The organism is Streptomyces sp. NPDC002577 (assembly GCF_053594815.1).
In genome coordinates this window covers 114646-170387 of record NZ_JBSFWK010000012.1, presented here as the reverse complement: position 1 = coordinate 170387, position 55742 = coordinate 114646, and the positions used below count along the sequence as shown (strand labels likewise).

The following is a 55742-nucleotide window of genomic DNA, read 5'->3' as shown; positions in this document are numbered from 1 at the left end:
GGGCAGACCGGCTCCGCGAGCTCGACTGGAACGAGTCCACCGAGGTGTCCGGCCTCTCCCTGACCGCCACCCCCGCGCGCCACTTCTGCGGCCGCGGCCTGCGCAACCAGCAGCACACGCTCTGGGCGTCATGGGCCGTGGCAGGCGACGAACACCGCATCTACCACAGCGGCGACACCGGGTACTTCCCCGGCTTCCAGGACATCGGTGCTGAGCACGGTCCCTTCGACGCAACGATGATCCAGATCGGGGCTTACAGCGAGTTCTGGCCGGACATTCACATGACCCCGCCGCAGGGGGTTCAAGCGCACCTTGACCTGCAAGGAAGTAAGCCACACGGTGTGCTGCTGCCGATCCACTGGGGCACCTTCAATCTGGCCTTCCACCCCTGGGCGGAGCCGGGGGAGTGGACGAAGGACGCTGCTGAGGAGGTCGGGCAGGCGGTTGCGCTCCCCCGTCCCGGCGAGCCCTTCGAGCCCGGGGGAACCCTCCCTGCCGATCCGTGGTGGCGAGCTGTGTCCGTACCCATCGCACATCCCTGGCGCCGTCCTGACGGGCCGCAGATCACCCCGGAGGCCACTCGGGCTGATGTCGACTTCGCCGGCGAGCGGTGACGCCGGCGATGGACGATCTCACTGAGTTTGTGCGGATGCTGGGCGACAGGTCGCGGCAGGAGCGGGAGCGCATGTTGAGGGCTGTCGACGGGCCGCCTCGCACAGGGGCCAGGCGATGCCGCAGCAATTCAGGCTCTTATCTGTTTCGTAGCAACTCCTAGTTGTTTGCACACCGGTCACACCAGTCGCCGGGCGGTGGACATGGTCAACGTGGACCAGCCCGGTGGCCAGCCGCTTGCCGCTGCGACGACGGTGCGGGCGGGCGCGTCAGGAGCGATGCCGCCACGGCGAGGGCGGCGGCTGCGAGGGTGGCCTAGGCGAGAACGGAGCCGCCCGGGACGTACCTGGCCAGCAGGTAGCCGGGAAGGGGGGCTGGCCGCGGGCGAGCGGACGCAGCCCTCGCCGAGCGGGAAGAGCACCACGTGCAGCGAAGCTCACCTCGCCTGGGCCCTCATTACCCTCGTGACCAGGCGCCTGAGCAAGCAGGCTCGCCCGGGCCGGTCTTGATCGGCCCGGGCGACCTGGCTAGTCGACTTCTCGAGCTCGAAGCGCCATGTTGCCAGGGGCTTCGCGGGGTCCGGGACCGGGTCACCGTACCGGCCGTCCGGGTCCACGACCGCCCAGCCGAACGGCTGAAGATGACGGTGCGACTGCCCCGCGCGACGGCGGGGTTATCGTGATCGACAACTCCGGGGACCGCAAGGACGGCCACGCGACCGAGGCCGTGTGCCGCCAATGGCAGTGTGGACCGACGGGCGGGTGTACTACCGCTGCTGCACGCCCCTACACCCTGAAGTGCCTTGGCGGCGTCGCACTCAATCCCGCACGGGCGGGCACGCCGACCGGGCGTGAGGGAACGGGATGCCGGCACGGTTGCGACGCGGATGCCAGAAGGTCAGGATTTCGGCGCAGGACGAGTTGCGCGGGTCCGTGGCCGTGTCCTGGCCAGTCCGGTTTCCACTGCGGCGAGCAGGCTGAGGGCCGCGTCGAGGTGTGTGGCGTCGTGGTCGGCGGCTGCTGAGACGGCCGTGGCCCATTCCCGGCGGACGAGGGCGTAGTTGGTGCGTCCGCGTTCGGTCGTGTGGACGGTCACCCCGCGGCCGTCGCCCGGGTCGGCGCGTCGCTCGATGAGGCCCTTCTGCTCCAGGCCGCGCAGGACGGTGGAGAGGTTGGTGCGCTGCAGCCCGGTCGCGGTGGCGATGCGGTTGGGTGGGGCGGCGTGGTCCTGCTGCAGGTAGCGCATCACCATGCCCTCGGACGGTGACAGGGGGATGGCCCGCTCGTCGGTGTAGCCGCGGAACTGGATCTCTCGGCTGACGATCAGCACGAGGTCGGCCAGTTCGGCCCACCGCTGCTCGTCGTTCTGCGCGGTCGCCGGGCCTGTTGGGTGCGCTTGGTCCTCCATCACCACTCCAGGGTACGGGGGTTGCCGGGAAGTAGTTATAGGGACATACTCCTTATGGCTTCATAGTTATGAGGTCATAACATCAGTCTTGGAGCTGTCATGACGACAACCACTTCCTCCCGGCACGCCGGGGCGACCACGCTCTCGCCTCATGCCACGGCCCGTGCGGGCGGGCTGCACCCGGTCGGGGTGTTCATCCTGCTGGCGGGCGCGTTCCTGCCGATCATGGACTTCTTCATCACCAACGTGGCCTTGCCCAGCATCGACGCCTCGCTGAACGCCTCGGCGTCATCGCTGGAGCTGGTGATCGCCGGGTACGGCGTCGCGTACGCGACCCTGCTGGTCCTCGGCGGCCGGCTGGGTGACCGCTACGGCCGCCACCGCATCTTCCTCGGCGCGCTCGTGGGCTTCGTACTGGCTTCGCTGGCCTGCGGTGTCGCCCCGACCGTGAGCGTGCTGATCGCGGCCCGCATCGTCCAGGGCGCCACCGCCGCCCTGCTCATCCCGCAGGTGCTGGCCACCTTCCACCACGTTCTCGAAGGGGAACGCAAGGCCCGCGCCGTCGCCCTGTACGGGGCGACCTCCGGTATCGCCGCCGTGGTCGGGCAGTTGGTGGGAGGCCTGCTGGTCAGCGCCGACATCGCCGGCACCTCCTGGCGGCCGATCTTCCTGGTCAACGTGCCCATCGGCGTGGTGGTGCTGATTGTGGCGGCGCGGGTCGTGCCCGACACCCGCTCGCACCACCCGGTCGGCATCGACCTGCCCGGGACCGTGCTGTTCGCCGCCACCCTGACCGCCCTGCTGGTGCCGCTGACCGAGGGCCACTCTCTGGGCTGGCCGTGGTGGATCTGGCTGCTGCTCGCCGTCGCGGTCCTCCTCGGCGCCGCCACGTACGTCGTGGAGAAGCGCGCCGAAAAGCGCGGTGAGGTCCCGCTGCTGCCGCCGTCCGTGCTGCGTCTGCCGTCGATGTCCCGCGGCCTGGCGATGGTGTTCGCCTTCAGCATCGGCTTCGGCGCGTTCATGTTCGTCTTCGCCCTCACCGTCCAGAACGGCCTGCACGCCGACCCCCTGCACGGCGGCCTGGCGATCCTGCCCATGGCGCTGCTGTTCTTCGCCGGTTCCATGGTCGCGCCCCGCCTCATCAGCCGATTCGGCCGGGCCGCGCTGTCCGCCGGCGCGGTCGTCCAACTCACCGGACTTGTCTCACTGGTGACGGTCCTGGTCGTGAAGTGGCCGCACGTCAGTCTCTGGGCGATGACTGTGCCGCTCGCCCTGGTCGGAGCCGGACAGTCGATGCTGTTCGCCGGCCTGTTCCGCAGCGTGCTCGCCGACGTCCCCACCCATCTCGGCGGCATCGGCAGCGGTGTGTTGATCACTCTGCAGCAGAGCGGTCTCGCCCTCGGTGTGGCCACGCTCGGCACTCTCTACCTGGCCTTGGCACCGCACGACATCGCCCATGCCTTCGCCGACGTCGAGTACGTGCAGATGGGCATCGTCGCCCTGCTCGCGGTCAGTGTCGCCGCCCTGCCGCGCTTCACCAGGGCCGCGGCAGCCGACGCCCAGGTCATCGAAGCCTGAACCCTCGAAAAGGGAGCAGTGATGAGTCTTCTGGACTTGTCGCGATGGCAGTTCGCCATCACGGTCATGTTCCACATGACCTTCCCGGCGATCACCGTCGGACTGTCGATCTTCCTGTCCGTCGTCTACGGCATGTACTGGCGTACCGGCAGGCCGGTCTACCTGCAGATGTTCCGGTTCTGGCGGCGCATCTTCGCCGTCGGCTTCGCGATCGGCGTGGTAGCCGGAGCCGTCATCACCTTCCAGATGGGACTGAACTGGGGCGTGTACGGGGCCAGGACCGGCCCCATCATCGGCCCGATCATCGGCATGGAGGTGGTGACCGCCTTCTTCGTCGAGGCAGGATTCATCGGCGTCCTCATCTACGGAGAGGGGCGGGTCCGCAAGGGCACCATGTTCCTGTCCACCGTCATGGTGGCGCTGGGCACCGTCCTGTCCTCCACATGGATCATCGCGGCGAACTCGTGGATGCAGACGCCGGCCGGCTACAGGATCGTAAACGGTCGGTTCGAGCCCACGGACTGGGTGCGCGTGATCTTCAACCCGTCCTTCGTCTGGCGCTGGCCGCACATGGTGGCAGCCGTACTCATCTCGGCCGGCTTCTTCGTCGCGGGGATTTCGGCCTGGTACCTGGTGAAGGGGCGAGCCAAGGGCTTCGCTCGCCGCTCGATGTCGATCGCCCTCGGCGTCGCCGCGCTGCTGATGCCGGCTCAGCTCTACCTCGGTGACGGCGTCGCCGGACACGAACTGTCGTACCAAACCCCCAAGTTGGAGGCGATCGAAGGCAACTGGCACGACGGAAACACTGGGTTCGTCCTGTTCGCCATCCCCGACCAGCAGGCCGCGCGTGACCTCGCCGAGGTGAACATCCCCTGCCTCGGCAGCGCGATCGCCAAGGACCTGAGCTGCCACACCGCGATGCCCGGTCTGAAGCTCACCCCGGCCGCCGACCGGCCGGACATGGCAGCTACCTTCTGGGGCTTTCGCGTCATGTTCCTTGCGGCCGTGCTGATGTTCGGCACGGTGTTCGCCGCCACCGTCCTGCGCATCCGCAACCGCCTCTGGACCGCCCGGCGGTTCCACAAGTTCGTCCTCTGGACGACGCCGGCGGGCATCCTGGCCATCCTCGGGGGCTGGGTCACCGCCGAGGCGGGACGGCAACCGTGGATCGTGTTCGGGCAGCTGCGCACGTCCGACGCGGTGTCCCGACTGGCGCCCGGCGAAGTCCTGTTCTCGGTGATCGGCTTCTCGGTGCTCTACCTGATCATGCTGGTTGCGTACATCGCCTACATCGTCCGCACCATGCGCACCGGCCCGGAACGCGACGACCCCCGACACGATCCTCCACCGGAGGACCTGCCGGACACCGGAGGGAGCCGGCGCGCCGAAGACCCCGGACCGCGGGAGCTTCCCGAACCGCTCGGCTCACGGGAGGTGGCGACCCGATGACCACCACCCTCTGGTCGGCCACTGTGCTCGCCTGTCTCCTGATGTACGTGGTGCTGGACGGCTACGACCTCGGCGTCGGCGTGGCCACCCTCTTCGAGCGCGACCCCGCACACCGGCGGCACATGCTGGAATCGGTCGCGCTGGGCTGGGACGGCAACGAGACCTGGCTCATCCTGCTCGGCGTCGCGCTCTGGGCAGGTTTCCCCCTGGCCTTCGGCACGATCCTGCCGCACGCCTACCTGCCGATGACCGTGGTGCTCTTCTCCCTCATCGTGCGCGGCGTCAGCGTCGAAATGGCCTCACAGGCGCCGCCGGCCCCTCGCTGGACCACTGCCTTCGGCGTGGCGTCGCTGCTGGCCTCGTTCGGGCAGGGCTTCGCCCTGGGCACGCTGACGTCAGCGGTGCGTCTGCGGGGTGACGTCTTCACCGGGTCGGCCTTCGGGGCCCTCGACTGGTTCTGCGTGCTTTCGGGGCTCACCGTCACGGCCGCGTACACCGCTCTCGGCTACGCCTACACCAAGCACAAGTCGTCCGGACGCCTGCGTGAGTCGGCGGCCCGACGGGGTGTGGTTGCCACGGCGGTCGCGGGAGGGCTGCTGGTCGTGCTCTTCTTCGCCCTCAACGCCACCGACGCACCATTGAAACTCGACAGTCCGGCACGGGCCTTCGCGTTCGTGGGGCTGTTGCTCTTCGCCGCCGGAGGAGCCGCCACCTCGCTCGTCACGTTCCCCCGGAAGCAGCAGTCCCCAGCGGCGGACGTCGTGCCTCTCGGCGGGCTCGTGGTCGCGACGGTGTCCGTGTTCCTGGCACTGGGCGTGGCCCGTTACCCGGTGCTCGTGCCGCCGGCCCTCACGGTCGACAGCGCGGTCAGCCCCCACTCCACCATGGTCTTCATCCTCGTCGGCATCGGACTGAACATGCCGCTGGTGCTGGCCTACAACGTGTTCGCCCACCGGGCCTTCCCCGGAAAGCTCGATGCCGGGCCCCACACCGAGGAACCTCCGGCTCTTGTCACAGGAGCACGCTCATGACCACCCGAAGCCCCTGCCATGTCGCCGGTCATACGTCGTCTCTGCCCACGCCAGTCCGTCTCGTGCTGCGTCTGCTTGCCGCGGTCGCCTGGACAGTGCTGGGCCTGCTCGCCTATTTCGTCTGCCAGGGGATGTTCGGTGGCTACCGGCAGATCCACTCGGAGCTGCTGACCACCCTGGGCATGATCGCCATCGCGCTGACAGGCGGCATCACCTGGATCGTCGACGAACGGCGCCCTCATGACGACGAATGAGACGAAGGAGCCGGGTGCCGGACCCCGGCAGCAAGACTCATGGCTCACCGTGTGCGCCGCACCGGGACGGCATTGGTTTGACCTGTCGGGTGCCCTTCTGATGCTTGAAACGCTGTTCACGATCACCCGCTGGGGCGCTCTCGCATGGATGGCCCAGGGGGCGCTGAACCGCGAAGCGACCCAACAGAGCCGAGCCCTGGCGGCCTTCGCCGTCGCGGGCGCGCTGGCGGTGGGCGCCGGCTGGGCGGCGGGCACCTTCGGCGAGTGGGGTGCGCGTGCCGTGGCCACCGGGGTGCGGCGGCAGTTGACAGGCGCCCTACTGCCCGCCACCGGACGACGGATCAGCTACACCGGGCCGGCCGAGGCCGCGTGGGCGATGGTCGATCTGGCCGACGACGTCGCCGACTACCACGCACAGGCCGGACCGCTGCGCCGGTCTGCGCTGCTGTCCATGCTCGCGGTCCTCGCGGTTACGGCAGCGGTGCACTGGCCGGCCGCGATCGTGCTCGTCCTGACCACCGCGCTGCTGCCCCTGAACATGCGTCTGGCAGGGCTGTTCGCGCAGCATGGCGCAGACCGGCAGCTGGCCGCGACCCGGCACCTGAACGCCGTCGTCCTCGACAGCTTCCGCGGAATGCGGACACTGCGCGAGCTCGGCGCGGTCGACCGGCGCGGTCGGACCCTGGCCACGGCCGCCGAGCGGCTGAACAGGGCGACGATGAGCGTGCTGCGCCGCGCCTTCGTGTCCGGGACGGTCATGGACGTCGTCATCACGTTCTCCATCGCGGTGAACGCCACCTACATCGGCTTGTCGCTGCTCGGCTACGTGCATGTGCCACATGCCCCGAGGCTCACTTTGTTCACCGGTCTGCTGGTGCTGCTCGTATGTCCGATGTACTTCGCCCCGATGCGCGCCAGGGCCTCCGTCTTCCACCAGAGGGAACGCGCCGCGACCGCGGCCGCCGCCATTCACGCCATCGTGCAGGACACCCCCGCCGAGGCATCCCGGGTGCCCCGTCCACGGCTGACGGAGCCAATGGGTGTGTCCTTGACGGCAGTCCGGTTCCGCTACGGCGGCGCCCGCCACGACACCATCAGCGCCGACGCCGACTTCGTCCCCGGCGCCTGGACCGCGATCACCGGTGCCTCCGGTTCCGGCAAGAGCACGCTGCTCTCATTGATCGCCGGGATGCGCCTGCCGTCGGCCGGACAGGTCCGGTGGGGGACCCCATCCGTGTGGCAGGTGCCGGCACTCGGCGACTGCGCCTGGGTCGGACAGCAGACAGTGCTGCTCGACGCGACCGTCCGCGACAACATCCGCCTCGGCCGTCCGGACGCCACCGAGCAGCAGATCCAGCAGGCAGTCGACGCCGCCGGGCTGAGCGCCGTGATCGAACGCCTCCCTGAGGGGCTGGACACCCGGCTCGGCGAGGGTGGTTGGGGCGTGTCGACCGGCGAAGCCCGTCGGATCGCCATCGCCCGCGCGTTTCTGCGCGGAGCCCGGCTCTGGCTGCTCGACGAGCCGACCGCACACCTCGACGAAGACAGCGAACGCGATGTCGTCGAGGCCCTGCGGCGAGCCACCGACGGCTGCACCGTCATCATCGCCACCCACTCCTTCCCCTTGGCCGCCGCTGCCGACACCGTGCTCGCGATCGACGACGGCCTCCTGCACGACGCGAGGCCGGTGAACGCACGATGAGCGACAGCCGTCACTCGAACGTCCGCCGTGACCGACGGGCGCGATCCCTTGCGGCCGCCGGACTGACGCTCGCCGTCGTCGCCGAACTGTCCTCCGCCGGACTGCTCGGCCTGTCGGGCTGGTTCATCAGCGCCTGCGCAGTCGCCGGCGCGGCCACCTACAGCTCCTTCTCCTACATCGCCCCCAGCGGCGGTGTACGCGCCTTCGCCCTGACCCGTATCGCCGGCAACTACAGCAAGCGTCTGGTGCTGCACGCGGCGGCCCTGCGGAAGGTCGCCACCGCCCGGGCCGGTCTCTTCGACCGTGCCGCGGCCACTGACCGGGCGCAGTTGGACCGCCTGTGGTCGGGTGAACTGCTCGATCGCAGCATGGCCGACGCCGAAAGCGCCGGGATGGCACTGATCGAGTCCACAGCACCCGTGGCAGTCACCGCCGGGATGACGGTCGGCGCCGTCCTCTCCGTGGCGCTGGCCACGTCCATCACACCGGCAGCTGTGCTCGCGGCCGGTGTGGTGATCATGGCGGTGATCGCCCACCGTGCGCCCGGCACCGCCGACGAGGCCGAGCAGAGCACTCGCAAGGCGCTGCGCGCTGAACTCGTCACCGCTGTCGACGCGTGGCCGGAGATGGCATCGCTCGGCGCCGCCGAGGAGCTTGCAGCCCGTACGACGACGAAGTTCACGCGACTCGACTCCGCGCGGGAAGCGGCCGGTCGGCGCAGGCTCCGGACCACACTGGTCATCGGTCTGGTCGGCGTGGCCACGGCGGCCACGACCGTCCCCGGCATCGGCAGCGCACCGGACCCCGCCACGTTCGTGTTCGTCACCCTGCTGAGCCTCGGCGTGCCGGCCCAGGCCGAGCAGTTGGCGAACGCCGCCGCAGCCCGGATCACCGCGACGGGTGCACACCGCAGGCTCGCGGCAAGCGCGCCGCAGGACACTGCAAATGCCCCCACCGTTACGGCGATACGGTCATGGTCCACCGATCAGGGCATCGGCTTCGCCGACTACCTCCTTCCTCCGATGCCCCTCCGGCCGGGCCGCGTGCTCGGCGCCACCGTCTCCCGCGGCACGATGCTCGTCGTCACCGGCCGCTCCGGCAGCGGCAAGAGCACCCTGCTCCGCACCCTCGCCTCGTCGCTCCGGCAATCGACCGACGGCCACGATGGCCGTCCGCCCGTCGTGGCCGTCGCCGCCGACGACTACCTCTTCGCCGGCACTCTCGGATCCAACTGGCGCCTCGCCGACCCCACCCTGACCGATGACGAGATCGACGAACGCCTCGCTGAACTGCGGCTGAACGACAGCGGGCTGACCGCCACAACCCGCGTCGGCCCCGGCGGGAGGCAGCTCTCGGGCGGTGAGCTCCGCCGGGTCTACCTGGGCCGGGCTCTCGCCCTTCACCCCCACGTACTGATCGTCGACGAACCGACCACGGGCCTGGACGACAGGACTGCCCAGCACGTACTCGGCATCCTGGCGGGCCGGCGCGACACCACCGTCGTCATCGCCCTGCACGACGTACCGCCGCGTCTCGCGCCTGCCGGAGACGTGTCCGAGCTGCCGCTCGACCCATGGGCACCGTAAGCGTCTCGGCGTGAACGTCCGACCGCGAAGACGCGCGGACGAGTCGTCGCCAACACTTCCCTCAATGACGGCTGAGATCCGGCAGTCACCGCATCCTGCAGGAGGCACCATGACCACAACCGAACCCGGCGTCGGGACCCACCCGGACGCGGCGCTCGCGTCCGCGGCGAGCAGGACCAGGGCACACCCCGCTGACGACGACCGGGCGCTGTCCGCCGGCGAGGGTACCGTCGGGCCCCGCTCCCGTCCCTGCACCGCCCGAACAGACCCAGTGGCACCACCCGAGGACTCCGACGGCCGTGCACGACAGGATGAGAGGCAGTCCGACGCGGAGCTGCAGGCCCGCTTCGAACCGGCCCTGACGTTCCTCGACCGGATCTACTCGACCGCCCTGCGCATGACCGGCCGTCCGGCCGATGCAGAGGACCTGGTCCAGGAGACGTATGCCAGGGCCTATGCCTCGTTCGACCAGTACCGCGAGGGCACGAACCTCAAGGCATGGCTCTACCGCATCCTCACGACCACCTTCCTCAACTCCCGCCGCCGACAGCAGAGCCGCCCGCAGTACTACGGCACGGCCGAGATCGAGGACTGGCAGCTGGCCCGCTCGGAGTCGCACACGTCGACCGGCCTGCGCTCCGCCGAATCGGAGGCGTTCGACCACCTCCCCGACGCGGACGTCAAAGCGGCCCTGCAGGCCATACCCGAGGACTTCCGGATCGCTGTGTATCTCGCGTACGTCGAGGGCTTCACCGTCCGGGAGATCGCCGACATCACGCGGACCCCCGTCGGCGATTCCGACGGAGACGGGCAGACCGGTCCTCTCGGTGATCAGATGGATCTTCGACCCGTACTTGCCCCGGTCGACAGGATTCGGACCTGTCAGGTCCCCCTTTTCAGGGCCCGCATGTTCACCGAGTCGATCGCGCAGCGCGACCAGTCCAACTCGCCGCGGGCGCCGAGCTCGTCGAGCACCACGCGGTGGAGTTTGGCCCACACCCTGGCCTTCGTCCACTCCGAAAAACGCCGATGAGCCGTAGCCCCCGACGGCCCGAACGAAGCAGTGGGCAACTGCTGCCACGTGCAGCCTGACGTGGCCACGAACACGATTGCGGCCAGCACCTCACGATCACCATGCCGGCGCTGTCCACCACCCTGAGGCCGCGACGGCGCCTCCGGCGCCACCCGGCTGAAACAACTCCCACAACTCATCCGGCACCAGCCGCTCAACGATCCCCACCATGACCGACGGCCTACCGACCCCGCCAAATGAGATGACTTCTAAGCCTCGTCACCCAGTGATGAGCACGGCCAGGACGTCAGGGGGTCACCTGCTGGTGTCCTATGACATAGAGCAGTTCCAGCTTGCTGTGGCTTTCCGTGCCGGGGCGGGTGGTCAGCACCACCAGGGTCTGGGCGCGGTTCTCGGTGAACAGGACCTGACCGTCGACGTCGATACGGCCGAGTTCGGGATGGACGATGGTCTTGCTCTCGTCGTAGCGCTGGGCGACCTCCTGGAGTTCCCACAGGCGGACGAACTCGGGGCTGTGTTCCTGGAGTTCGGCGACGATCCGGGCGGCTCGGGGGACGTCGCTGCCGGCCGTCAGTGCGACCCGCAGACGGGCCGCCTGCGCACGGCCGTGGCGTTCGTGGTCTTCCTCGGGGTACACCAGACGCTCGGCGGGGTCCATGAACCAGCGGTAGTAGGCGCTGCGGGCCAGGCCGGTGTGTCGGGTCTGGTCGCCGAGCAGGGCGATGGCCAGCGGGTTCATCGCGAGGGTGTCGGCCATGTCGGTCAGCACCAGGGCCGGGGAGTCGTCCAGGCGGTCCAGGACCCGCATCAGTGTCGGGCTGACGTGCTCGGAGCGCTGGAAGCGGGCCGGGGCATTGTGGCCGATGAGGACGAAGAGATGGTCGCGTTCGTCCAGGGTCAGCCGCAGCGCCCGGGCCAGGGCGGTGGTGATCTGGACGGAGGGCTGCGGGGCACGCTGCTGTTCCAGGCGGGCGTAGTAGTCGGTGGACATGCCGGCAAGCTGAGCGACCTCCTCGCGGCGCAGCCCCTGCGTACGCCTGCGCGGCCCCTCGACCAGCCCGACGTCGCGGGGGCGCAGCGTCTCACGCCGCCGGCGTAGGAATTCCGCCAGTTCCTTCTTGTCCATGCCCACCATCGTCGCCGCTTCCCGCCCGGCTATCCAGAGACCGCCAATCCATGGCTGAGCACTATCATGTCTTGGCTCTCACCCAACGCGGCCATGGCGAAAGCGCCTGGCCCGGCATCTATTCCTTCGAATCGGGGTGCGGCGATCTCGAAGCGTTCACCGATGCGTTTGCCCTGGACCACTTCACATTGATCGGCCACTCGATGGGCGCACGGGCGGGTGCATCTTCGCGGAGAAATAGCCCGAGCGGATTGAGTGGATGATCTGGGAAGACACCGCTCCCATTGACGTGGACTTCCCGGAAGGTTCCGAAGAAGTGCCCGGTGCGGTTCCTTTCGATATTTCCGCGGCCACCTCACTGGTACACCAGATCCACAACCCCGGTCCGTCCTGGTGGAACGATCGAGCCAGGGTCTCGGATCGGGGCCGTAGCAGACGACCCCGATGGCCACTTGGCCTGTATGACCCGCTTGGAAATGCGCCAGCCGTCGGGTGTGTACCGCAGGTCATCGGCATAGACGACGCTGATGACGGTGCCGCCGTCGACGACGCCCAACGCTTTGGACCGGGCCCGGGCCTCGCCGCCCGGGCCCTCCGACACGACGATGTTCGTCGTGTGGTGAGCGCTCGCGTGCCCGTCGGCACTCAGGACGGAGGTGATCGCCTCCAGCCCGACGACCGGGGCGAAGCCGAAGACGCTTCCGTCCCATTCCGCGTCTTCGGTGAGGACTTCGCCGAGGCGGTCCAGCTCGCGGTCGTCCATGATGTGGCCCCACAGGGCCAGCACCCGTGCTATTTCGACGGTGTCTTCGTTGGTGGGTTTCACGTCGGCTCTTTCGATCTCTGTGTCGCAGACAGCAACCGACTGGCTGCGTGGCTTCGCTCAGACGCCGCTGAGCATGGCGAGCACGTTGTCGTACGTGCCGTTGGCCTCCGCGTCGCGCACGAACCGGGCGCGCTCGACGACGAGTTCCTTCGCGTCGGGCTGCTCGCGCAGCAGGTCGAGGGTCTCGGTGAGGAAGTCGTCCAGCGGCATGGCGTTCTCGTCGTCCTGCTGGTCCAGCAGGGTCGTGCGCACGCCGGGCGGGGCCACCTCGACCACCTGGATGCCGGCGTCGGCGCCGGTGAGCTGCACGCGCAGGCTCTCGGAGAAGGAGTGCAGCGCGGCCTTGGTCGCGTTGTAGGTCGGGGTGATCGGGAGCGGCACGAACGCCAGCGCGGAGGTGACGTTCATGACGGTTGCGTCGTCCTTGCCCACCAGCAGCGGCAGGAAGGCGTACGTCATCCGGATCGTGCCGAGCAGGTTGACCGTGACATGGTCTTCGGCGACCGGGAGCGAGGCCGGGTCGAGGAGGTTCTCTCGCAGCATGATGCCGGCGTTGTTGACCAGGACGTTCAGCTTCGGGTGGCTCGCCGCGACGGTTTCGGCGGCACGGGCGATCGACGCCGGGTCGGCGACGTCGAGCACGAGCGCGTCGATGCCCGGGTGCTCGGCCGTGATCTCGTCGAGGAATTCCTTGCGCCGGCCGGCGACGATCACCTTGTTGCCGGCCTCGTGCAGACGCAGTGCCAGGCCGAGCCCGATGCCCGACGTGCCGCCGGTGATCAGGATGGTGTTGCCGGTCATCTTCATGGGGTGTCTCTCTCCTTCGCTGCGGCGGGCCGGTGAGCGCACGCGGCCTCGACCGTAGGAGCGCCCGCGCGGAGGCGGGAGAGGAAGGTTTATCCATGGATCGGGGGTCCCTGCCTGGTGGAACTCGGGGTACCGGCCGTCGTGCTGGACGAGGAGCTGATCGCACGCAGCACGCCATCAGAACCGGTGTCGCTTCGGCATCGCGGTACCCGGGGACGGTCCTGGACGTGCCCACCCCGCGCAGTCATCGATCTCCACCCAGCCGCCGGCACGCCTCCGCGCGCTGGGCGCTGTCGCCGAAATCTGGGACGACGCTGAAGTGCCCTCTGTGCAACCTGGTCGTGGAGTTCCGGCTGATGGGCCTTCATGAGCGGCCTACCTGGCGGCGCGACGTCTGCCCCGACACCCATCTCGCTCGGCTCTCCTACGGCCAGGCCCGCGCCCTGCTGGACAGGCACACGGCTGCCGGCGGGTGGGTGAGCCTACCTCCCGGCATCGCGATCGCCTTGGTGATCCTTCGTGGCGGTCCCTGATCCCCCCGCTATAGCGTTCACTCTCAACTCATTGCAATGCTCGAGCGACTGACGTTGCGTTATCTTCAGGAGCGTTGCAACGATTTTGGGGCTTCCATCTGGTGTTACGTCAATTGATCGCAACAAGCATGTTGAGTGATCTTTGAATGCAACGTAGCTTTTCCATCGTTAGAAACGACGAGTCAACGACGAGTCACAGGAGAGCATGATGCAGAAGTTCGAGACCCCCGCCCCGATCACCGCCGTCCTGGACATCCCCGCCGGACGCATCCAGTTCATCGCCGCAGACCGCGGCGACACCACCGTCGAGGTCCTGCCCGCCAACCCCTCCAAGAGCCGCGACGTGAAGACCGCTGAGCAGACAGCCGTCGCCTACGGAGGCGGCGTCCTGCGGATCACGGCCCCGACGCCCGACAACCAGCTCTTCGGCCCCTCCGGATCCCTGGAGGTCACCGTCCAGCTGCCCGCCGGCTCCCGCATCGAGGCCAAGACCGCCAGCGCCCAACTCCGCGGCGTCGGACGCCTCGGCGACGTCACCTTCGACGGCGCATACCGCCAGATCAAGATCGACGAGGCCGCGAGCGTCCGCCTCACCGCGACCGACGGCGACGTCGAGATCGGCCGGCTCACCGGCCCCGCGGAGATCAGCACCGCAAGGGGCGACATCCGGATCGCCGAGGCCGTGCGCGGCACTGTGATGCTGCGCACCCAGTCCGGCGACATTTCGGTCGGCGCCGCAGCTGGAATCTCGGCCTCCCTGGACGCCGGCACCTCCTATGGCCGCGTCAGCAACTCCCTCAAGAACGATGGCACCGCCGAACTCGACATCCGCGCCACCACCTCCCACGGCGACATCACCGCCCGCAGCCTCTAAAGGAGCAGAACCAGGACTATCCGGCCGGGCCCACCGCGATCGAGATCCTGTCGGTCGTCGCCGAGGACGCGGCCGTCAGTCCCGAGGGGCCTGCGATCCACGTGCAGGGCCTGGGGAAGTCGTACAAGACGCTCTCACGCGACCAGGGGGAACACATGACGAAGAACAGCACTTCCTCGACCAGTTCGAAGTGGACCGGCATGGTGCCGGTTGACGATACGGCCCTGGCCGTCACCGACACCGGCGGTCCCGGTATCCCGGTGGTCTACCTCAATGGCCAGTTCGCCACTCAGGGGTACTGGCGGCGGGTCATCGCCGAACTGGGCACGGGGTGGCGGCACATCACCTACGACGAGCGGGCCCGCGGCAAATCGAACCGTTCGGCGGACTATTCCTTCGAGGCAGCCGTCCGGGACGTCGATGCCGTTCTCGCGGCCAGGGGTGTGGACCGGGCGCTGGCGGTGGGCTGGTCCTACGGGGCGTTCGTCGGGGCGCACTGGGCCAGCCGGAATCCCGAGCGTGCCTTGGGCGCGGTCCTGGTCGACGGCGCGTTCCCGTACGACTGGCTGGACGAGGCCATGGAGCAGCGGATCCGGAAGCTGTTCCGGCGGATGAGCTGGTTCCTACCGCTGCTGCGCCCGACGGGCCTGGCCCCGCGGATGACCGCCGAACAGCAGGCCGACAGCAACATCGAGCTCGGCAGGCTCTCCCGCGAGCGCGAGCTGGGCCCCGTGCTGGACAACATCACCGTCCCGGTGCGGTATGTGGTCGCTTCGGGGACGTCTTTCGGAAGCCGCGGTGATGAGCAGGAACGGATACGCACCAGCCTCGATGCGGTGACCGCCCACAACCCGAACATCCAGATCGGCGCGAAGGTCGCCAGCAACCACGGTGCGATCCTCAAGAAGGACTTCCCGGCCATCGCCGAGGCCGTACGCGAGGTCGCCGCCCCAGGTCGCGCAGGGCGCTGAAGACACGACCAGCACACTGACGACAACTACACGTCCTCGCCACCATCGTCCAGCTCGACCTCGTCCGGGTCGCGCAGGGGCCGCAGTCCCTCGCGCGGGACGGACGGGGTGAAGCTGTAGCGGCCGAGCACGTTGAGGTTGCGGTGCTTGAGCGGGGAGAGCCGGGTGACATCCTCGTTACGGATCTCGTGGCCCTCGGCGCGGAGCTGGGCGACGGCGGCGTCGATGTAGCGGGTGGTCCAGAGCACGACAGCGCCCCGGACCAGGCCGAGCGCGCCGAGCTGATCCTTCATTCCGTCGCGGTACGCCTGGTGGATGGTGCCGCGCTTGCCCTGGCACACGTCGCGGGCCGGCTTGTGGCGGGAGCGCACCTGGACCTGCAAGGACTCAAGCCGCACGGTGTGCTGCTGCCGATCCACTGGGGCACCTTCAACCTGGCGCCGCACCCGTGGGCCGAGCCCGGGGAGTGGACAAAGGACGCCGCCGGGGATGCCGGGCAGGCAGTTGCGTTTCCCCGGCCCGGCGAGCCTTTCGAACCAGGTGGGAAGATCCCTGACAACCCCTGGTGGCGAGAGATCTCTGCCCCGCTCGCCCACCCGTGGCGTCGCCCCGGGACTCCGGATGCCACATCTGTCGCCGACGCGGATCTCGACCTTGCCGGTGAACGATGACGAAGGCCGTGGCCGCTCGCGAGCGACGTGCGGGCACCGGTTAGGTTGCCGGGTGTGCGGGAGTTGATAGGTACAGATGAGGCAGACGAGGCAGACGAGGCAGATGAGGCGGGCTCGGCGTGGCCCGTCGAGGCAGGGACGACGTCGCTGAGCGTGCGCCTGCCGGAGGTCGACCGGGTCGTCGGCGGGTGGCGGCGGGACTGGGACACGGCCGCCCGCCATGGCGGCACGGCCCACGTGACCGTGCTGTTCCCGTTCCTGCCACGCGACCGCGCGGACGACAGCGTGCTCGGCACTCTGGCCGATGTCTTCGCCGCGCACGCTCCTTTCGACGTGCGGTTCGAGCGGTGTGTGCGGTTTCCGGGCGTGCTCTGCCTGCAGCCGGAACCCGAGGCCCCGCTGCGTGCGCTCACCGCATCGGTCACCGCCCGTTGGCCCGGCTTCACGCCGTACGGAGGGCTGTTCGCCGACATCGCCCCCCATGTGACGGTCGCCAACACCGGCAGCCCGGGCCGACACGATGTGATCGAGGCGGCCCTGGTCCCACAACTGCCGCTCACGGAACAGGTGTCGACCGTCGAGCTGGTGGTCTACGACGGACGAAGCTGGCGCGAATGGGTCCAGTTCCCGCTGGGGAAGGGCGAGTACACGGTGTGAGTAGTCGGCTCCTCAGCGCGGAGGAGCCGTGCCACCCGCTATCCGTCGCGCGCGTTCCAGTATGGGCTTGTCGACCATCTGCCCGTCGACGCTGGTGACGGCGTCACCAGCGCCGACGACGGCACGTGCCCACCTCAGTTCCTCCGCCGACGGGGCGAACCCATCCGCTACAGCCGAGAGCTGGAACGGGTGGATGCAGAGCTTGCCGGTGAAGCCCAGCCGTCGGGCGTGGGCGACGTCGGCGGTGAGCGCGTCCCTGTCCCGTACGGCGGTGGTGACGCCGTCGATCGGCGGGCAGAGGCCCGCGGCGGCCGAGGCGACGACCAGCCTGGAGCGGGCGTACGTCAGTGCGGCGTGGTCGTCGTGGTCGACGCCGAGCTGGGCGGCCAGGTCGACGTTGCCGAAGGCGGCCCGGGCGACACCGGGCGCGGCGCACACCTCGTGGGCCCGCTCCACGCCGAGGGCCGTCTCGATGAGTGGGATCAGTTCGCACCGTCCCGCCGTGCGGGCGGCGAGGCCCGCGAGTACGACGGGGTCCTCGGCCTTGGGCGCCATGACGGGGCAGCCGTGGCCGGCCGCCATGCTCAGGTCGGCCTCGGACCACGGGGTGCCGGGTGGGTTGATCCGTACGACCGCCCGGTTGCCGAGTGCGAGCCAGGCGGCGGCGTTGTCACGAGCGTGCTCCTTGTCCCCCGCGGCGACCGCGTCTTCGAGGTCGACGATGACCAGGTCGGCTCCGCAGGCGGCGGCTTTGTCGAATCGGTCGGGCCGGTGTCCCGGTACGAAGAGCAGGCCCCGGGCGGCGGTGATACGGGCGAGGGTGATGCGGTCGCTGTTCGCGCTCACGCGAAGGTCACCTCGGCGGTGGCGTGCTGTGCCTCCCGGTGTGTGGCGATGCGCAGGCCTGCACGATCGCCGGCGGGAGTGCCGCAGGCCAGCAGGCGTTCGCCGGCGAACACCGGCCGCCGCAGCCGGTAGGACAGTGAGCGCACCTGCCGGTCCGGGGCGTGGCGGCGGGGCAGTTCGAGCATGAGCAGGGCCAGCAGCGGACCGTGGACGACGATTCCCGGGTAGCCCTCCTCGTTCTGGGCGTACGGGGCGTCGTAGTGGATGCGATGCGTGTTCGCGGTGAGGGCGCTGAGCCGGAACAGCAGGGGCGGGTCGGGGCGCAGCGGCAGCTGCCAGGGGGCGTCGTCGGTGGGGGCGGCGGACTCGTCGACTGCGTCGGGGTGCTGTTGTCCGGTGCTGCGCCCCGACCGGTAGACGATGTCCTGTTCCTCGACGAGGCAGGTCCGGCCGCGTTGCCGGAATTCGCGGCGCTCGATGACGAAAAGCAGCTCTCCGGTGCGGCCGTGTTTGGCAGTGACCGAGCTCAGGCTGCAGATCCGTTCGGCTGGCTCGTCGAGGCGGAGGGGCTCGCCGATCTCGCAGCGGCCTCCGGCCCACATCCGCTGCCGGTGGGGGATGGGCGGCAGGAAGTGGCCCTTCAGGGGGTGGCCGTCGGCTCCGAGGTCGCGCCCGGCGGGCCAGTTCAGGAAGTACAGCCAATGCCACAGTGGGGGGATCGGGTCACCGGCCCCGGCGACGGCGGCGGGCAGGTCCAGCACGGCCGACAGGGCCGCCACCGGGCCGGGGGGCAAGGGGTCTTCGTCGGTGAGGGGCCCTGGAATCCACGACTCCACGTACGAGCTGAGCGGGGGCGGGGTGGTTGGCATCGTCCTTCTGTCCCTGTGGGTGGTGGGTGGTGGGTGGTGGTGGCAGGTGAGCGGGGCCGGGTTGGCCGGAACCACGGGCAAGCGGCGGCCGGGTGAGTGGGTTGAAGGCGTCAGAACGTACTCAGGCCCAGCGCGGCGCGGAAGGAGTTCTTGTTGGCCACGCCGTCTCGGGGAGGCAGGGCGCGCGGCGGCTCGTCGGTGTTGATCAGCACCTGTGCGTACCCGGTCGCCGCGCGTGCACGGATGCGGGCGGCGAGGTCCTCGGTCTGGGCGAGGTCGGTGATCCGTACCGTGTCGTGAATGCCGAAGCCCTGTGCGACGGCGACGAGGTCGGTGCCCAGGCCGGTGTGACTGGCCTGCATGCCGGTCTCACCGAAATGGGCGTTGTCCAGCACCACGACGGTCAGGTTGGGCGGAAGCTTGGCACCGATGGTGGCCAACGCGCCGATGCCCATGAGGTGTTCGCCGTCTCCCGTGATTGCGACGACCGGGCGGTCCGGTTGGGCGAGGGCGAGGCCGAGCGCCAGCGGGGCGGCGGCGCCCATCGCACCCCACAGGTAGAAGTTGGTGGGGCGGTCGCCGGCGGCGAAGACGTCGTAGCTGGGGGAGCCGACGCCGGTGACCACGAGAGCATCCTCGGGCAGGTGGGCGATCAGGCCGGCGACGAAGCGGCGCCGATCGAGTCGGGTCAGGGTGTCGCTGGTCATCAGTTCCGCTCCCACTTCTTGCGGCCGATCAGCTTCTGCCCCAGGAGCACGGCGACGCGCTCGCCCGCCCCGAACACCGAGTCCAGGGCCGCCTCGACGGTCTCCTCGACGTCCTCGGGGTCGTCGGCTCGCAGAACATTGATGCCCATGAGTTCCAGGGCCTGCTGCGTGGTACGGCCCATGGGGCCCTGCCATGGGTTGAACTCGGCGTACTCGCCGCGCATCGTCACCAGCGTCAGGAAGGGGAACCGGCACATCTGAAGCAGGGAGAACATGTTTACGCAGTTGCCCACACCGCTGCTCTGCATCAGCAGCACCGCCCGCTGACCGCCCAGCCACGCCCCGCTGACGACGGCGACGCCCTCCTCCTCGGTGGTCAGCACCACGTCGTGGATGGCCGGGTCCCGCTGGGCCTCGCGGATGACGTGGGAGTGGCCGGAGTCCGGTACGTAGGCGATCTGCTGGATCTCGCGCCTCTTCAGTGCGGTGAGAACGGCCTCCTGCCAGGAGGGTGCCGGTGCGTGTGTCTGGGTCATGTGTGGCGACTCCGCTGTTCGGGCGGCTCAGGTAGCACACATCATGATTGGTGATGGATGGGGTTGAACAATAGAAAGCTGTGATGGAGTTATGCTCCGCCCGCATGGTCGCAAGGTCACAACGGCAGGTTTCACTCGTCGGGTGCGGAGGCGTCGGTCCCGTGCATGTGGGCGGAGGGCCATCTGCCCTGCGCCACGGCCGAGTTGACCTGGCGAACCAGTTCCCGGGCGACCACCTCGACGGCGGGTGGGGTTCGGCCGGACCGCGGGGTGCCGAGCACGATCGAGCGCCACACGTCGGGCTCGCACAGGGGCGCGGCGCTCAGGTTGCCTTGCGCGACGTCCTCGGCGATGCCGACGCCGGGTAGGACGGTCCAGCCGTGCCCGGCCCGGACGAGCTGCTTCTGCACCCGCATGGAGTTGGTCTGGACGACGACGTCCATCGTGGCCTCCGCTCGTGCCGCCGCGCCGTCGATGAGCGTGCGCAGGGCGTGCCCGGAGGCGGGCATGACCAGCGGATGTGATGCGGCCTCGGTGAACGGCACGGGCCGGTCGGCGCGTAGCCCGGCGGACGGGGGAGCGACGGCCCACAGGTGCTCCCGCAGCAGCGGCCGGGCGTTGAGTGACGGCGTGCTGTCGAGGTTGTAGAGCAGGGTCAGGTCGAGGTCGCCGTCGTCGAGCCACTGCTGCAGATGGCCGGAGTAAGCCGTCATCAGGCGCAGCTCGACCCCGGGGTGGCCGCGGGCGACGGCCGACACGAGAGGCTCGGCGAGCAGGTCGGTCGCGCTCTCCAGCAGACCGACGGTGACGATTCCGGTCACCGCACCAGGCGTGGGCTGCACCTCGGCGCGGGCCCGCTCCAGCTCGTTCAGGGCGCGCCGTGCACGGTCCACCATGATCGACCCGGCCTCGGTGGGGCGCATGCCCTGCCGGGTGCGCTCGAAGAGCGGGACGCCGAGTTCCTCCTCCAGGGTGCGGATCTGCCGGGTCACCGCGGGCTGCACCAGGTGCAGCAGCTCCGCGGCGCGCGTGACGCTGCCCACCTCGGCGACCGTGATGAGCGCTTTGAGCTGCTTGACGTCCAAGGGGTCCGACCTCCATCCGGTCGCAGCATGGCAGCATCAGTTCTTGCTATTTCACTCATGCTGCCATGAGCGCTCATGATGGTGTGCGCCAAGGGAACCTACGCGGACACTCACGCGGACACCCGTGCTCCTGGAGGTCACCACATGACCGAGCTCCACGATGAACCACCGCTCACAGGTCAGGATGAACCACCGCTTACCAGTCACGATGAACCACCGCTCACCGGCCTGACCGTCGTCAGCATCGAGCAGGCGGTGGCCGCCCCCTTCGCCACCCGTCAACTGGCCGACCTCGGCGCTCGCGTCATCAAGGTGGAGCGCCCGGGAGGGGGCGACTTCGCCCGCCGGTACGACACCGCCGTGCACGGAGAGTCCAGCTATTTCGTGTGGCTGAACCGGTCGAAGGAATCCGTGACGCTCGACCTGAAGTCGGAGGCGGGAAGGGCCGTCCTGGAGCAACTGCTGGGCGGTGCCGACGTGTTCGTGCAGAACCTCGCCCCGGGAGCCGCGGCCAGGCTGGGTCTGGGCGCCAAGGACCTGGCGGAGCGTTTTCCGTCGCTGATCCCGTGTGCGATCACCGGCTACGGGTCCAGCGGGCCGTGGGCCGACCGGAAGGCGTACGACCTGCTGGTGCAGTGCCAGACCGGCCTGGTGTCGCTGACCGGCAACGAGCACGGATCCGCCCGCGTCGGGGTGTCGATCGCCGACATCGCCGCCGGCATGTACGCGTACTCGGGCATCCTCACCGCCCTGTTCACCCGGGCCACCACCGGCGTCGCGCGAGCCGTCGAGGTCTCCCTGTTCGAGGCGCTGGCCGAGTGGGTCAGTCAGCCCGCCTACTACACCCGCTACGGCGGCACCCAGCCGCCGCGCATCGGTACGCAGCACGCCACCATCGCCCCGTACGGCGCCTACACCGCCGCCGACGGCAAAGAGGTCCTGTTCTCCATCCAGAACGAGCGCGAATGGGCCGCCCTCTGTGAACGGTTCCTGCGGCGCCCGGAGTTGGTCGCGGATCCGCGCTTCGCCACCGGGGACGACCGTGTGGCCCACCGCGCGGAGCTGAACGCCATCGTGGCCGGGCGGTTCACCGAGCTGGACAGCGACGACGTGAAGGCGCTGCTCGACGAGACGGGCATCGCCAACGCCGGGGTGAACGACATCGCGGACTTCCTGGCGCACCCCGTGCTCGGCGCCCGGGACCGCTGGCGGGACGTTCGGATCCCCGGGGGCGCGGCAGTGCGGGCGCTGCTGCCGCCGGTGGATCTGTCCGGAACCGCGCCTCGTATGGAAGCCGTCCCGGCCGCGGGTGAACACACCGAGGCCGTCCTGGCCGAGCTGGGATACGACGCGTCCGACATCGACGGCCTGAGGGCCGCCCATGTCATCTGACCACCGTCATCTGACCACCTGTCAGTCCATTCGGGCCATCAGCAAGGAGCGTCACAGCGTGAGCACTCTCGACATCCTGTCCCAGGACGAGCGCTTCATCGTCAGGACGGTGCAGGACTTCGTGGAGAAGGAGGTGAAGCCCGTCGTCCGGGAACTGGAGCACAGCAACACCTACCCCGAGGCCCTGATCGAGCAGATGAAGAAGCTCGGCATCTTCGGCCTCGCCGTCCCGGAGGCCTACGGCGGCGCCCCCGTCTCCACCCCCTGTTACGTCCTGATCACCGAGGAGCTCGCCCGCGGCTGGATGAGCCTGGCCGGCGCGATGGGCGGCCACACCGTGGTCGCCAAACTGCTGCTGCACTTCGGCACCGAGGAGCAGAAACGCCGCTACCTGCCGAAGATGGCCACCGGTGAGATCCGCGCGACCATGGCGCTGACCGAGCCGGGCGGCGGCTCGGACCTCCAGGCCATGCGCACCGTCGCGCGCAAGGAGAGCGGGGGAGGCTATGTGATCCACGGGGCGAAGACCTGGATCACCAACTCCCGTCGCTCGCAGTTGATCGCGTTGCTGTGCAAGACGGACCCGGATGCGGCACCCGCCCACAAGGGCATCTCGATCCTGCTCGTGGAGCACGGCCCCGGACTGACGGTCTCGCGCGACCTGCCCAAGCTCGGCTACAAGGGCGTGGAAAGCTGCGAGCTGTCGTTCGACGGCTACCGGGCGCCCGCCGATTCCGTACTGGGCGGCGTCGAGGGCAAGGGATTCACGCAGATGATGAAGGGCCTGGAGACGGGGCGTCTCCAGGTCGCCGCCCGCGCACTCGGCGTCGGCCGGGCGGCACTGGAGGACGCCCTCGCCTACGCCCAGGAGCGTGAGTCGTTCGGCAAGCCGATCTGGCAGCACCAGTCCATCGGCAACTACCTGGCCGACATGGCCACATCGCTGACCGCGGCCCGCCAGCTCACCCTGTACGCGGCCCGCGAGGCCGAAGCGGGCCGGCGTGTGGACATGGAGGCGGGCATGGCGAAGCTCTTCGCTTCCGAGACCGCCATGCAGATCGCCCTCAACGCCGTCCGCATCCACGGCGGTTACGGCTACTCGACCGAGTTCGACGTCGAGCGCTACTTCCGGGACGCGCCGCTGATGATCGTCGGCGAGGGCACCAACGAGATCCAGCGCAACGTCATCGCGAGCCAGCTCGTCAAGCGCGGCGGACTCGACGCGTGAACGTCATCGCCTGTGTGGCGTATGTGCCCGACGGGGGCACCTGCTGACGCGTGCGGGTGCCGGACAAAGGGCGGCGTATGCCGGCTGCCGACCGTTGCCGCCGAACGGCCGTCTCAGCCGTTCCGGTGACTGCTTGGCCCATCTGGCCCCATGTGCTTGTGGTGTTGACGGGGTTGTCGGTCCGTCATGTTTCCATCTCGCCATGGAGGTACTCGTGTGATGGTTGTAGACCGTCAGCAGGAAATGTGTTCGCAAGAGGGTATGCCACGGCGGCGGATGCTGGCCGCCGCAGCTGTGGCGGCGCCGGTGGTGGCCGCGGGGTCGACTCCCGCGCTTGCCGTGCCCATGAGGGCGACCGGTGTGAGGAGCCGCGTACCGGTCAGGCCGGTGCGGACCACATTGTCGGACTGGTCGAGTGTGGCCGATGTGCTGGGCCGGACCGGCGACATGAAGCGCAACGTCATGTACCACACGGGTCTGCCGCGCGGGGACCTGAGGGTGGTGTCCCGAGGTGTCAGAGTCAAGCCGGAGCTCGCTCTGGGTTCCCACGTGTCGTTCGTCCGTTATGCCGACGGCAGCACGCTGCTGATGGGCGACACGGTGGTCACTGAGGGCGAACTGCAGAAGTTCTGCGACGTCCTGCAGGAACACGGGATCGAGTTGACGGCGCTTCACAAGCACCTGTTGTCGCAGACCCCGGACATCTGGTGGCTCCACGTCCACGGACACGGTCACGACCCGGTGGCTCTGGCCCGCGGCCTGCGCGCCGCGTTCGACCGCACAGGCACGCCGCCTCCGCGGCCGGCCGGCAGGCCGCAGCCGGTCGACCTGGACACCGCCGGCATCGATGCCGCGTTGGGCGTGAAGGGGTCCTCCGACGGCGACATCTGGAAGAGCGTGTTCGTCCGCCGCGAGACCATCATCGATGGCGACCTGGTACTGCCACCGGGTCTGGGATCGACCACCGCGCTCAACTTCCAGCCGCTCGGTGGTGGCTGGGCCGCTGTCAGCGGCGACTGCGCGATGATCGCCGAGGAGGTCCAGGACGTCCTGTCGGGCCTGCGGCGTGCCGGTCTCAAGCTGGTCGAGCTGCACAACCACGGCTTGATGGACGAACCCCGACTGTTCTTCGTCCACTTCTGGGGTGTCGGTGACGGTGTCCAGCTCGCTCGCGCACTGCGCCCCGTGGTGAACGCCACCAACGTCGTGCCGGTGGCGACCGGCTGACCCCCTTTCAGCCGTTTTCGCCGAACGCTTCGCGGTTCACCGCCGGGCACCCCGTGTCCGGCGGTGAACCGCTCTGCGTGCCGAGTCGGGCGCACCGCCGGACCTGGTCGGTGCCGGATCGCCGACGTGGCCTGGTCGCTCGAGGCGGCGTCAAGGCCGGTGGACTCGCAGGACGTCGAGCGCCGTGAGCGCTACGTGCAGTTGGGTGCGTTGTTCGCCCGATTCGAGGTCGCAGTCGAGCAGGCGCTCGATGGTGCGCAGCCGTTGGTAGACGGTCTCCCGGGACAGGCTGCCGCGGCGTGCGGCGGTCGTCTTGTTGCCTGCCGCGTCCAGGTAGTGGCGCAAGGTCGTCAGCAGGTCCGTGCCGTGCTTGGTGTCGTGGTCGATGAGACGGCCGAGCTGTCGTTCGGCGTAGTCCTGGATCCGGGTGTCATCGCGGAGCGCGAACAGCAGGCGGCGCAGGCCGATGTCGGACAGTTCGTGGAAGGACCTGCCCTCGGGAAGCGGCTGGCCGGGCAGGGCCGCTTCCGAGACGTGCGCCGCCTCGCGGAAGGAACGGGCGGCGTCGGAGAGATCCGAGACCTCGGAACCGACGCTCACGACGGCATGCGGGTCCAGCTCCAGCGCGATCCGGCTCAGCCGCTCGACCGTCGGCCGCCACGGGTGTGAGGGGCGCAGGGCCAGCAGGATGCCGAGGCGGCAGGGGGTCAGCCGGCCGGCGAGTGCCGACACACCTGCCGTCCGGAGCTCCTCGGACAGGCGGGTCTCCGGCACCGCGGTGCCGTCGTCGGCGGGTATGTCCACGAGTACGGCGAGGAAGCGGCTGTCCTCGGTGGGCAGGCCAAGGGCGGCGCAGCGGGCGCGGGCGTCCGCGGGGGAGCGGTGGCGCTGTTCGGCGAGGTCCCGCAGGGCGTTGCGGTGGGCTGTGCGCTCCCACGGGGTCGGGTGGATGAGGCGGGCGATGGTCAGGGCCATCGCCGTTCTCTCCAGGACGGTGACGGACTCGGGCCCGAAGGCTTCAGCGGTTCCGGGAGCCGATGCGCCGGGCAGGGCGGGGAGCATGGCCACGCGGCCCCAGCGTTCGCCCTGGTACTCCACCGGTGCCACGAGCCAGCCCTCAGGGCCGCGAGTGTCCGTGTGATCGCAGGGCGGGGTCGCCCTGGAGCGCCCTTCCCAGCCGGTGAGCGCCTCCTCCACCGTGCTGCCGGAGGGCTCGCAGATCAGCGCCTGATGCACCAGGTTCTCCAGGACGACCGTGCGGCCGCTCATCTCCGCCGCGGCACGGACCACGTCCTCGGGGCTCGCGCCGCGCAGCGTCAGGGCGGTGAACGCCTCGTGGATCCGCTGGGTCCTGCGCATCGCGTCGGCCTGGTTGCCGAGGATGAGGGCGTGGACGACCTGGGTGACCTCCAGGAAGTTGACGTCCTTGGCCAGGGTGACGAGGGGGAGGCCGCGGGTCCGGCAGGCGTGGACGAGCGCCTCGGGCGGGCGGTGGTAGCGCCGGACGAGCTCGATGACCAGCGCCGCGGCTCCGATGTCGGTGAGTTCGTCCACGTATCGGCGCACGCCTGCCTGGTCGTCGGGCAAGGGCATGCCGGTGGTCAGGACGAGTTCGCCGCCCTTGAGGAAGGAGGCGGGGTCCGTCAGTTCGGTGATGTGGACCCAGCGGACCGGCCGGTCGAGGCGGGACTCTCCCGTGACGACCTGCGGCAGTCCGGCGGCGAGGACGGGAAGGGCCAGGACGTCGGCCACGGGGAGCGGGCGGCCGGCCGCGACGGAGTCCCGGTCGGCCAGGCTCGCGTCCCGGTCGTCGGCGCCTGTCGGCCCGGCCGTTCGGTGGTTCTCGCTCACGGTGCCTCCATGGGGGTCCCCTGCTCTGGGGGTACCTCCCAGGCCGTTAAGGCACTGGGGGAGGAGCCGAGAGCTCGGGGGAGTGCCCGGTCACTCTGACAAGCGGCGCTGACCTGCGCAAGAGCCGCCCGACGACGGTCGCAGCGGTGCGAATGGTGCGCGGAGGCCCAGGGCGGTTGACACAACGTCCGAACACCGCGTCCCCGCTGGACAGATCACGCGTTGTCGCCGTCCGGGGCGGCCGGGATGCTCGGAATACCGCGGAGACCACAACACACGGGCCGGCAGCAGACCACAACGCACGGGCCGGGAGACGAACATGACCGCACTGTCGCCGCACCTTCGCCAGGCCACGCCCGTGGTGGCGGTCCGGGGCGAGGGCGTCCACATCCACGGTGAGGACGGCCGCCGCTACCTCGACTTCACCGCCGGCATCGGCGTGACCAGCACGGGCCACTGCCACCCCAGGGTGGTGGCAGCCGCGCAGGAGCAGGTGGGCACGCTCGTCCACGGTCAGTACACGACGGTCATGCACCAGCCTCTGCGGCGGCTGGTCGACAAGCTGGGCGAGGTGCTCCCGACGGGTCTGGACAGCCTGTTCTTCACCAACTCCGGCAGCGAGGCGGTGGAGGCCGCGCTGCGGCTGGCCCGGCAGGCCACCGGCCGGCCCAACGTCCTTGTCTGTCAAGGTGGTTTCCACGGCCGGACGGTGGCCTCCGCCTCCATGACCACCTCCGGCACCCGCTTCCGCTCAGGCTTCTCGCCGCTGATGAGCGGAGTGGTCGTCACGCCGTTCCCGACGGCCTTCCGCTACGGCTGGGACGAGGAGACCGCCACGCGCTTCGCCCTCCAGGAACTCGACTACACGCTCCAGACCATCTCGTCGCCCGCCGACACGGCCGCGGTCATCGTCGAGCCGGTGCTCGGGGAGGGCGGCTATGTGCCCGCGACCCGCGCGTTCCTGGAGGGGTTGCGCGAGCGGGCCGACCGCCACGGCTTCCTGCTGATCCTCGACGAGGTGCAGACGGGCGTGGGCCGTACGGGCCGGTTCTGGGGGCATGAGCACTTCGGCGTCACGCCGGACATCCTGATCACCGCCAAAGGTCTGGCCAGCGGTTTCCCCCTGTCCGGCATCGCCGCGTCCGAGGAGCTGATGCGTAAGGCCTGGCCGGGCTCGCAGGGCGGCACGTACGGCGCCAACGCCGTGGCGTGCGCCGCGGCCTGCGCCACTCTCGACGTCGTACGCGATGAGAAGCTCGTCGACAACGCCGAGGCGATGGGCGCACGGCTGCGCGCCGGCCTGGAGGCGGTGGCCGACCGGACTCCGGGCATCGGGGACGTACGGGGCCTCGGCCTGATGCTGGCCACAGAGTTCGTCACCGATGACGGCAGCCCCGACCCCGAGACCGCCGCCCGCGTGCAGCAGGCCGCTGTCGGCCAGGGCCTGCTCCTGCTGCTGTGCGGGGCCTGGAACCAGGTGGTGCGGATGATCCCGGCGCTCGTGATCGACGAGACGGCGGTGGACGAGGGTCTCCAGGCGTGGGCGAACGCGGTGGAGGCCGGCACAGCGGGCGCGACCGGCCGATGACAGACGCCACCGGCGCCTTGGACCGTCTGACGGCCCGGATCGCCGACACCGCGCCCGGCATGCGGCTGGAGACGCGCCCGGGAGACACCGGCCCCTACGCCTACGACGCCTCCAACTACCGTGTTCCGCCAAGGGCCGTGGCCTTTCCGCGTACCGCCGACGACGTGTGCGCGGTGATGCGGGCCTGCCGTGAGACGTGCGTGCCCGTGACCGCGAGGCGGCGGCACCAGCATGGCGGGCAACGCCGTCGGACCGGGCATCGTCCTGGACCTCTCCCGGTACATGAACCGGATTCTCGGCATCGACCCGAAAGCGCGTACGGCGCGCGTCGAGGCCGGAGTGGTGCTCGACGCGCTGCGGGACGCGGCCGGGGAGCACGGGCTCACTTTCGGCCCCGACCCGTCCTCGCACAGCCGCTGCACCCTCGGCGGCATGATCGGCAACGACGCGTGCGGCAACCGGTCCGTGCGGCACGGGCGGACCAGCAGCCACATCGAGTCCCTGGGGATCGTCACCGCCGACGGCGTACGTGCCGTGGCGGACCGTGTCGGACTGCGCGCGGCCGACCCTGACGACCCCGTCGCCGTGGAGCGCATAGCCCGGCTCGAGATCCCCGTGCGGTAGCGCCCCTGAAGGGGCGCCGGGGCGCCCTAAAGGGGCGCGGGGAACTGCGCGACCAGCCACAGCCGACCCGCAGCCAACCAACAACAGTTCCACCCCCGCCCAACCCGCGGAGCGCTACGCTCCGATGCGCCGCGCCGCGATCTCCGAAGCCGTATCAGCCACCAGCCGCCCCCACTCCGGCAGCCGCTCGGCGTCGTACCGCGAGTCCGGCATGGACACTGCCACGGCGGCGAGCGGCGTCCCGTCCTCGTCGAGGATGGGCGCGGCGATGGCGCACACGTCCGGCCGGTACTGGTTGCGGTTGACCGAGTACCCATCGGCGCGCACGCGTTCCAGTTCGGCGCGCAGCTCCGACGGATCGGTCGGCGTGGCCTCGCTGTAGCTCTCGAGACCGCGGGCGATGAGCTCGCCGACGTCGGCCCTCGGCAGATGGGCGAGGATGGCGCGCCCGGTGGCGGTGGCGTGCAGGGGTGAGGTGTCGCCGATGCCGTAGAACGTCCGGACCGCGTGGCTGCAGTCCACCCGGTCCACGACCACCATGCACTGCAGTGCGTCGGGCACCGAGAGGTGGATGGTCTCGTTCACCGTGTCCCGCAGCCGGACCATGGGCTCCCGTGCGGCGGCGAACAGGCTCGACCCCTGAAGCGCCGCGGGCCGGACGGCGAGCACGCGGGCACCGATCTCCCAGCGCGTGGTGTCCTTGCGGTTCGCTCGCAGCCAGCCGGCCTCGGCCAGTGTCACGAGGGTGCGCTGCACGGTCGACTTCGGCAGCCCGAACAGTTTGGTCAGTTCCCCCACGGTCACCGGCTGGTGCTGCGCCACCGCCTCGAGGATCCGCAGCGACCTGGTGACGCTCTTCATTTCCATCCGATTTCCCCCGTTAACTCTGGGAGTTCCGTGTGTACACCCCTTGACTCCCTCCGAAAACCGCTGCCATTCTCACGCCAGATTCTAGCACAGCGTTCCACGATGTGGCACAGCCCGCAATCACTCAAAGGCCCGCGGTCGCTCAAAGAAGAAGTGGCCCCGAAGCCCCGAACCCCGGACGGTGCGAACCGCGGCCCGTATCCGCCGCCTCTTCCGGAATCTCCAAGTCCGTATGCCGGGCGCTCGGCATCCACGCCCCGCGAGACGAGAGGAATCCCCGTGTCTGCGAAGAAGCGCGTCGCCGTCGTCGGCGTCGGAACGATGGGCAGCCAGGCCGCCTGGCGCCTGGCGGCCCGCGGAGCCGAGGTCGTCGGGTACGACCGCTTCGCCCCGGGCCACGACCGCAGCGCCGCCGGCGGCGAGACCCGGATCTTCCGCAGCGCCCACTTCGAGGACTCCCGGTACGTTCCGCTGCTGAAGCACGCCGACGCCCTCTGGGAGGAGCTTCAGAAGGAGACCGGCCGCGAGCTGCGCCGGCTCACCGGATGCCTGCTGATGGGTCCCACCGAGCACCACCAGATGGCCACCGTCCTTCAGTCCATCGCCGAACACGGCCTCGACCACGAGGTGTTCGACGCGGAGTCGCTCGCCAAGCGCTTCCCGCAGTTCCGGATCGAGGGCGGCGACGCGGCCGTGCTCGATCGCCGCGCGGGGTTCATCAGGCCCGAGCTCACGATCCACACCGCCGCCCGCCGCGCGGAACAACTCGGCGCCCGTATCCACCGCTACACCACGGTCCGCGAGATCGTGCCGTCGGGCAGCGGTGTGGACGTCCGCACCGACGCGGGGAGCGAGCGCTTCGACGCGGCCGTGGTCACCGTCGGCCCCTGGGTCAACGACCTGCTGCCCGGCCTGCCGTGGGAGGTGGACATCCGCCGGCTGATCAACGCCTGGTTCGTGCCCACGACCGACGCCTGGTCGGGTGAGGAGCGCCCGGCGTTCATCCGCACGGCGCCCACCCACTGCTACGGACTGCCCTCACCCGACGGCGTCTCCGTCAAGCTCGGTCTGTCCCGCGCCCTGCACCGCCCGGTGGACGACCCGAACCAGCTGGACCGGACCGTGGCGCCGGAGGAGCTGGACGTCTTCACCGAACTGCTCGGCCGCTACATGCCGGACCTGCACCCCGACCCGATCCGGCTCTCCGTCTTCATGGAGGGCTACACCGAGAGCAGCCGCCCGCTGGTCGGCCCGCTGCCCGGCAACGACGACGTGGTGCTGCTCGCCGGGTTCTCCGGCCACGGCTTCAAGCTGTCGCCGGCCTTCGGCGACATCGCGGCGGACCTCGCGCTGGACGGCACCTCGCCCCAGCCCATCGACTTCGTCTCCACCCTCGACCGTACGGCGGCCTGAACCATGCACGACACCACGCTCTCCGTAGGCCCGCTGCACGCGGAGTCCGGTACCAAGGCCCGCGGCACCGTCCCCGCCGACCTGGGCACGCTCACCGTGGACATCCCGCTGACCCTGGTCAACGGAGCCGGCCGGGGCCCCCGCGTCCTCATCACTGCGGGCGTGCACGGCGGCGAGTTCACCGGCGTGGACGCCGCCACCCGGCTCGCGGCTCTGCTGGAACCCCGCGAGGTGCACGGGCAGGTGATCGTCTGCCCGGTCGCCAACCCCCCGGCCGTGTACCAGGGACGGCTCAGCGTCTCCCCGCTCGACGGCGTGAACATCAACCGCGTCTTCCCCGGCGACCCCGGCGGCGGCCCCACCGAGCGGCTGGCCGCCTGGCTCTTCGCGCACCTCGTGGACGGCGCCGACGCCTACGTCGACCTGCACTCCGGCGGCATCGACGAAGTCCTGCGCGACTTCGTCGGCCACCGTCTCACCGGCGACCCCGAACTCGACGCGAAGACAGCGGACCTGGCTGCGGACATGGCCCGCGCCCTGGGCATCGAGGACGTCATCCTCGGGCTCGACGCCGGCGGTGGCAACAGCCATGCGGCCGCCGCCCGCCAGGGAATCCCCGCCATCCTCGTGGAAACCGGTCAGCTCGGCGAACGCGACTCCGGCCGCCTCGTCGATGGCCTCGGCGGGGTGCTCCGCCGGCTCGGCGTCCTGGACGCGAAGACCCCGGACGGCACTGACGGCGAGCTCGCCCCCGTATGCGAATGGGTCTGGGCCGCGGGTGTCACCGCGGAGGCCACCGGCCTGTGGTACCCGGAGTTCGCCCTCGGTGACGAGGTGACAGAGGGGCAGGTCATCGGTCGTGTCGTCGACCCGGCCGACGGCCAGGAGCACAAGGTCCACACCCCGGCCACCGGACGTGTCTTCTACGGGATGCACGGCCTCACTGTCGCGCCCGGCGCCGAACTGGCCGCCATCGCGGCCCCACGGAACACCGGCAGCTGACACCGCCTGCAGGCCACCCCGGGACGAACCCGAGCCCCTGGCGAACCCGAGCCCCCCAAGCCCCCCGCACGGCAAGAAGGAACGACCCACCAGCACGCACCCGCATCCCCTCTCCACCACGCACCGCACCCACCCCCAGGAGGCCCCCGGTGAGAGATGTCCGGATAGACCGCAGACTGTTCCTGCGCGGCGTCGGCGGAGTCGCCGCAGGCGTCGCCGCGACGTCGCTGACCGCCTGCGGTACCGGCACCAGCCGGTCCGTCGACAGCGGCAGCGGCGGCGGCAAGAGCTCCAAGACGCTCGTCGTCCGCAACAGCGGCGGCACCTACGGCGACGCCAACCAGAAGGCCCTCTACGAGCCGTTCACCAAGGAGACCGGGATCCAGGTCAAGGTGGTGAACATCGAGTACGCGCAGATGCTCGCCCAGATCAAGCAGGGCCGCCCGCAGTTCGACGTCATCGACGACTCGATGGCCGACTTCGTCCTCTTCAAGCAGGAAGGCGCCACCGAGGAACTCGACTTCGACCGCCTGAAGAACTTCAAGAGCGCGGGCATCGCCAAGTCCCTGGTCACCTCCAACGCGGTCGGCAAGAACTACTGGGCCAGCGTCATGGCGTACCGCACCGACGCCTTCGGCGGGAAGAAGCCCGAGTCCTGGGCCGACTTCTGGGACACCAAGACGTTCAAGGGCAACCGCGCCCTGCAGGCACTGGACGCGGACCTTCCGGAGCTCGAGTTCGCCCTCCTCGCCGACGGTGTGGCGCTGGACAAGCTGTACCCCCTCGACGTGGACCGGGCCTTCAAGGCCCTCGACGAGATCAAGGGGTCTATCAGGAAGTTCTGGGACACCGGTGCCCTCCCGGGCGTGCTGCTCGGCCGTAAGGAGGTCGTCGCCTCCAGCGTCTGGCACGGCCGCCTCGACGACCTCATCAAGCAGGGCCAGCCGCTGGCGTACCAGTGGAACGGCGCCCGCCGGCAGAGCAACGGCCTGGCCATCCCCAAGGGCACCGACAACCTCGACGCCGCCTACCAGCTCGTCGACTTCGCGCTGCGGCCCGAGGTCCAGGCCCACTTCGCCGAGATCTACCCGATGGGCCCGACGGTGCCCGCCGCCTACAAGAAGCTCTCCGCGACCACCTCCGCCAACCTGGCCAGCTCTCCAGAACACCTGGAGTCGGGCTTCGACCTGGACGTCGAGTGGTGGATCAAGAACCAGGACGCCGTGTCCAAGCGCTGGCAGGAGTGGACGCATGCCTGAGCTCGACCTGATGTCGCAGCAGCAGTCGTCCCCGGCGGTCGTCGCGCCGCCGGGGACCGGCACCGGAAAACCACTGTCCGTCAAAGGGCTGCGGAAGACATACGGGGGTGTCACTGCCGTCGACGCGGTCTCCATGGAGATCGCGGCGGGGGAGTTCGTCACCTTCCTCGGGTCCTCCGGCTCCGGCAAGACCACCACACTGATGATGATCGCCGGGTTCTGCGAGCCCGACTCCGGCAGCGTCGTCGTCGGTGGCCGTGACGTGACCCGCCTCGCGCCGCAGAAGCGCGGCCTGGGCTTCGTCTTCCAGCAGTACCTCCTCTTCCCGCACATGACGGTGTGGGAGAACGTCGCCTTCCCGCTGCAACTGCGCGGCGTGCCGAAGGCGGAGCTGCGCCGCCGGGTCGGCGCGACCCTGGAGATGGCCGGACTCTCCGGGATGGCCCAGCGCCGCCCGCGTGAGCTGTCCGGCGGTCAGCAGCAGCGCGTCGCGCTGTGCCGGGCCCTGGTCTACCGGCCGCCGCTGATCCTCATGGACGAGCCGCTCGGCGCCCTCGACAAGAAGCTGCGCGACCAGCTCCAGACCGAGATCAAACGCATCCAGCGCGAACTCGGCCTGACCGTCGTCTATGTGACGCACGATCAGGAGGAGGCGCTGGTCCTCTCCGACCGCATCGCGGTGATGCGGGACGGGCGGATCGACCAGTTCGACACCCCGAGGGAACTCTTCGAGCGCCCGCGCACCCCGTTCGTCGCCGACTTTCTCGGCGCCGCCAACTTCCTCCCGGGCCGCCTGGAGGAGCACACGGCCGACCACACTCTCGTACGGCTCGACACGGGCGGCCTGCTGACGGCCCGCCCGCAGACGCTCGCGGGGGCCGCACGGGTACGGGCCGCGGTCCAGCCCGGCCGGCTGCGGCTGTGTCCGGCCGCCGACGGTTTCTGTACCGGGACCGTGGAGACGGTCACCTACGTCGGCACCCTGGTGCGCGTCACCGTCCGCCCGGACGGCGGCGCTGACACCGAGGACATACGGCTCGAACTCCCGGCCGGACGCGCCCCCGCCCCCGGCGAGCGCGTCGGGCTGACCGTGGACCCGGAGGACGTGAGCGTCTTCCCCGGCATGGAAGACGATGGGTGACCGATGGCCGGATCCGTACTCGCCCCGGCGCCCGCACCGGCACCGGCGCCCACCGCCCCCGCTTCCCCGAAAGGCCGGATGCGCCGCGCCCTGTCCGAGCGCCGCACCCGCTTCGGGCTGCTCAACGCCGCGCCCGTCGTCGTCTACCTGCTGATCCTCTTCGTCTACCCGATCTTCAGCACCCTGCTGCTCAGCCTCAAGGGCAAGGAGGGTGGCTGGACACTGCACTGGTACGCCGACGCGTTCCGCGGGGCCAACCTGGAGATCCTGCTCACCACCCTGCGGATCTCCGCCGAGACCTCACTGCTGAGCCTGGTCGTCGGCTTCCTGCTGGCGTCCGCCGTCTCACGCCTCAAGCCTCTCTGGGCCGGTCTGGTGATGCTGATCGTGGTCGTCCCGCACTTCATCAGCGCGCTGGTGCGCACCTACGGCTGGATCATCCTGCTCGGTGACAACGGCGTGGTGAACAACGTCCTGAGGGACCTTCACTTCCCGGGCGCGCCCTTCCAGCTCCTCTACAACGAGACCGGGGTCGTCATCGGCACCACCTCCGTGATGCTTCCCTACACCGTCCTGCTGCTGTACGCCGTGATGCGCGGCGTCGACCGGCGGCTGCTCGCCGCCGCGGCCGGCATGGGCGCGGGGCGGGTGACGATCTTCCGCCGGGTCTACGTGCCGCTGGTCGCGCCCGGCCTGGTCAACGCAGGGGTGCTGTCGTTCATCCTCTGCCTCGGCTACTACCTCACGCCCGCCCTGATGGGCGGACCGAAGCAGACCATGGTCGCGTCGCTCATCGACGAGCAGGTCATGAAGCAGAACCAGTGGAACGGCGCATCGGCGCTCGGCATCGTCCTGCTTCTGCTCACCTTCGCGGGGCTGGGGCTCCTGAGACTGCTGAAGTCGGCAAGCGAGGCGTACCGGAAGCGGGGTGCGGCATCATGATCGAGCTCCGCTCCACGCTGGCCGGACGCATCACCCTCACCGTCTTCTCGACGCTGATCCTGCTGTTCCTGGCGCTGCCGATCGTCGTCATCGTCGTCACCTCCTTCGGCAAGGACGCCTTCGGCTCCTTCCCGCCGGAGGCCTGGACGCTCGGCTGGTACAAGCAGCTGTTCGCCGACGGCAGCAAGTGGCCGGCCGCGCTGTCGCTGAGCGCCCTGGTCGCCGCGCTGACCACCGTCTTCTCGCTCATCCTGGGCATGACCGCCGCCACCGCGCTGGTCCGCAGCGAACTGCCGCTGCGCTCGGCCGTCTACGGCCTGGTCCTCGCCCCGCTGGTGATCCCCCAGGTCGTCATCGCCCTCGGACTGTTCCTGCTGTTCGAGCCCGCCGCGATGCTCGGCAGCCCGATCGCCATCGCCCTCGGCCACACCGTGCTGGCCTCACCGATCGCCGTGATGATCCTCATGGCCACGCTGAAGGGCATCGACGAGCGCCTGGAGGACGCGGCGGCCAGCATGGGCGCCGGCCGCCTCACCATCGCACGGCGCATCACGTTCCCGCTGGCCGCGCCCGGGATGGTGGCCGCGGCGGTCTTCTCCTTCATCACCAGCTTCGACGAGTTCTTCATCTCCCAGTTCCTGTCCTCCGTGGACACCGTGACCCTGCCGGTCCAGGTCTTCAACGTCCTCCAGTACGACGTCGACCCGTCGGTGACCGCCGTCAGCGCGCTGCTCATCTCGGTCGCCGTCGTGGCCCTCGCACTGGTCGCCGCGGTGCGCCGGCTCGGCGGCTCCGGCAAGCAGGACGGTCTGCTGCCGACGGAGACCGCCGTGGGCCTACCCGCCGGAAGTGAGACCTCATGACGACGAGCACCCGCACCCCGTCCGGTGAGCTGTCCGCATCGGCGGCCAGGCACCTGCTGCTCAACATGACCCCCAACGGCTCGCTCGGCCGCGACGGAGAGGACCTCTTCGTCGTACGGCGCGGCGACGGCCCGTACGTCGACGACGCGGACGGCAGACGCTACATCGACGGCCTCTCCGGCCTGTACTGCTGCCAGCTCGGCTACTCCTACGCCGCCGAGTTCGCCGAGGCCGCCGACAAGCAGCTGCGCGAGCTGTGCTTCAGCCCGCTGTGGTCCGCCTCCGCGCACCCGACGGCCATCGAACTCGCCGAGCGGCTCTCCCGTATCGCCCCCGTGGACATCGAGCACACCTTCTTCTCCGGCGGCGGCGCCGAAGCCGTCGAGACCGCCTGGAAGATCGCCCGCCGGTACCACGCCCTGCGCGGCGAACCGGGCCGCACCAAGGCGATCGCCCGGCGCGGCGCCTACCACGGGCTGACCCTGGGCGCCCTGTCGCTCACCGACGATCCCGCCTTGAAGGAGCCGTACGGCCCGCCGGCGATCGAGACCCGGTTCGTGTCCAACACCATCCGCTTCGGCCTTGCACCCGAGTTCGTCGACGACGCCACGTTCACGAGCCGTCTGCTCGCCGAGGTGGAGGCCACGATCCTGGCCGAGGGGCCGGAGACCGTCGCCATGCTGATCGCCGAGCCGGTGCAGAACCGCGGCGGCTGCATCACCCCGCCCGAGGGCTACTGGCCGGGACTGCGGGAACTGGCCGACCGGTACGGCTTCCTGCTCGTCGCCGACGAGGTGATCACCGCCTTCGGACGGCTCGGCGAGTGGTTCGGCGGGGACCGCTACGGTGCCCGGCCGGACATCGTCACCGTCGCCAAGGGCATCACCGCCGGATACGCCCCCATGGGCGCCACCCTCGTCAGCAACCGGGTCACCGAGGTCATCAACAGCCGCGGCGCGGTCCTCAACCACGGCTACACCTTCGCCGGACACCCGCTCAGCGCGGCCATCGCCCTGCGCAGCCTGCAGATCATGGAACGCGACCGGATCCTGCAGAACGTCCGCGACCAGCAGGGCCACCTCGCGGGGCGCATGGCCTCCCTCGGCGACCTGCCGATCGTCGGCGACGTCCGCGGAGCCGGGTTCTTCTACGCCTGCGAACTCGTCGGCGACCTCGAGGGCGGCGGCTTCAGCGACACCGCCCGCGCCGCGCTCGTCGCCGATCTCATCCCGCGCCGGCTGCGCGAGGCCGGGCTCCTCGCCCGGGTCTACAACCGCGCCGCCCCGCTGGTACAGATCGCGCCGCCGCTGATCAGCGACCGGCAACTCCTCGACCGTATCGCCGACATCGTCGCGGAGACCCTCGACGAGGCGTCCGCCCACCTGTGACAGCCGCGACCAGACCCGCACCCGTATCCGCATCCGGCTCCGAAAGGAACACCCTCATGTACTCCATCGGTCCGCTGACCGTCGCCCGCGGCGAGCGCGCCCAGGGCCTCATCCCGGTCGGTACCAGCACCTACGGCGTGGAGCTCGGCATACCGCTGATCGTCGTCAACGGCGCCGAGCCCGGCCCGGTGCTCTGCGTGGACGCGGGCGTGCACGGCGACGAGTACGACGGGCAGGAGGCCGTCCGCCGCGTCCTCGCCGAGACCGACCCGGGCACGCTGCGCGGCACGCTGGTCGGCATCCCCTGCATGAACACCCCGGCTTTCGAGGCGGCGGCACGATCGAGCGGCCTGGACCACCTGAACCTCAACCGCATCTTCCCCGGCGATGCGGAGGGCTCATACTCGCTGCGCCTGGCCGCCACCTTCGTCGAGCAGGTCGTCCCCGCCATCGACGCCCTGGTGGACCTGCACACCGGCGGCACGTTCGGCGAGATCGCCCCCCTCGCCATCCTCCAGGGCGGCTACGAGGAACTGGCCACGGAACTCGCTCTCGCCGCCGGCCACCAGCTGATCTGGAAGGGCGGCAAATGGGGCGGCACGGTCCGCCACCCCACCCTCGCCGCGGGCAAGCCGGCCATCACCATCGAGGCGGGCGGCGGCACCTACCGGGAGTCGACCGTCGAGCTGCACATCGACTCCGCCCGCAACATCATGCGGCAGCTCGGCATGACCGACGGCGAGGCGGAGCTGCGCGACACCTACACGGCCGTCTCCGGAACCTTCGCCCGCTCCGCCGCCGGCGGCTTCTTCGTCGGGCACGCCGAGCCGGGGGAGAGCTGCAAGGAAGGCGACCTGATCGCCCACATCGTCGACCACTACGGCAACACCCTGGAGGAGGTCCGCGCCCCGCAGGACGGCATCGTGCTGTGGGTGCGCCGGATCCGCACCGTCCACCCCGGCGACGAGGTCGTCATCTTCGGCGAGGTGCAGGAGGAGATCAAGGTGCGGGGGGAGATCAAGGCGTGAGCAGCGAACTCCCTCTCACCGAGCTCCTGATCGACGGCAAGCAGGTCCCCGCCGTCGACGGCCGTGCCTTCACCGTCCTCGACCCGTCGGACGGTACGGCGATCGCCCAGGTCGCGCTGGCCGGGTCGGCGGACGTGGACCAGGCGGTGGCCGCGGCGAGGGCGGCTTTCACGGCACCCGAGTGGGCCCGGATGCGCGCCGCCGACCGGGGCAGGCTGCTCCACCGCATCTCGGAAGCGATCCGCTACCAGGGGGAGCGGCTGGCCCGCCTCGAGAGCCAGGACGTCGGCAAGCCGCTGAGCCAGGCGAAGGCCGATGTCGAGGCCGCCGCCCGATACTTCGAGTTCTACTCGGGCGTGGCCGACAAGCTCGGCGGCACCACGATCCCCCTCGGCCCCGGCCTGATCGACTACACCGTCCGCGAGCCGATCGGCGTCTCCGGCCAGATCATCCCGTTCAACTACCCGCTCCAGAACACCGCGAGGGGCTCCGCCCCGGCGCTGGCCGCGGGCTGCACGGTCGTGCTCAAGCCCTCGCCCGAAGCACCGCTCACCCCGCTGGAGATCGGCCGTATCGCGCTGGAGTGCGGACTGCCGCCCGGCGTACTCAACGTCGTCCCCGGCGACGGCGAGACGGGCGCGGTGCTCGCCGGGCACCCGGGCATCGACCAGGTCACCTTCACCGGTTCGGTGGCGACCGGCATCAAGGTCGCCCAGGCGGCCGCCGCCAACGTCGTGCCCTCGGTCGTGGAGCTGGGCGGCAAGTCGCCGTTCACTGTGTTCGCCGACGCCGACTTCGACCTGGCGCTGAGCGCGATCCTGGGCGCCTCGTTCAGCAACGCGGGGCAGACCTGCTCGGCGGGCACCCGGCTGCTCCTCCAGCGCGGCGCCGAGGAATTCCTGGACCGGCTCGTCGAGCGGATCGCGTCCCTGCGCCTCGGCCCGGGTCTCACGGACCCGGACATCGGCCCGCTCGTCGCCGCCCGGCAACGCGACCGGGTCCTGGGCTATCTGGAACTGGCCCGTGAGGAAGGCGCTGTCGCGCGGATCGGCGGCGGCACCCCGTCCGACCCCGCGCTGGCCGACGGCTACTACATCGAGCCGACCCTCCTCACCGGTCTGACGAACCAGGCCCGCTGCGCCCGCGAGGAGATCTTCGGCCCCGTCGTCACCGTCATCGGCTTCGACGACGCGGACGAGGCCCTGGCCATCGCCAACGACAGCCCGTACGGCCTGTCCTCGTACGTCTGGACCCGCGACATCGACAAGGCGATGCGCATGGCCGAAGGCATCAGGGCCGGCCAGGTCCACGTCAACGCCACCGGGGTCGGCACCGGCGTCGAGCTGCCCTTCGGCGGCTACAAGCACAGCGGCTGGGGCCGGGAGAAGGGACTGGAAGCCCTGGCGAGCTACACACAGACGAAGAACGTCTGCATCGGATTCGGGAGCCGGTCATGAGGTATCGCACGCTCGGGGCACGCGGTCCGACCGTCTCCGTGGTCGGCCTCGGCGGCAACAACTTCGGCTCCCGCCTGGACGACGAGGGCACCGACGCCGTCGTGCACGCGGCCCTCGACGCCGGGATCACCCTGTTCGACACCGCCGACATGTATGGCGGGTTCGGTGACCGGGGCGGCTCGCGCGGCGACGGCGAACGACTCCTCGGCGCGGCCCTCAAAGGCCACCGCGACGAGGTCGTCCTGGCAACCAAGTTCGGCATGGAGATGGGCCCGGAGGCCGGAGAGTACGGCCGGCGCGGCGCCCGCCCCTACATCCGGTACGCCGTCGAAGCCTCGCTCCGCCGGCTCGGCACCGACCGCATCGACCTGTACCAGTACCACGAGCCGGACGGCGTCACCCCGCTCGACGAGACCGTCGCCGCCCTGAACGAGCTCGTCGACGAGGGCAAGATCCGGTACATCGGCTGCTCCAACCTGCCGGCCGAGCAGCTCACCGACGCCTTCGTCTCCACCCAGGCCCGCTACCACCTGCTCGACCGGGGCGTGGAGAGCGACCTGATCCCCGCCTGCCTGCGCCACGGCGTCGGCCTGCTGCCGTACTACCCGCTGGCCAACGGCCTGCTCAGCGGAAAGTACCGGCGCGGCGAGCAGCCTCCGCCCGGCAGCCGCCTGTCCTGGAGGGAGGGCTGGCTCACCGACGCGGCGCTCGACCGCGTCGAGGCCCTCACCTCGTACGGCGCCGAGCGCGGACTCACCCTCCTGCAGGTAGCTGTGGGCGGACTCGCCGCCCTGCCGGCCGTCGGCTCGGTGATCTGCGGCGCCATGACGCCCGAACAGGTCATCGCCAACGCCGCGGCGGCCGACTGGATCCCCGACGAGGCCGACCTGGCCGCACTCGACGAGATCGTCATCCCCGGCGAACACGTCGTCTGAAGCCCCCGAACCCCTTGGAAGCACCCCGAAGCGAGGCTGAACACCATGCGAGAGATCGTCACCTTCGACGCCTACGGAACCCTGATCGACTTCCAGCTCGGCCCCACCACCCTGAAGGTCCTCGCCGACCGGCTCGACCTGGACGGCCTGGACGTCGACGAGTTCCTCGACGACTTCCGCGTCATACGCTTCCAGGCCGTCCTCGAGCCCTACCGCCCGTACCACGAGGTCCTGCACTCCAGCCTGAAGACGGCGATGCGCCTGCACGGCCTGGAGTACCGCACGTCCGACGGCGACGCCCTCGTCGAGGCCGTCCCCGCCTTCGGCCCGTTCCCCGAGGTGCCGGACGCCCTGCGCGCCCTGAAGTCGCGCTACGAGATCGCCATCATCTCCAACACCGACGACGACCTGATCGCGCGCAACGTCGCCAACATCGGCGTCGAGTTCGACTACGTCATCACCGCCCAGCAGGCGGGGGCGTACAAGCCGGACCGCCAGACCTTCGAGCACGCGTACAAGACCATGGGCGTCGAGCCTTCGCAGGTCGTCCACACCGCCCAGGGCTGGGAGTACGACCTCATCCCGACCCGCGACCTGGGCCTGAGGCGCCGGGTGTGGATCAACCGCTACGGCCGCCGCGGCAGCGCGGACTACCAGCCGTACGACGAGCTGCACGACCTCTCCGGCCTGCCGGCCCTCCTCGGCTGCTGATCAGGAGTCCTCCCATGAAGCAGATCCCCTACTGGCTCGACACCGCCCCGCCCCTGCCCGACCGGTCCGGAAGGGAACTGCCCGACGAGGCGGACGTGGTGGTCGTCGGCGGCGGCCTCACCGGCCTGTCCACCGCGTACCACACCGCCCTCAAGGGCGCCCGGGTCGTCCTCGTCGAGAAGGACAAGGTCGGCTCGGGCGCCTCCGGGCGCAACGGCAGCATGTGCACCCAGGGCATCACGATCGGCGTCGGCGAGGCCCGCAAGCGGTACGGACAGCAGCGCGCCCGCGAGCTGTACGACGCCTTCCGCGAGGCGGTCGACGTCGTCGAGGAGCTGACGCAGAAGGAGCAGATCGACTGCCACTTCAACCGCTCCGGCCGGCTCGGCGTCGCCTTCAAGCCGCAGCACTTCGAGGCGATGAAGGCCACCCAGCGCGACCTGGCCGAGAACTTCGACCACCAGACCGTGCTGCTGAGCAAGAGCGACCTGCGCACCGAACTGCGCTCCGACTACTACCACGGCGCCCTGCTCGACCCGCTCAGCGCGGGCCTGCACGTGGGCGAGTACGTGCACGGACTCGCGGAAGCCGCGGAACGCGCGGGCGCGCAGATCCACGAGCGCAACGCGGCGACGGGCCTCACCCGGCTGCCGGACGGCGGATTCCTCGTCGAGACCCTGCACGGCACCATCCGCGCCAAGCAGGTCATGGCCGCCACCGACGCCTACACCGACAAGTCGATGCCCTGGTTCCGCAAACGGCTGATCAACGTCGGCAGCTTCATCGTCGTCACGGAGCCGCTGGGGGAGGAGCGCGCCCGCGAACTCATCCCGAACGGCCGCCTGGTGGTCGACTCCAAGAACATCGGCCACTACATCCGCCTCACACCGGACCACCGCCTCGCCTTCGGCGGCCGGGCCCGCTTCGCCCCGTCCAACCCCGCCTCCGACGTCAGGAGCGGAGAGATCCTGAAGCGGGAGATGGCCGAGATCTTCCCGCAGCTGGCCGGGGTCCGGATCGACTATGTGTGGGGCGGCAGCGTCGGCTTCTCCTGGGACCGCATGCCGCACGCGGGCGAGGCGGGCGGCGTGTACTACTCCATGGGCTACTGCGGCCACGGCGTCCAGATGGCCACCTACATGGGCCGGGCCATGGCCGACGTCATGGACGGCCACCCGGAGGCCAACCCGCTGCGCGGCCTCGGCTTCCCGAAGGTCCCCGTGCCCTTCTACAACGGCACCGCCTGGTTCCTGCCGTTCGGCGGCGCCTACTACAAGGCCAAGGACCGACTGGGCTGAGACAGAGGCCGTAACGCTGCGCGGATGCGGGGAGGGCCCCGGGGTTCTGCGTGGCAGTATCAGGCCCATGAGTGCGTCCCCGGCGGTACGGAGCCTGCGCGCGGCGGTGTTCGCCGTGCTGTGCGTGCTGCTCGCCGCCGGGGGCCATGCGCTGGCCACGGGCGTGTTGCCGCCGGTGTGGGTGCAGTCTGCCGGGTCCGTGCCGGTGTTCGCCGTCGCTTGGCTGCTGGGCGGCCGGGAGCGGTCGCTGGCGGGCATCGGGGGCGGGACGCTCGCCGCCCAGGGCGGACTGCACCTTGTGTTCGAGGCTGCGCGGCCGCACGCGGTGATGGGCATGCACGGTATGCGGATGGCCCATCCTCATGCGCTGACACCGCATGCCACCGCGGCCCATCTCGGGGCGGCCGTCCTCATGACCTGGTGGCTGCGGCGCGGTGAGGCCGCGCTGTGGTCGCTGCTGCGGTGGGCGGTCGCGTTCGTGCCGGGGCTTGCCGCCTGGTGGCTGGTGGTGCAAGGGGCGCCGGGCGTCCCGGTCGCGCAAGGCGTCGTACATCCGGCCGTCGGTGAGCCGCGCCCCTTGCGGCAGCAGTGGCTGAGGTACGCGGTTCACCGCCGTGGACCGCCGCTGGGGACTCCGTATGCGATCTGACCCCGTCAGACCCGACTCCCCATCATCCCTTCCCCAGTACGGAGAACCAGCCACTCATGTCCCTGACACCTGTCGCCCTGCGGCGAGCCGGCACCGTTGCCGCTCTGACCACCGCAGGGCTGCTCACGGCCGCCGGTGCCGCCTTCGCGCACGTCACCGTCCACCCCGAGAGCTACGCCAAGGGCGCCACCGACGGCGCCTTGACCTTCCGCGTCCCCAACGAGGAGGACACCGCCGGAACCACGAAGGTGGAGGTGTTCCTGCCCACCGACCACCCGGTGCTCGGCGTCCTCGTCTCCCCGCAGGACGGCTGGACCGCCAAGGTGACCACCACGAAGCTGAAGACTCCAGTCAAGACGGACGACGGCACCATCACCGACGCCGTCTCGAAGATCACCTGGACCGGCGGCAAAATCGCACCCGGCCAGTACGAGGACTTCGACGTCGCCTTCGGCCAGCTGCCCGACGACACCGATCAGCTGACCTTCAAGACCCTGCAGACGTACTCCGACGGAAAGATCGCCCGCTGGATCGAGCAGACCGAACAGGGCGGCGACGAGCCGGAGAACCCGGCGCCGGTGCTGAAGCTCACCGCCAAGGGCACCGAGGAAGGCGGCACCGCGACCACGTCGCCGGCGAGCTCGAAGAATTCCGGGAGCTCCCAGCCGGCCGCCTCGGACACCAGTGACTCGACCGCCCGCGGCCTCGGCATCGCCGGTCTGGTCGTGGGCGTCCTGGGCCTGGCAGGGGCGGCCTACGCGGTCGCCCGAGGCCGCGGCGCGGGGTCCCGGTCCCAGTAGAGAACCAGTAGGGAACCGGCCCCCGCGAGGCGTCCGGCAGCGGAGCGGTCCGCTCCGTCGAGGTCAGCCGCCCTCGACGGAGTGGACCGCCCACCGCTGCTCCACTTTGGCCAGCCGCCAGTACGCGAGCGCGGCGGCCCACACGACGATGAACAGGCCGACGATGATGAACCCGACGTTGTCCAGGTCGAGTCCGGCGATCCAGCCGGTCACGGCGTCGCCGAGGTCGAGCTTTTCGTGCAGCACGCCGACCAGTTCGATCGTGCCGATGAGGAAGGCGACGGCGATGGACAGGCCGGTGATGGTGAGGTTGTAGAACACCTTGCGTACGGGGTTGGAGAAGGCCCACTGGTATGCGAAGTTCATGAAGGTGCCGTCGAGGGTGTCGAACAGGCTCATACCGGCGGCGAACAGCAGGGGCAGGCAGAGGATCGCGTACCAGGGCAGTCCGGCCGCGGCGCCGCTGCCCGCCATCACCATCAGGGTGACCTCGCTGGCGGTGTCGAAGCCGAGGCCGAAGAGGAAGCCGAGCGGGAACATCTGCCCAGGGCGTGTGATGGACTTGGTGAAGCGGCCGAGGATGCGGTTCATGAATCCCCGTGAGTCCAGGTGCTGTTCGAGTTCGACCTCGTCGTACGTACCGGAGCGCATCGCCCGGAAGACCCGCAGGATGCCGACGAGCGCCACGAGGTTGAGCGCCGCGATGAGATAGAGGAAGGTTCCGGAGATGGTCGTTCCGACGACGCCGAGGGCCTGATGGGTGCGGGAGTCGTCGTTCATGAGGGCGCCGGCGAGCTGTGTGCCGCCCGCGACCAGCGCGGTCAGGACGACGACCACGCTCGAGTGGCCGAGCGCGAACCAGAAGCCCACCGACACCGGCCGTTTGCCGTCGGCCATCAGCTTGCGGGTGGTGTTGTCGATCGCGGCGATGTGATCGGCGTCGAAGGCGTGCCGCATGCCCAGCGTGTAAGCGGTCACCCCCAGCCCGATGCCGAACACCTTGGAACCGACCTCGTAGTGCTCCGGCACGACGAGCAGGAACAGTACGCCGAAGGCGACGACATGGAGGGCGGCGATCACCGCCAGGAGTCCGGCGGTACGGACGGTGTCCTCGCGTCGCCAGTGAAAAGTGGCAGGCCCGGTGGGCAGGGTCATTCGGTCACGCTCCAGCACCTCGTGGATCACTTCGTGAGATGCCGTGGCCGGTCTCCTGGCTTACGGGTCGCCGTGTCCGCCCCGGCCTTCCCACCCGCCTTGCGGCGGACAGTGACCGTTCTCAACTGGGACGGAAACTCCCCGATCACAGTGGCGAGGGCCGCTCCGGCCTGAACCCCGCCAACTCCTCAGGGTTTTCACCGGTCTTCCCGAACACCACGGCCTCACCACCGTAGAGGCGGAGGCCCGCTCCTGCATAGCTGCACAGCTACGCAGGTATGCAATGTCACATTCGGCTTCCTGGAAAGATGACCCCATGCATCTAGTTCCCGCCGAGCGCGCCGACCGCCGGACCATCGACGGCCACCGGGTCTGCGACGCCATCGCTGCCATCGGTGAGCCCCGCCGCGTACGCGCCTGGGCCGAGCGCTTCTCGCTGCTCGCCGACCCCGGGCGCCTCGCTCTCCTGCTGGCCCTGCAGCAGACGGGGCCCCTCGCCGTCTCCGACCTCGCGGTCGCGACCGGTATGAACGACCCGGCCGTGTCGCAGGCCCTGCGCCTGCTCCGCGCCGCCGGCATCGTGGCAGGCGAGAAGGAGGGACGCGTCGTCCGCTACCGAGTGGTGGATCCGGTCACCGCCGACCTGTTGACACACTGCATGACCGACGCCGACTGAACTGCCGCCTTCTGCCCTAGTGGTCCGTGGGGAGGGCCGGTGCTCGACCAACTCCCGTCCTCGCTCTGGAGCGTTCCCTACGTGGGCCACCGCTTTCCGGGGTCGCCGGCCGTGGCGCGACGGCCCGGCTTGGCGGCGGGCGCGAACTGCCAGCTGTTCGCCTACGAGGTGCTCCGGCACTTCGGCCTGGCTCCGCCAGATGTGCGTTCGAGTGACCTGTGGAGCGATACGCGGTCCACGATCCGCGTTCCGAAGGCGCGGCCGCTGGATCTGCTGCTGTTCAACGCCACGGACGATGCGTACGGCGCGCACGTCGGGGTGTGGTCGAGCGAGGGACAGGTCCTGCACCTGTGTGCAGAGGCAGGACGCCCGGCGGTCTGGGACATGGCGGAGTTCGCCGGACGAGAGCGCTACCAGGTCCTGGTCGGCATCAAGCGTGTGACCAGCAGGGCGGTTCCGGTAGGGCGTTCCGCAGTCGGCGCTCCACGAGTTCCAGGCTGTCGATGAACGCCGCGATCTGTTCGACGGGCGTCGGGACGTACGAGACCGCGCCCGTCTCGTCGTACGTGGCCCAGGATGCCGCTGAGCGTCATGCGGACGTGGTGTCGTGATGCGAACGCCGGTCCGGTCTGAATTTCGTACTGTCGCTCGAAGCGTCACACCAGAGCGGGACGTTGCCCACCCCAGTTTGTCAACTGCCCGACGCACATGATGAGTTGGCGACTACCGTCAGTGTTCGTGGCGCGACGCAGGGCCCTGCCCGGCTTCACGCACGGCACTGCGATGCCGCATGCCTGAGTCGCGCCGTACGCCGGAGCGCGCAGGCGCACCACGCCCACTCCGCACCACTCCGCCGTACCCCCACGCAACGCGAAGTACCCCCACGCACCCCGACGCACCTTAAGCATTCGTACGAGGACGCTGATGTCTCACCTTCGTGCACCGGCCGCACGTGCAGACCGCCGTGAAGGCGGGCGGCACGGCAATCCGGGCGGCCGTGCCGTGCCGCAGCAGCTGCCCATACGGCCGCAGCTGCTCCGTATCGCGGTACTGCCCCCCGTCGCGGTCGCCCTGAGCGCGTGCGCCGCCGTGCTGTTCACCGTCCGATCGACGGGTGTCGCGCCGAGCCCCACGCTGTGGGCCGTGCTCTCCGGAGCCGTCGGGGTCACACTGGCGGGGATCGTGATCGCCGCCGTCGCGGCCGATCGTGCCGCGAGGACCGTCCGCGACCGCATCGGTGTCCTGCGCCGCACAGCCGCTCGAAGCCAGTCCGACCTGCGTGACGTCGTAGAGGCGCTGCGCAGGGGAGACGGGCCACCGCCGGCTCGGCGTACTCCTGCCCAGGCCGCCCCGAAGGACGACGACTTCGCCCAGCTCGCCGACGAACTCTCCCGCGCCCACGACGTGGCCGTGGCCTCCGTGGTCAAGGCCGCCCAGCTCTCCAGCCAGGCCGGAAGCGAGCAGAAGGTCGAGGTCTTCGTCAATCTCGCGCGACGGCTCCAGTCGCTCGTGCACCGCGAGATCACGATCCTCGACGACCTGGAGCACGAGGTCGAGGACCCCGAACTGCTCAAGCGCCTCTTCCACGTCGACCATCTGGCCACCCGCACCCGCCGGCACGCCGAGAACCTCGCCGTGCTCGGTGGCGCGGTCTCCCGCCGCCAGTGGACCAACCCCGTCTCCATGACCGAAGTCCTGCGCTCGGCCATCGCGGAGGTCGAGCAATACTCGCGCGTCAAGCTCGTGCCGCCCATCGACGGCAACCTGCGCGGGCACGCCGTCGCCGACGTCATCCACCTGCTCGCCGAACTCGTCGAGAACGCCACCGCGTTCTCCGCCCCGGGAACCCAGGTCCTGCTGCGTGTCGGCGAGGTCACCTCCGGTCTTGCCGTCGAGGTCGAGGACCGCGGCCTCGGCATGCCCGTCACCGAGCAGAACAAGCTCAACGCCCTCCTCGCCGACCCGGACCAGGTCAACGTCGCGAGCCTTCTCCAGGACGGGCGGATCGGCCTGTTCGTCGTCTCCCAACTGGCCCGCAGGCACGGCATCGCGGTACGCCTCGGGACCAACATCTACGGCGGAGTGCAGGCCGTCATCGTCGTACCGCAGGACCTGCTCGGTGCGGAGCCGGACCAGCCACAGGCACGTGGTGTCGAGGAACCTGCCGCGGCCTGCGCGCCGCAGCCGACAGAGATCCGCGGCACCGGCGGCGACACGCGGGAGGGGCAGGGGCGGCACCGCGTCGCCACAGCCCCGGCCCAGCTGCCCGCGCCCGCCACGCGCTTCGCCGTCCCGCGGCAACGGCAGGGGGGACCCCAACCGGCCGCCCATGAACCGATCCAGCCCCAGCGCACCGAGTCGCAGCCTGGCCCCCGGAATCTGCCGCAGCCGGTCGTGGCGGCTCCCCGGCCCACACCGTCACCGGACGGGACAGCCGAGCTGTCGGTGGCCTCCGCCAACGGAACACTGGACCGCCTGGACCGCCCGGCCCAGGACCCGGCCGATACGACGACCGATCAGCCCGCCGCACCAACCCCCCGACCCGCGAAAGGCCTCGCGCCCCTGCCCGTCCGCGGAGCCCGGGAGCACCGCCCCAGCATCGCCGAGGCCATGCCCGGCATCCGGTCCGAGGACCGGCAGGTCCCGGCGGAGCACGCCTCCACCCTGCTCACGCCCCGCTCGGAAACGATGCAGACCACCGGGGAGCGGCCGCGACTTCCCAGGCGCCGCGCCCAGCAGCACTTGGTGCCGCAGCTCAGGGAAGGGCGGCTCCCACGCCGCGATGAGGAACCCGTCTGCCACGATCCGGGACTCATGGCCGCGTTCCGGCGCGGCATCGGTCTGGCCGAGGCGCAGTACGCACACGACCAGGCAGATGGTCGGGCACCTGGCCACCATTCCGGCGCCCGGTACGACGGGGGCGAACCGACCGGCTGACTCGCTCCACCCCCTGCACGTCTCCATGCACATGTCCCCACGCGTGTGCTGCACACCCGTCCCGCACACATGTCCCGCAACCCCCGCTCCCGCAGACCTTCGGACTACCCCAAGGAGTCGATCCCCCCATGGCGAGCGATGTGCCGACCGGCCATGTTTCCGATCTCGACTGGCTGATGAGCGGCCTCGTGCAGCGCGTGCCGCACACCAGAAGCGCCGTGCTGCTGTCCTCCGACGGTCTAGTGAAGTCCGTCCACGGCCTCGACCCCGACAGCGCGGACCACATGGCCGCGCTCGCCTCGGGCCTCTACTCGCTGGGCCGCAGCGCGGGTGTCCGTTTCGGGGACGGCGGGGAGGTGCGCCAGGTCGTCGTGGAGCTCGACTCCACCCTGCTGTTCGTCACCACCGCCGGCTCCGGCACCTGCCTGGCCGTACTCGCCGGGCGCGAGGCGGATGCGGCCGTGCTCGGATACGAGATGGCGATGCTGGTCAAGAGTGTTCGTCCGTATCTGGTGACAGCACCTCGGCAGCCCGTCGCCGATCCCTCGGCGATGAGGCCTTGAGCGTGGCGGCGCCGCAGGACGGGCCGTGGTTGGACGGGGCGGCCGGACGGCTCGTCCGCCCCTACACGGTCAGTGATGGCCGGACCCGTCCGTCCGCGGCCCTGGACCTGCTGTCGCAGTTCATGACCACCGGGACCAAGCCGCTCGGCTATCTCGGACCCGAACACCGGCAGGTCCTCGACCTGTGCGAGGGCCCGCTGTCGGTCGCGGAGATCGCCGCGCACCTGAAGCTTCCCGCAGCAGTCACGAAGGTCCTGCTCTCCGACCTCGTCGTCTGCGGGGCGCTCACCACCAAGCCCCCCGACTTCTACCACAACCCCACTGACCGGTCCCTGCTGGAGGCAGTGCTCGATGGACTACGACGACAGCTCTGACCCCTTCCCGACCGCGCTGAAGATCCTTGTCGCGGGCGGGTTCGGGGTCGGCAAGACGACCTTCGTGGGCGCGGTCAGCGAGATCGCGCCGCTCAGCACGGAGGAGCTGCTCACCACGGCCAGTGCGGCGACCGACAGCCTGGAGGGCATCGAGAACAAGGTCGAGACGACCGTCGCGATGGACTTCGGGCGGATCACCCTCGACCCGCAGCACGTGCTCTACCTGTTCGGCACGCCGGGGCAGGAGCGGTTCTGGTTCATGTGGGACGAGCTCTCCGAGGGTGCCCTCGGGGCGGTGATCCTCGCCGACACCCGGCGACTCGAGGACTGCTTCGCGGCCGTCGACTTCTTCGAGGAACGCGGCCTGGGGTTCATCCTCGCGATCAACGATTTCGACGGCGCGTACCGCTACGACCCCGAGGCGGTGCGTGCCGCGATAGACCTCGATCCGCGCGTGCCCGTGGTGCGGTGCGACGCCCGGATCTCCAGCTCCGCCATCCAGACGCTGCTGACCCTCGTCAAGCATCTGCTGGCCCACGCCCCGTCCCACGCGCCGAGCCATGGAGCCCACGGAGCACACGGAGCCCACACATGAGGTACCACCCGCCCGGATCCGCGGCGCCTCTCCTTCTGACGCCCGTGGACCACGAGGCCCCCGCGCGGATGCAACGGCTGCGCTCGCTCGGTCTGGGGGAGTGGCCGGAGCCCGCACTCGACGCGTTCGCGGACCGGCTGGCCGAGGTTACCGGGGCGCCGTACGCCGGGGTCAACTTCATCGACGAGAACCGTCAGTTCTTCGCAGGACTGCACGCGCCCGGCTGCGGACACGGCGCCACCGGGCCGCTGGGTGCGCCTCCGGCGAACCGATACATGGTCCGGGACCACGGGTTCTGCCCCCATGTGATCGTCCGACGCAAGGCGCTGGTCCTGGAGGACGTCTGCGACTTTCCACGGTTCGCCGGGAACCCGGTCGTCGACGAGATCGGGATCCGCTCGTACATGGGCGCCCCGCTCATCGACCGCACCGGCATCGCGCTCGGCACCGTGTCTGTCGTGGACACCGAGCCGCACCGCTGGGGGAGGGCCGGACTCGAGACGATCAAGTCGATGGCGGCGGAGCTGACCGAACAGATCCAGGCGCGGGAGGCCGGCGGCATCTGACAGTGGCCTGTTTCAGGCAGATCTTGTCTCACATATGGGATAGCCTCCCGAATATGAAACAGGATCTGAGTGCACCCGAAGCCGATCCGGTCGATGTCCGGCTCGCGGCGCGGCTGGCGGAACTGCGCGCCGAACGGGGCTGGTCCCTGGGCGAGCTGGCGGAACGGACCGGAATCAGCCGCTCGACGCTGTCCCGCGCGGAGCGTGCGGAGATCAGCCCCACCGCCTCCCTCCTCAACCGGATCTGCGCCATCTATGAGCGCACCATGTCGCAGCTGCTGAGCGAGGTCGAGGCGGAACCGGCTCAGGTGGTGCGCGCGGCCGACCAGGCTGTGTGGACGGACCGCGCCTCCGGATTCGTACGACGGGCGGTGTCACCGCCCCTCGCGGGCCTGCGCGGCGAGATCGTCGAGGGCCTGCTCGAGGCGGGCGCCGACATCGCCTACGACCGGCCTTCCGTGCCGGGTCTGGAGCAGCACGTCTGGGTCCTCGACGGGACGCTGCACCTCACCGCTGAAGGCGGCGAACACGTCCTGCACGGCGGCGACTGCCTGCGCTTCCGGGTGTGGGGGCCGACCCGTTTCCACTGCCCCGGGCCGAACGCGGTGCGGTACGCGCTGGTGGTGGTCGCGCCATGACGACGATGCCGACTCGGATACAGCGGCTGTCGGCGGCGGAACTCCTCTCCGCCGCGGATGCCCTGGGCGACCTCCTCAGCGACGTTGTGGCCGGCGGATCCTCCCTCGGGTTCCTGGCACCCTTCGAGCCGGCCGCGGCCGCCGACTGGTGGCGGAGCCTGGCCCCCGCGGTGGCGGACGACCGCCTCGCCGTCTGGACCGCGCGGGACGGCGACCGTGTGATGGGAACGGTCAGCGTCGCCTTCGTCGACAAGCCCAACGGACGGCACCGCGCCGAGGTCAACAAACTCATGGTGCACCGCACGGCACGCGGCCGGGGGCTCGGCCGCACCTTGCTGACCACCGCGGAACGCGCCGCGGCCGCCGCAGGCGTGACCCTGCTGATCCTCGACACCCAGACCGCCAGCCCCGCCGAGTCCCTGTACCGCGCGGCAGGGTGGACCGAGGCCGGCGTGATCCCGGATTTCGCGACGGACCCGGCCGGGACGCTGCATCCGACGACGGTGTTCTACAAGCAGGTGAAGCACGTGAAACAGGGGACGATGCAGCCCGGCGCATGACGCAGTCGGGGAGGGTGTGACCGCAATGCGACGAGGGGAGGGCGATGACGGCTTCCGCCGGGGAGGTGGATGGCGGCGCTCGCCGGGGCGGGTGAATGAGGCTTTGGCTTCCCTGCGGGGAATGTCAGTGGCGTTGGCTACGGTTCGTGTCATGCCAGACGCAGACGACGTACGCCGCATCGCCCTCTCGCTGCCGGATACGACGGAGAAGATCGCCTGGGCCATGCCCACCTTCCGGGTAGCCGGAAAGATGTTCGCCACGCTGCCCGAGGACGAGACCTCCATCGCGGTCCGCTGCCCCAAGGAGGAGCGCGACGAGCTGGTCCTCGCGGAGCCGGGGAAGTTCTGGATCGCCGACCACGAGGCGGGCTTCGCATGGGTCCGGGTGCGTCTCGGCGTACTCGAGGACGACGGCGAGCTGCACGACATCCTCGCCGACTCCTGGCGCCAGGCCGCACCGAGCCGCCTGCTCGAGGCGTACCCGGAGCTGGGCCTGCCGGTCACCGACTGACACGTGGCAGGGCGAGCCTGCGACGTCTCCCGCTGCCCGCGTGCGCATGCTCCGAAGGAGCCCGTCTGTGCAGGTCGCGCGGGCTGCACGGAGGCGGGCGGCGGCCCGCGTCAATGCCGCCGCGCGCAAAGCCGTGAGCGACCACGGGCCGGAGTGCGGTATGGTTTCCGTGCGCGTTCGGCCAGGGGAAAGCCCAGGTCATACGAGCACCGGGACGTGGCGCAGCTTGGTAGCGCACTTGACTGGGGGTCAAGGGGTCGCAGGTTCAAATCCTGTCGTCCCGACAGAGATGTCGGAAGTTTCCGCAGGTTAGGGCGCTCTTCGGAGTGGCCCCTAACGCGTGTTTGGGAGCAAACTGGGAGCCCTCGTCGCTCCCAATTGCTCCCATCGCTCCCAGTCCCCGTCGGTGGCGTCAATTGATGTTGACCGCCGATCGCCCGATCCGGTCGAGATGGTCATGCTCCCAGTCCGGCGGGCCTGCTGCTCCCAGCTTTTACTGGTCAAGGGGTCGGTTTGCTCCCAGTTCTTCAAAGGGGGTCGTGTGAAGCGTCGACCCCTTGTCCGAATTCGGCGTCCCCTTGACTGCGAGCGCTCCCCGTCTGAGTGGGCAGTGCATCAAGATGTTGAACGCTATCCGCGGGCGCTGTGCAGGTCGGAGGGGGTGCGGGCGGGGCGCCCGGCGTCCTGTTTGTCCCCTTGTCGGCGCGGGAGTGGCGGTACGCGGCGACTGCGGGCTGTATAGAGCGGTTGCCAATGGTGCGTGGGTGGCGCCGGCGCCCTCGTGTGTGGCCTATCCGGGGGCGTCGAGCGTGACTGGGAACGTTCCGTCGCCTCGGTTCGCGGCCGGCGGACGCGTCGCCGTGGTCGCGGACGAGGAGATACGTCCTCGACGCTCTCACGGCCGACGGTCGGCGCCTTGCCCTTAGATCGGTATGAACATACTGGCGGCGTGTCTGGCAGGCCCGGTGGTCGGGCCTGGGTCGATACGCTCGACGGCCCGGGAGGATGCAGTAGCGGGTGCGAAGTGGCTGCACGCAGCTTCCGTGAGGGCCGGTTCACCGCGAACTTGACCGGGCGTAGCTCGCGCATCGTCATGCTCGGCTGTGCCGCGGGCGCGTCAGCGGCGCGGCCAGGCTTCCGAGTTGGGCCAGCCCGCGAAGCCGTGGGGTGAGGCGACGCGCCCGGCTGGCCGTTGCGGGCCGCGAGGGCCACTGCTGTCCATCACATATGGGCACGTCAGCGGTGAATCTTCGCGCACGGCGTGCCATCGGTCCTGTTGAACTCGATGCACAGCCAGGTGCCGTGGCGGAACGTCCGGCCTCTCAGGTTCCAGTCGTTGGAGAACTTCGTCATTCCTGCAGAGACCGGGGTCGCATCCTTCCACGTGGTGATGTCGTTCCGGACGCTGCGCCTGCCGGAAACCCCATCCATGCTGGTCACGCCGCATGTTGGTACTCGTGGAGGACGCCGCCCAGGCGTTCGCGTCTTCGTATGTCGAGGCGGGCGATCTGCCCCGTATCGGCGATTGGCTCCGGCAAGGGGTGCATTGGCCGGGCGTTTGCGATGCCCTGGTGTGGCCGATGGCCGTTGTAGAACCGTTCGAACTCTCGCAGGGCGTGAATCAGATGGCGCTGGTTCCAGATCAAGGTCCGGTCCAGCAGCTCGCGTCGGCAGGTCTGCACCCCATCTCTCCATGATCGAGTTCATCTGTGGCATCTGGACGCCGCTGAGTACGACCTCAATCCCCGTGTCCTTCAGGACGGCGTCGAACAGGTGAGGGAACTTCCCGTCCCGGTCCCGGATCAGGAACCGTGCCCGGCAGCCCGCGTCCTCGAGCTCCATGACGAGGTTCTTCGCGGCCTGCGCCACCCAGGATGCGGTCGGGTGGGCGGTGGCGCCCAGGATCCGGATCCGCCGGCTGGCGTGCTCGATGACGGCGAACACGTACATCTTCGCCCCGGACAGGGTGACCGTCTCGAAGAAGTCGCATGCCAGCAGAGCGTCGGCCTGGGAGCGCAGGAAGTCGCCCCACGTGCTGGAGAGATCCGTTCCGCCGGGTCGATCCCGGCCTCCTTGAGGATTTCCCATACGGTGGACGCGGCCACTTTCACTCCGAGGACGAGCAGTTCGCCGTGCACCCGCCGGTAGCCCCAGCTGGGATTTTCTTTCGCCAGGCGCAGCACCAGGGCGCGAATCGAGTGCACGGTCCGCGGCCGTCCCGGGCGCTTGGGCCGGGAGGCGGCAGCATGGCGGCGTGAGAGCAGATCGCGGTGCCAACGCAGCACCGTGTCCGGGCGCACCAGCAGTCGCAGTTGGCGCAGCGCGTCCCGTGGCAACCGGTGCA

54 protein-coding genes, 1 tRNA gene, 6 pseudogenes and 1 riboswitch (2 of these 62 only partly in view) are annotated in these 55742 nt (G+C 70.0%); of the genes and pseudogenes, 45 read left to right on the top strand and 16 right to left on the bottom strand.

Translation table 11 applies throughout. The features are described 5' to 3' along the window. Together ACWD4J_RS18995 and ACWD4J_RS18990 are read left to right on the top strand one after the other, a co-directional pair. On the top strand, nt 1-614 hold the 3' portion of the coding sequence (locus tag ACWD4J_RS18995) for an MBL fold metallo-hydrolase (protein ID WP_451396520.1). It extends 580 nt beyond the left edge of the window; 614 of the gene's 1194 nt are visible here — the last part of the coding sequence; its start codon lies beyond the left edge, outside the window; the stop codon is at nt 612-614. Nucleotides 615-1251: 637 nt separating this feature from the next. Then, nucleotides 1252-1409: pseudogene (locus ACWD4J_RS18990) on the top strand (IS701 family transposase); the annotation flags it as partial. A gap of 100 nt (nt 1410-1509) precedes the next feature. On the opposite strand, the gene ACWD4J_RS18985 reads toward ACWD4J_RS18990, so the two are convergent. Then, nucleotides 1510-2019, bottom strand: coding sequence for a MarR family winged helix-turn-helix transcriptional regulator (locus ACWD4J_RS18985; RefSeq protein ID WP_451396542.1), 510 nt, complete (start codon nt 2017-2019; stop codon nt 1510-1512). 99 nt (nt 2020-2118) lie between these two features. Between ACWD4J_RS18985 and ACWD4J_RS18980 the strand changes: the two genes are divergently transcribed. From ACWD4J_RS18980 to ACWD4J_RS18950, 7 genes are all read left to right on the top strand, one after another. Beyond that, nucleotides 2119-3597: an MFS transporter gene (locus tag ACWD4J_RS18980; RefSeq protein ID WP_451396519.1), complete on the top strand. Its 1479-nt coding sequence runs from the start codon at nt 2119-2121 to the stop codon at nt 3595-3597. A 21-nt stretch (nt 3598-3618) separates the two neighbouring features. Next, on the top strand, nt 3619-5046 hold the full coding sequence (locus tag ACWD4J_RS18975; protein WP_451396518.1) for a cytochrome ubiquinol oxidase subunit I: 1428 nt from the start codon (nt 3619-3621) through the stop codon (nt 5044-5046). Beyond that, nucleotides 5043-6077, top strand: coding sequence for a cytochrome d ubiquinol oxidase subunit II (locus ACWD4J_RS18970; RefSeq protein ID WP_451396517.1), 1035 nt, complete (start codon nt 5043-5045; stop codon nt 6075-6077). Before ACWD4J_RS18975 ends, ACWD4J_RS18970 begins: the two co-directional genes overlap by 4 nt. Beyond that, nucleotides 6074-6331 carry a hypothetical protein gene (locus ACWD4J_RS18965; RefSeq protein ID WP_451396516.1) on the top strand — a complete coding sequence of 86 codons (258 nt, stop codon included), beginning with the start codon at nt 6074-6076 and terminating at the stop codon, nt 6329-6331. The genes ACWD4J_RS18970 and ACWD4J_RS18965 overlap by 4 nt, the downstream gene beginning before the upstream one ends. Before the next feature lie 100 nt (nt 6332-6431). Beyond that, nucleotides 6432-8033, top strand: a complete 1602-nt coding sequence (locus ACWD4J_RS18960) for an ABC transporter ATP-binding protein/permease (protein ID WP_451396515.1) — start codon at nt 6432-6434, stop codon at nt 8031-8033. Then, the gene (locus ACWD4J_RS18955; protein WP_451396514.1) at nt 8030-9619 is read left to right on the top strand and encodes an ATP-binding cassette domain-containing protein; all 1590 of its coding nucleotides are present in this window, start codon (nt 8030-8032) and stop codon (nt 9617-9619) included. Before ACWD4J_RS18960 ends, ACWD4J_RS18955 begins: the two co-directional genes overlap by 4 nt. Before the next feature lie 109 nt (nt 9620-9728). After that, complete coding sequence (locus ACWD4J_RS18950) at nt 9729-10652, top strand: sigma-70 family RNA polymerase sigma factor (RefSeq protein ID WP_451396513.1); 924 nt, start codon at nt 9729-9731, stop codon at nt 10650-10652. Between the two features lie 8 nt (nt 10653-10660). Here ACWD4J_RS18950 and ACWD4J_RS18945 read toward each other — a convergent pair. Together ACWD4J_RS18945 and ACWD4J_RS18940 are read right to left on the bottom strand one after the other, a co-directional pair. Next, a pseudogene (locus ACWD4J_RS18945) lies at nt 10661-10831 on the bottom strand (transposase); the annotation flags it as partial. 107 nt (nt 10832-10938) lie between these two features. After that, a complete protein-coding gene (locus tag ACWD4J_RS18940) occupies nt 10939-11778 on the bottom strand; it encodes a helix-turn-helix transcriptional regulator (RefSeq protein WP_451396512.1) in 840 nt (279 codons plus the stop codon). A 50-nt stretch (nt 11779-11828) separates the two neighbouring features. Between ACWD4J_RS18940 and ACWD4J_RS18935 the strand changes: the two genes are divergently transcribed. After that, nucleotides 11829-12041 carry an alpha/beta fold hydrolase gene (locus ACWD4J_RS18935; RefSeq protein WP_451396511.1) on the top strand — a complete coding sequence of 71 codons (213 nt, stop codon included), beginning with the start codon at nt 11829-11831 and terminating at the stop codon, nt 12039-12041. A 92-nt stretch (nt 12042-12133) separates the two neighbouring features. On the opposite strand, the gene ACWD4J_RS18930 is transcribed toward ACWD4J_RS18935, so the two are convergent. Together ACWD4J_RS18930 and ACWD4J_RS18925 are read right to left on the bottom strand one after the other, a co-directional pair. Continuing rightward, the gene (locus tag ACWD4J_RS18930; RefSeq protein WP_451396510.1) at nt 12134-12604 is read right to left on the bottom strand and encodes a nuclear transport factor 2 family protein; all 471 of its coding nucleotides are present in this window, start codon (nt 12602-12604) and stop codon (nt 12134-12136) included. 57 nt (nt 12605-12661) lie between these two features. Continuing rightward, complete coding sequence (locus tag ACWD4J_RS18925; protein ID WP_451396509.1) at nt 12662-13411, bottom strand: SDR family oxidoreductase; 750 nt, start codon at nt 13409-13411, stop codon at nt 12662-12664. 386 nt (nt 13412-13797) lie between these two features. On the opposite strand from ACWD4J_RS18925, the pseudogene ACWD4J_RS18920 reads away from it, so the two are divergent. The 3 genes and pseudogenes from ACWD4J_RS18920 to ACWD4J_RS18910 form a co-directional block, all read left to right on the top strand. Next, nucleotides 13798-13884 (top strand): annotated as a pseudogene (locus ACWD4J_RS18920) (site-specific integrase); the annotation flags it as partial. A 268-nt stretch (nt 13885-14152) separates the two neighbouring features. Next, entirely contained in the window at nt 14153-14818 is a 666-nt protein-coding gene (locus tag ACWD4J_RS18915; protein ID WP_451396541.1) for a DUF4097 family beta strand repeat-containing protein, read from the top strand. 155 nt (nt 14819-14973) lie between these two features. Next, complete coding sequence (locus ACWD4J_RS18910; protein ID WP_451396508.1) at nt 14974-15789, top strand: alpha/beta fold hydrolase; 816 nt, start codon at nt 14974-14976, stop codon at nt 15787-15789. A gap of 26 nt (nt 15790-15815) precedes the next feature. Here the strand turns inward: ACWD4J_RS18910 and ACWD4J_RS18905 are convergent. Continuing rightward, nucleotides 15816-16172 (bottom strand): annotated as a pseudogene (locus ACWD4J_RS18905) (Tn3 family transposase); the annotation flags it as partial. Between ACWD4J_RS18905 and ACWD4J_RS18900 the strand changes: the two are divergent. Then, nucleotides 16155-16460 (top strand): annotated as a pseudogene (locus ACWD4J_RS18900) (MBL fold metallo-hydrolase); the annotation flags it as partial. The pseudogenes ACWD4J_RS18905 and ACWD4J_RS18900 sit on opposite strands and share 18 nt — an antisense overlap. 54 nt (nt 16461-16514) lie before the next feature. Continuing rightward, a complete protein-coding gene (locus ACWD4J_RS18895) occupies nt 16515-17117 on the top strand; it encodes a 2'-5' RNA ligase family protein (RefSeq protein WP_451396507.1) in 603 nt (200 codons plus the stop codon). A 12-nt stretch (nt 17118-17129) separates the two neighbouring features. Here the strand turns inward: ACWD4J_RS18895 and ACWD4J_RS18890 are convergent, their stop codons facing one another. The 5 genes from ACWD4J_RS18890 to ACWD4J_RS18870 all read right to left on the bottom strand — a co-directional run bounded on the left by ACWD4J_RS18890 (nt 17130) and on the right by ACWD4J_RS18870 (nt 21160). Continuing rightward, on the bottom strand, nt 17130-17963 hold the full coding sequence (locus tag ACWD4J_RS18890; protein ID WP_451396506.1) for an HpcH/HpaI aldolase/citrate lyase family protein: 834 nt from the start codon (nt 17961-17963) through the stop codon (nt 17130-17132). Beyond that, nucleotides 17960-18832, bottom strand: a complete 873-nt coding sequence (locus tag ACWD4J_RS18885) for a hypothetical protein (protein WP_451396505.1) — start codon at nt 18830-18832, stop codon at nt 17960-17962. The genes ACWD4J_RS18890 and ACWD4J_RS18885 overlap by 4 nt, the downstream gene beginning before the upstream one ends. Before the next feature lie 110 nt (nt 18833-18942). Next, entirely contained in the window at nt 18943-19539 is a 597-nt protein-coding gene (locus ACWD4J_RS18880) for a thiamine pyrophosphate-dependent enzyme (protein ID WP_451396504.1), read from the bottom strand. Further along, entirely contained in the window at nt 19539-20075 is a 537-nt protein-coding gene (locus ACWD4J_RS18875) for a phosphonopyruvate decarboxylase (RefSeq protein ID WP_451396503.1), read from the bottom strand. The genes ACWD4J_RS18880 and ACWD4J_RS18875 overlap by 1 nt, the downstream gene beginning before the upstream one ends. A gap of 131 nt (nt 20076-20206) precedes the next feature. After that, nucleotides 20207-21160, bottom strand: a complete 954-nt coding sequence (locus ACWD4J_RS18870; protein WP_451396502.1) for a LysR family transcriptional regulator — start codon at nt 21158-21160, stop codon at nt 20207-20209. Between the two features lie 144 nt (nt 21161-21304). Between ACWD4J_RS18870 and ACWD4J_RS18865 the strand changes: the two genes are divergently transcribed. The 3 genes from ACWD4J_RS18865 to ACWD4J_RS18855 all read left to right on the top strand — a co-directional run bounded on the left by ACWD4J_RS18865 (nt 21305) and on the right by ACWD4J_RS18855 (nt 25007). Beyond that, nucleotides 21305-22552 carry a CaiB/BaiF CoA transferase family protein gene (locus tag ACWD4J_RS18865; protein ID WP_451396501.1) on the top strand — a complete coding sequence of 416 codons (1248 nt, stop codon included), beginning with the start codon at nt 21305-21307 and terminating at the stop codon, nt 22550-22552. A 58-nt stretch (nt 22553-22610) separates the two neighbouring features. Further along, complete coding sequence (locus tag ACWD4J_RS18860) at nt 22611-23780, top strand: acyl-CoA dehydrogenase family protein (protein ID WP_451396500.1); 1170 nt, start codon at nt 22611-22613, stop codon at nt 23778-23780. 387 nt (nt 23781-24167) lie between these two features. After that, the gene (locus ACWD4J_RS18855; RefSeq protein WP_451396499.1) at nt 24168-25007 is read left to right on the top strand and encodes a DUF1259 domain-containing protein; all 840 of its coding nucleotides are present in this window, start codon (nt 24168-24170) and stop codon (nt 25005-25007) included. Between the two features lie 150 nt (nt 25008-25157). On the opposite strand, the gene ACWD4J_RS18850 is transcribed toward ACWD4J_RS18855, so the two are convergent. Next, nucleotides 25158-26858 carry a PucR family transcriptional regulator gene (locus tag ACWD4J_RS18850; protein ID WP_451396498.1) on the bottom strand — a complete coding sequence of 567 codons (1701 nt, stop codon included), beginning with the start codon at nt 26856-26858 and terminating at the stop codon, nt 25158-25160. Nucleotides 26859-27177: 319 nt separating this feature from the next. Between ACWD4J_RS18850 and ACWD4J_RS18845 the strand changes: the two genes are divergently transcribed. After that, nucleotides 27178-28446, top strand: coding sequence for an aspartate aminotransferase family protein (locus ACWD4J_RS18845; protein WP_451396497.1), 1269 nt, complete (start codon nt 27178-27180; stop codon nt 28444-28446). A 231-nt stretch (nt 28447-28677) separates the two neighbouring features. Next, complete coding sequence (locus ACWD4J_RS18840; protein ID WP_451396496.1) at nt 28678-29070, top strand: FAD-binding oxidoreductase; 393 nt, start codon at nt 28678-28680, stop codon at nt 29068-29070. A 114-nt stretch (nt 29071-29184) separates the two neighbouring features. Here the strand turns inward: ACWD4J_RS18840 and ACWD4J_RS18835 are convergent, their stop codons facing one another. Continuing rightward, on the bottom strand, nt 29185-29931 hold the full coding sequence (locus ACWD4J_RS18835) for an IclR family transcriptional regulator (protein ID WP_451396540.1): 747 nt from the start codon (nt 29929-29931) through the stop codon (nt 29185-29187). A gap of 285 nt (nt 29932-30216) precedes the next feature. Between ACWD4J_RS18835 and solA the strand changes: the two genes are divergently transcribed. The 14 genes from solA to ACWD4J_RS18765 all read left to right on the top strand — a co-directional run bounded on the left by solA (nt 30217) and on the right by ACWD4J_RS18765 (nt 44823). Continuing rightward, nucleotides 30217-31350 carry an N-methyl-L-tryptophan oxidase gene (gene solA, locus ACWD4J_RS18830; protein WP_451396495.1) on the top strand — a complete coding sequence of 378 codons (1134 nt, stop codon included), beginning with the start codon at nt 30217-30219 and terminating at the stop codon, nt 31348-31350. A gap of 3 nt (nt 31351-31353) precedes the next feature. Then, nucleotides 31354-32352 carry a succinylglutamate desuccinylase/aspartoacylase family protein gene (locus ACWD4J_RS18825; RefSeq protein WP_451396494.1) on the top strand — a complete coding sequence of 333 codons (999 nt, stop codon included), beginning with the start codon at nt 31354-31356 and terminating at the stop codon, nt 32350-32352. Nucleotides 32353-32501: 149 nt separating this feature from the next. Next, nucleotides 32502-33611, top strand: coding sequence for an extracellular solute-binding protein (locus ACWD4J_RS18820; protein WP_451396493.1), 1110 nt, complete (start codon nt 32502-32504; stop codon nt 33609-33611). Further along, a complete protein-coding gene (locus tag ACWD4J_RS18815) occupies nt 33604-34752 on the top strand; it encodes an ABC transporter ATP-binding protein (RefSeq protein ID WP_451396492.1) in 1149 nt (382 codons plus the stop codon). The genes ACWD4J_RS18820 and ACWD4J_RS18815 overlap by 8 nt, the downstream gene beginning before the upstream one ends. 3 nt (nt 34753-34755) lie before the next feature. Then, the gene (locus tag ACWD4J_RS18810) at nt 34756-35694 is read left to right on the top strand and encodes an ABC transporter permease (protein ID WP_451396491.1); all 939 of its coding nucleotides are present in this window, start codon (nt 34756-34758) and stop codon (nt 35692-35694) included. After that, nucleotides 35691-36557 (top strand): ABC transporter permease, encoded by an 867-nt coding sequence (locus ACWD4J_RS18805; RefSeq protein ID WP_451396490.1) that lies wholly within the window; start codon nt 35691-35693, stop codon nt 36555-36557. The genes ACWD4J_RS18810 and ACWD4J_RS18805 overlap by 4 nt, the downstream gene beginning before the upstream one ends. Then, nucleotides 36554-37945, top strand: coding sequence for an aminotransferase class III-fold pyridoxal phosphate-dependent enzyme (locus ACWD4J_RS18800; RefSeq protein WP_451396489.1), 1392 nt, complete (start codon nt 36554-36556; stop codon nt 37943-37945). The genes ACWD4J_RS18805 and ACWD4J_RS18800 overlap by 4 nt, the downstream gene beginning before the upstream one ends. A gap of 56 nt (nt 37946-38001) precedes the next feature. Further along, the gene (locus ACWD4J_RS18795; RefSeq protein WP_451396488.1) at nt 38002-38973 is read left to right on the top strand and encodes a succinylglutamate desuccinylase/aspartoacylase family protein; all 972 of its coding nucleotides are present in this window, start codon (nt 38002-38004) and stop codon (nt 38971-38973) included. After that, nucleotides 38970-40430 carry an aldehyde dehydrogenase family protein gene (locus tag ACWD4J_RS18790; protein ID WP_451396487.1) on the top strand — a complete coding sequence of 487 codons (1461 nt, stop codon included), beginning with the start codon at nt 38970-38972 and terminating at the stop codon, nt 40428-40430. The genes ACWD4J_RS18795 and ACWD4J_RS18790 overlap by 4 nt, the downstream gene beginning before the upstream one ends. After that, a complete protein-coding gene (locus ACWD4J_RS18785; RefSeq protein WP_451396486.1) occupies nt 40427-41365 on the top strand; it encodes an aldo/keto reductase in 939 nt (312 codons plus the stop codon). Before ACWD4J_RS18790 ends, ACWD4J_RS18785 begins: the two co-directional genes overlap by 4 nt. Nucleotides 41366-41410: 45 nt before the next feature. After that, nucleotides 41411-42076, top strand: a complete 666-nt coding sequence (locus tag ACWD4J_RS18780) for a haloacid dehalogenase type II (RefSeq protein ID WP_451396485.1) — start codon at nt 41411-41413, stop codon at nt 42074-42076. A gap of 14 nt (nt 42077-42090) precedes the next feature. Beyond that, entirely contained in the window at nt 42091-43374 is a 1284-nt protein-coding gene (locus ACWD4J_RS18775) for an NAD(P)/FAD-dependent oxidoreductase (protein WP_451396484.1), read from the top strand. Nucleotides 43375-43441: 67 nt separating this feature from the next. Continuing rightward, nucleotides 43442-44023 (top strand): hypothetical protein, encoded by a 582-nt coding sequence (locus tag ACWD4J_RS18770; protein ID WP_451396483.1) that lies wholly within the window; start codon nt 43442-43444, stop codon nt 44021-44023. A 56-nt stretch (nt 44024-44079) separates the two neighbouring features. Further along, entirely contained in the window at nt 44080-44823 is a 744-nt protein-coding gene (locus ACWD4J_RS18765) for a YcnI family protein (RefSeq protein WP_451396482.1), read from the top strand. Between the two features lie 63 nt (nt 44824-44886). Here ACWD4J_RS18765 and ACWD4J_RS18760 read toward each other — a convergent pair whose 3' ends face one another. After that, nucleotides 44887-45978, bottom strand: coding sequence for a HoxN/HupN/NixA family nickel/cobalt transporter (locus ACWD4J_RS18760; protein WP_451396481.1), 1092 nt, complete (start codon nt 45976-45978; stop codon nt 44887-44889). A 28-nt stretch (nt 45979-46006) separates the two neighbouring features. Continuing rightward, nucleotides 46007-46214: riboswitch (cobalamin riboswitch) on the bottom strand. A gap of 80 nt (nt 46215-46294) precedes the next feature. Between ACWD4J_RS18760 and ACWD4J_RS18755 the strand changes: the two genes are divergently transcribed. The 11 genes from ACWD4J_RS18755 to ACWD4J_RS18705 all read left to right on the top strand — a co-directional run bounded on the left by ACWD4J_RS18755 (nt 46295) and on the right by ACWD4J_RS18705 (nt 53682). Then, complete coding sequence (locus ACWD4J_RS18755; RefSeq protein ID WP_451396480.1) at nt 46295-46654, top strand: ArsR/SmtB family transcription factor; 360 nt, start codon at nt 46295-46297, stop codon at nt 46652-46654. Nucleotides 46655-46693: 39 nt separating this feature from the next. Further along, nucleotides 46694-47161: a hydrolase gene (locus tag ACWD4J_RS18750; protein WP_451396479.1), complete on the top strand. Its 468-nt coding sequence runs from the start codon at nt 46694-46696 to the stop codon at nt 47159-47161. 417 nt (nt 47162-47578) lie between these two features. After that, a complete protein-coding gene (locus ACWD4J_RS18745; protein WP_451396478.1) occupies nt 47579-49591 on the top strand; it encodes an ATP-binding protein in 2013 nt (670 codons plus the stop codon). Between the two features lie 128 nt (nt 49592-49719). Continuing rightward, nucleotides 49720-50154, top strand: coding sequence for a roadblock/LC7 domain-containing protein (locus ACWD4J_RS18740; protein ID WP_351301008.1), 435 nt, complete (start codon nt 49720-49722; stop codon nt 50152-50154). A gap of 2 nt (nt 50155-50156) precedes the next feature. Beyond that, nucleotides 50157-50528, top strand: a complete 372-nt coding sequence (locus ACWD4J_RS18735; protein ID WP_451396477.1) for a DUF742 domain-containing protein — start codon at nt 50157-50159, stop codon at nt 50526-50528. After that, entirely contained in the window at nt 50506-51123 is a 618-nt protein-coding gene (locus ACWD4J_RS18730; protein ID WP_451396476.1) for a GTP-binding protein, read from the top strand. Before ACWD4J_RS18735 ends, ACWD4J_RS18730 begins: the two co-directional genes overlap by 23 nt. Then, nucleotides 51120-51689: a GAF domain-containing protein gene (locus ACWD4J_RS18725; protein ID WP_451396475.1), complete on the top strand. Its 570-nt coding sequence runs from the start codon at nt 51120-51122 to the stop codon at nt 51687-51689. Before ACWD4J_RS18730 ends, ACWD4J_RS18725 begins: the two co-directional genes overlap by 4 nt. 53 nt (nt 51690-51742) lie before the next feature. Continuing rightward, nucleotides 51743-52327, top strand: a complete 585-nt coding sequence (locus tag ACWD4J_RS18720; protein ID WP_451396474.1) for a helix-turn-helix domain-containing protein — start codon at nt 51743-51745, stop codon at nt 52325-52327. A gap of 5 nt (nt 52328-52332) precedes the next feature. Further along, a complete protein-coding gene (locus tag ACWD4J_RS18715; RefSeq protein ID WP_451396539.1) occupies nt 52333-52887 on the top strand; it encodes an N-acetyltransferase family protein in 555 nt (184 codons plus the stop codon). Nucleotides 52888-53038: 151 nt separating this feature from the next. Continuing rightward, nucleotides 53039-53398 carry an MmcQ/YjbR family DNA-binding protein gene (locus tag ACWD4J_RS18710; protein WP_451396473.1) on the top strand — a complete coding sequence of 120 codons (360 nt, stop codon included), beginning with the start codon at nt 53039-53041 and terminating at the stop codon, nt 53396-53398. A 210-nt stretch (nt 53399-53608) separates the two neighbouring features. Continuing rightward, nucleotides 53609-53682, top strand: a tRNA-Pro gene (locus ACWD4J_RS18705). A gap of 952 nt (nt 53683-54634) precedes the next feature. Here ACWD4J_RS18705 and ACWD4J_RS18700 read toward each other — a convergent pair. Both ACWD4J_RS18700 and ACWD4J_RS18695 read right to left on the bottom strand, forming a co-directional pair. After that, nucleotides 54635-54838 (bottom strand): hypothetical protein, encoded by a 204-nt coding sequence (locus ACWD4J_RS18700; RefSeq protein WP_451396472.1) that lies wholly within the window; start codon nt 54836-54838, stop codon nt 54635-54637. Continuing rightward, nucleotides 54835-55742 (bottom strand): annotated as a pseudogene (locus ACWD4J_RS18695) (integrase core domain-containing protein); it runs 190 nt beyond the window's last position. Before ACWD4J_RS18695 ends, ACWD4J_RS18700 begins: the two are co-directional and overlap by 4 nt.

Coding starts and splice junctions, on each gene's coding strand:
- ACWD4J_RS18910 (WP_451396508.1), top strand. CDS start 14,974: ATGACGAAGAACAGCACTTCCTCGACCAGTTCGAAGTGGACCGGCATG.
- ACWD4J_RS18795 (WP_451396488.1), top strand. CDS start 38,002: ATGTACTCCATCGGTCCGCTGACCGTCGCCCGCGGCGAGCGCGCCCAG.
- ACWD4J_RS18825 (WP_451396494.1), top strand. CDS start 31,354: ATGCACGACACCACGCTCTCCGTAGGCCCGCTGCACGCGGAGTCCGGT.
- ACWD4J_RS18885 (WP_451396505.1), bottom strand. CDS start 18,832: ATGCCAACCACCCCGCCCCCGCTCAGCTCGTACGTGGAGTCGTGGATT.
- ACWD4J_RS18810 (WP_451396491.1), top strand. CDS start 34,756: ATGGCCGGATCCGTACTCGCCCCGGCGCCCGCACCGGCACCGGCGCCC.
- ACWD4J_RS18935 (WP_451396511.1), top strand. CDS start 11,829: ATGGCTGAGCACTATCATGTCTTGGCTCTCACCCAACGCGGCCATGGC.
- ACWD4J_RS18770 (WP_451396483.1), top strand. CDS start 43,442: ATGAGTGCGTCCCCGGCGGTACGGAGCCTGCGCGCGGCGGTGTTCGCC.
- ACWD4J_RS18880 (WP_451396504.1), bottom strand. CDS start 19,539: ATGACCAGCGACACCCTGACCCGACTCGATCGGCGCCGCTTCGTCGCC.
- ACWD4J_RS18970 (WP_451396517.1), top strand. CDS start 5,043: ATGACCACCACCCTCTGGTCGGCCACTGTGCTCGCCTGTCTCCTGATG.
- ACWD4J_RS18940 (WP_451396512.1), bottom strand. CDS start 11,778: ATGGACAAGAAGGAACTGGCGGAATTCCTACGCCGGCGGCGTGAGACG.
- ACWD4J_RS18740 (WP_351301008.1), top strand. CDS start 49,720: ATGGCGAGCGATGTGCCGACCGGCCATGTTTCCGATCTCGACTGGCTG.
- ACWD4J_RS18980 (WP_451396519.1), top strand. CDS start 2,119: ATGACGACAACCACTTCCTCCCGGCACGCCGGGGCGACCACGCTCTCG.
- ACWD4J_RS18815 (WP_451396492.1), top strand. CDS start 33,604: ATGCCTGAGCTCGACCTGATGTCGCAGCAGCAGTCGTCCCCGGCGGTC.
- ACWD4J_RS18730 (WP_451396476.1), top strand. CDS start 50,506: ATGGACTACGACGACAGCTCTGACCCCTTCCCGACCGCGCTGAAGATC.
- ACWD4J_RS18960 (WP_451396515.1), top strand. CDS start 6,432: ATGCTTGAAACGCTGTTCACGATCACCCGCTGGGGCGCTCTCGCATGG.
- ACWD4J_RS18745 (WP_451396478.1), top strand. CDS start 47,579: ATGTCTCACCTTCGTGCACCGGCCGCACGTGCAGACCGCCGTGAAGGC.
- ACWD4J_RS18785 (WP_451396486.1), top strand. CDS start 40,427: ATGAGGTATCGCACGCTCGGGGCACGCGGTCCGACCGTCTCCGTGGTC.
- ACWD4J_RS18845 (WP_451396497.1), top strand. CDS start 27,178: ATGACCGCACTGTCGCCGCACCTTCGCCAGGCCACGCCCGTGGTGGCG.
- ACWD4J_RS18725 (WP_451396475.1), top strand. CDS start 51,120: ATGAGGTACCACCCGCCCGGATCCGCGGCGCCTCTCCTTCTGACGCCC.
- ACWD4J_RS18915 (WP_451396541.1), top strand. CDS start 14,153: ATGCAGAAGTTCGAGACCCCCGCCCCGATCACCGCCGTCCTGGACATC.
- ACWD4J_RS18800 (WP_451396489.1), top strand. CDS start 36,554: ATGACGACGAGCACCCGCACCCCGTCCGGTGAGCTGTCCGCATCGGCG.
- ACWD4J_RS18965 (WP_451396516.1), top strand. CDS start 6,074: ATGACCACCCGAAGCCCCTGCCATGTCGCCGGTCATACGTCGTCTCTG.
- ACWD4J_RS18985 (WP_451396542.1), bottom strand. CDS start 2,019: ATGGAGGACCAAGCGCACCCAACAGGCCCGGCGACCGCGCAGAACGAC.
- ACWD4J_RS18840 (WP_451396496.1), top strand. CDS start 28,678: ATGGCGGGCAACGCCGTCGGACCGGGCATCGTCCTGGACCTCTCCCGG.
- ACWD4J_RS18865 (WP_451396501.1), top strand. CDS start 21,305: ATGACCGAGCTCCACGATGAACCACCGCTCACAGGTCAGGATGAACCA.
- ACWD4J_RS18710 (WP_451396473.1), top strand. CDS start 53,039: ATGCCAGACGCAGACGACGTACGCCGCATCGCCCTCTCGCTGCCGGAT.
- ACWD4J_RS18755 (WP_451396480.1), top strand. CDS start 46,295: ATGCATCTAGTTCCCGCCGAGCGCGCCGACCGCCGGACCATCGACGGC.
- ACWD4J_RS18925 (WP_451396509.1), bottom strand. CDS start 13,411: ATGAAGATGACCGGCAACACCATCCTGATCACCGGCGGCACGTCGGGC.
- ACWD4J_RS18835 (WP_451396540.1), bottom strand. CDS start 29,931: ATGAAGAGCGTCACCAGGTCGCTGCGGATCCTCGAGGCGGTGGCGCAG.
- ACWD4J_RS18760 (WP_451396481.1), bottom strand. CDS start 45,978: ATGACCCTGCCCACCGGGCCTGCCACTTTTCACTGGCGACGCGAGGAC.
- ACWD4J_RS18775 (WP_451396484.1), top strand. CDS start 42,091: ATGAAGCAGATCCCCTACTGGCTCGACACCGCCCCGCCCCTGCCCGAC.
- ACWD4J_RS18955 (WP_451396514.1), top strand. CDS start 8,030: ATGAGCGACAGCCGTCACTCGAACGTCCGCCGTGACCGACGGGCGCGA.
- ACWD4J_RS18780 (WP_451396485.1), top strand. CDS start 41,411: ATGCGAGAGATCGTCACCTTCGACGCCTACGGAACCCTGATCGACTTC.
- ACWD4J_RS18875 (WP_451396503.1), bottom strand. CDS start 20,075: ATGACCCAGACACACGCACCGGCACCCTCCTGGCAGGAGGCCGTTCTC.
- ACWD4J_RS18765 (WP_451396482.1), top strand. CDS start 44,080: ATGTCCCTGACACCTGTCGCCCTGCGGCGAGCCGGCACCGTTGCCGCT.
- ACWD4J_RS18805 (WP_451396490.1), top strand. CDS start 35,691: ATGATCGAGCTCCGCTCCACGCTGGCCGGACGCATCACCCTCACCGTC.
- ACWD4J_RS18975 (WP_451396518.1), top strand. CDS start 3,619: ATGAGTCTTCTGGACTTGTCGCGATGGCAGTTCGCCATCACGGTCATG.
- ACWD4J_RS18950 (WP_451396513.1), top strand. CDS start 9,729: ATGACCACAACCGAACCCGGCGTCGGGACCCACCCGGACGCGGCGCTC.
- ACWD4J_RS18715 (WP_451396539.1), top strand. CDS start 52,333: ATGCCGACTCGGATACAGCGGCTGTCGGCGGCGGAACTCCTCTCCGCC.
- ACWD4J_RS18720 (WP_451396474.1), top strand. CDS start 51,743: ATGAAACAGGATCTGAGTGCACCCGAAGCCGATCCGGTCGATGTCCGG.